Source organism: Streptomyces sp. NPDC059499 (assembly GCF_042749285.1).
Lineage (GTDB): Bacteria > Actinomycetota > Actinomycetes > Streptomycetales > Streptomycetaceae > Streptomyces.
The window spans coordinates 158,716-216,386 of the sequence record NZ_JBHYTT010000013.1 but is presented as its reverse complement, the minus strand read 5'-3'; the positions used below and the strand labels follow the sequence as shown (position 1 = coordinate 216,386).

Here is a 57,671-nt window from a genome sequence, read left to right as displayed (position 1 = left end):
CCGAGACCGGCGACGCCGAGCGCGTCGTCGTGCAGCAGACGGGACGCCTTCTCACGTTCGGCCGCGTTCAGTCCGACCCCGGCGTCCTCGATCACGACGGCGACTCCGCCGTGGGTGAGCTGGACATGGACCTGCACGGGGGTGCTCGGGTTCGACGAACGCGTCGCGTTCTCCAGCAGTTCGGCGAGCGTCACGACGAGCGCCTCGACGGCTCGGCCCGACACTGCCCGGGAGTCCTCGATCCGCACGATGTGCACACGCCGGTAGTCCAGGATCCGCCCGACGGCTCCGCGTACGACGTCGTGCAGCGGTGTCGCGTTGTGCTGACGTCCCGGCCAGGCCTTGCAGATCACGGCCATGCCCACGGCGCGGCGCAGGATCTGGGCGTTGGTGTGGTCGATGTCCATCAGATCCTGGAGGAACTCCGGCGCGTCGTGGCGCTGGTTCATCTCGGTGATCTTCATCTGCTGGTTGTTGGCCAGCCCCTGGAGCTTGCGGGCCACCGCCAGCAGGAGTCCCTGGGAGGACTGTTCGGCGTCGGCCGCCACGTCGCGGTAGACCGCGAGCACTCCGTCGTGGGCCCGGGCGAACGGCGAACCGGCCAGTTCGGGGTGCAGCGGCCCGGGTATCTCCCCCGGCCTGCCCTGCGACAGAACGTCCTTCAGAGCGGGCAGTCGCCGTTCGAGCAGATGGCGGGTCTCTTCCTCATGGGCACGCAGGGTGCGTTCGAGGAAGGCGATGCGCTCGGCGCGAAGAGCGGCGGAGTTGCGGTAACGCAGCGCCAGGATCCCGGTGGCCATCACGGCCGCGGCCAGAAGCCAGGCGGTCACGGCAGGCAGAGACAGTGTCATCAGTTCCTCGGGCGGAGGCGGGCGGATGGGGTAAGTGGCCGTCTCCCGCGCCCTGCGCGATGGCGAATACTGCGGCACTGCAGGGCAGTTCTCGGGCGTCGGCACCAACGGCGCAGGGGCCGGGGCGAGATCCCGCCGGGTCGTTCCGGCGATGCCCGTACGGGGGCAGGCGGAATACCTCGGGGCGGGCCATCACGGCATCTTCCTGGGCGGCGTGTCCAACGGGCGGTAAGTGCGACGCAGGGTCGCCAGCCACTCGGAGCAACGCCTCCGGAACGCTTCGTGACTGCGTCCAAGGATGCTCACCCCGCGGCATCGACCGCAACACGACTGGGCAAAAACATCAAAGAAGTGATCACAGTAGGGGTTCAACTCGCCACACTGCGCCACATGTCGGACGGCTTGACGAGACGCCCCGCCGCACGCACCCGAAGCCGCCCGGCGGTGAGCGGTGCCGCGGGCTCGCTCATCGGACACGTCGCCCGCGAGAAGTGACCACGGCCACCCTGTGGGTTTCATACGATTCTCACCCGGTGCGCCTACGGTGCTCCTCGTGACCCAGACGACCCCGCCCGGCTGGCATCCAGACCCCGGGTACTCAGGAATCGGCCCCCGCCAGGAACGCTGGTGGGACGGAAGCCGGTGGACCGACCAGCTCCGCATATCGCCCGCGGCCGTCCGGCGCCGTCGGATACGCATCGGCGCCGGCATCGCCGCCGGTGTCGTCGTACTCGCCGCTGTCGGCGGCGGCGCCTACCTGCTGGGCGACGACTCCGGCGACCGGGCCGAGACCTCCGCCGCGTCCCCCGCGCCCGCGCCTTCGGGCAGCCCCGACCGCCCCGGCGCACCCGGTGGCGGCGAGGACGGCGGCAGCGGGCAGAACCCCGGCGAGCAGGTCCCGACCGAGGAGGGCTACGCGACCGACCTGGCCAGCGGAATCAGCATCCCCGTACCCGACGGCTGGACCGGCCAGTCCGGTCCGGTCGGTGCCGGAGTGACCACCGGGAAGTACACCTGTCCTGGCGACGAGAGCCAGCAGTGCGTGCGCGGCGGCGTGTTCTCCGCCCCCGCACAGGCTCTGAAGAACGAGGCGACGACGGCGAAGGCCGCGGCGGAGAAGGACATCAAGGCCAACTCCGAGGAGTCGTACGGCGAGGAGATCTACGGAGGGATCACCTCGCACCAGCAGCTCAAGTCCGAGGCGGTCACGGTGGCCGGCCAGAAGGGCTACCTGGTGCGCTGGAAGGTGGTGACGAAGAACGGCGACGACGGGTACGTCCAGTCCCTCGCGTTCCCCTCGCCCAACATCAAGGACATGATCGTCCTGGTCCGCTCCGGTTTCGACGTCAACGCCAAGGCGCCGAAGCTCTCCGTCATGGACGACATCTCCACAGGCATCAAGGCCGCGACGGGAACGGGTTCCGGATCCGGTCAGACGGCCTGAGACCGGCCCCGAACAGCGCGGAGGCCGTACCGGAAGGCTCCGGTACGGCCTCCGCGCTCCTGCGCGCGCCCGGGCTGCAGGACTCCGTCCGCCCGCCCGGGTTCACCGGATCCACCAGATGACCGCGCCGCCGAGGACGAGGGCGAGACAGATGCCGAGGTTCGTACGCCGGTAGGCGAGAAAGATCGCGACGAACTCACGGATCATCGCGCTGGGCCAGAAGTACGAGGCTGTCGGAGAGCCCACCACGTGGCCTCTCACCCCGACCTGCCGCGATGTCATCGCCGCGCGGAACACGTGGTAGTTGTTCGTGACGATCACGCAGCGGTAGTCCGGATTCGCCTTCTCCATGATCGATCTGCTGAACCTGAGGTTCTCCTCGGTCGATGCCGACCGGTCCTCACGTTCGATCAGTTCAGCCGGGAACCCGCGCTCCACGAGGTAGTCGGCCATCGCGTGCGCCTCCGGCAGTTCCTCGTCCGGCCCCTGACCGCCCGAGGTGAGAAGCACCGGCCGCCTCCCCCGCGCGGAGAGCCTGGTGTGGACGCCACGGGCCCGCTCGAGTCGGCTTGCCAGGAGCGGGGGCACCGAGGAGCCACCCACGAGTCCCGAGCCGAGGACCACCACGTAGTCGGCCTTGCGGCGAACGTGCAGACGCCCGTACAGGAACGCGTAGGAGATGAAGCAGAGGAAGAGGAACGCGACGTATCCCGCCAGGGCCACGGCCGTCCCCGCCACGAACAGCAAAGTGGGGGTGCGGAGGATCCACGCGACAACCAGCAGCGCGAGCAGCCCCACCAGCGCGACCCCTCCCATCAACGACAGAAGGTTCGCCGGACTTCGCCCCTCTTTGCGGATCATGGTCACACCGTTGGACACCAGGAATCCGGCCAGGACGATGATGCACAGCACCGCGAGAACCAGGAGCCCGACGATGACCGATCTGCCCAGCCGGGCATCGTCCCGGGTGAGTTCGACCAGCCAGGCGGCCAGCGCGAACACTCCCGCGAGGCCCAGGAACACGGCGTTGCTGAACCGGCGGCGATCCCGCAGCACGCCGACGCAGAAAGCAAGGACGAACAGGACCGCGGGAGCGTAGACCACCATGCGCACATGGTAAGTCGGCGGGAAGGCGTTACCGGGGCCGGTCGGCCCGCAAAGGCGCTGGTCCGCGCGGGTGGAACAGTATCTGCGGTGAAGGGCGGCCGAGTTGGTCCGGCCGGAGGAACCGATGCCCGCCACGAGGGATCACCGTAGTGGTTCGACGTGGCCGGGCGGCACCGCGGGGCCGGCGGACGGACATCTCCGACGGCCCCGGTCCGAGCATGAGGTGGCTCTTAGAAGTAGTGCTTACGCCTGCCGACCGTGCGTCCGCTCGCGCCGAGGATCCACAGGACCGCGCCGACCACCACGAGGATGCCACCGACCGTGGTCAGCAACGAGACACCGACCAGCATGCCGATGAGGAGCAATATGACACCAAGTATGATCATTTCGATTCCGATCTTCACGTCTGCTTCGGTGCGTACGGGCTCCGTACGCGACAGGCCCGCAGCACCCTGTTCCTGTCAGCCGCACGACCGGTGCCACGTGGAATCTCGTCCGTAGCGCTATCGGCGGTTGCAGGACGTTTGTCGTGCTTCCCCCGTGTGCCCTGCTCCCGGCCTCCCATGCACACACGGTTCGCGGGCCCTGTGCGGTGGCGTCCCGGGCCTGTCTCCGGGGGCGTCCCGCACCACGCGGCCGGGAACCGACCGGGCACCCGCAGGTGCGGGTCGCGGGGGCACGACTTTCTAGTGCTGAGGAAGCTCGGCGGAGGAGGGGCCCGCCTCGGCCACTGCTTCGCAGAACGCGGCCAGTCCCGTGGCCAGGGCGTCGCGTGTGTCGGGTGTCATGCGGCTCATCGCCAGGCGCAGGGCCCGTTCGCGGCGGCGCCGGATCTCGCGCAGGTGCGCGGTGCCGGCGTCGGTGAGCTCCAGCCGTGTCTCACGGCGGTCTTCGGGGCGAGGGGTCCGGCGCAGGAACCCGGCGGCCTGCAGCCGGTCGCAGAGGCGGGTGGCCGAAGGGGCGCCCACGGCGAGATGACGCCGGAGCGTGCTCAGGTTGATCCCGGGCTCACGCTCGATGAGGTACATCACTCGGATCTGCGCGGCGGACACGGGTGCGGTGCTCAGGATGTCGCGGTGCTGTTCCCAGGCGTTCTCCAGGAGTTCCAGGACATGGCTGACCCCAGGCACGTCCGCGGGTGCCTGGGGCTGGAGGCGAACAAGGTCCTCGCGCATGTGACACTCCCGATGGAGCACGGTGTGCTCGTTGCGGCTGATCGTTGTGGGCAGTCGCGTGATGAAGACTAGGTCAAGGAAGGCAGGTCCGGAACCGGTGGAGAGACCCTGGGCGGTCGAGCGCGTCCTGCGTGAAGCCGCGCCGCACGAGATCTTCGACGCACTCCGTGCTCTCATCGAACGTCGGCACCGCGCGGTGTCGGTGGAACTCCTGATGGCCGACTACGCCATGACCGAGCTGCAGCTGGTACGTGTCCTGCCTCACACCGCTCCCCCGATCCCGCTGCACGGCACAGCTGCGGGCCGTGCGTTCACGACCCAGGAGCCGCACCGTGCCGTGGGCCCCTCGTCCACGGTAACGGTCTTTGTTCCCGTCAGTGTTCGCGGCGACCGGCTCGGGGTGCTGAGCGTCTCGCTGCCGGCCGATGACAACGTGGGCGAGCAAGTACAGCAGGAGCTCCAGGAAAGTGCCGACGCCCTCGCACACGAGATCGTGGTCGCCGAGCGCGACACGGATCTCTTCCTCCAGGCCCGCCGGTCCGAGCGCCTGACCCTGGCCGCGGAAATGCAGTGGCAACTGCTCCCCGGCCGTTCGTGCTCCCGGCCGGAGTACAGCATCGGCGCCCAGCTCGAGCCCGCCTACGCCATCTTCGGCGACAGCTTCGACTGGTCGTCCTCCGCCGACGACCTCGTCCTCACCGTCAGCAACGGCATGGGAGAGGGGATCGACGCCGCTCTGCTCACCAATCTCGCCGTCAACGCGCTGCGCAACGCCCGACGGGCCGGCCTGGATCTGGCCGCCCAGGCCCTTCTTGCCGACCAGGCGGTCTACGGCCAGCACCAGGGTCACCAGTACCTCTCCACCCTGTTGCTCCGCTTCCACCTCCCGACGGGGAACGTGGAGATCATCGACGCCGGATCGCCCCGCATATGGCGGCTTCGCTCAGGAGCGGTCGAGCCGGTCGAGTTGAACCCGCAGTTCCCCCTGGGGATGTTCGAGGACTCCGTCTACACACCTCAGCACTTCACCGTCGAGCCCGGCGACCGACTGCTGTTCATCAGTGACGGGGTCTACGACGCCCTGTCCCCCGCGGGTGAGAAGTACAGCCTCCATGCCTTGGCGAGGGCGATCACCCGCACGGGCCGGCTGCCCGCTTCGCAGGTCCCCAGGGCGATGCTGGAGGAGTTGCTCGGCCACCGGGGGCCGGGCCCGGTAGCGGACGACTGCCTCGTGGTGTGTCTGGACTGGCACGGACGCCGCAAGCTGTCTGACGGGTGCTGACCTGGGACGCTTCCCCCGCGCAGGGCACAGAGGGCTTCTCCGTGGTCCTCCTGTGAAGGTTCGGTCACCGCGACGTGAATTGCGGGCGCAGCACGGGCCTTTCGGGCGATGGCGGACGGGGGTTCGGTTGCCATGCGGGGGAAGCGTGCGAGATGGTTGCCGCAAGGTAATTGTTTTTCGTCCAGTTGGAAGGTGGTGCGGCCCACCGCAGGCGGGCCCCCCTTCATGGCTTCTACCGAGGGAAACTCCGTTACGAGAACTGAGCAGCGCCCCCTGTCAGGCATCTGGGATCTGGCCCCCTGTCCCGTGATCGTGGCCGACCGGACCGGTGCCGTCACCATGCTGAATCCGGCCGCGGCCGGCCTCCTGGGCGACGTGCTGCCGGGGACACGCATGGAGGAGGCAGTTCCGGACTGGCTGGCGCGGGCCCATCGGGAGACCGTGGTGCGCACCCAGTTGCCGACGCAGAGCGCTGAGGACGCAGGAACTTCCCTCCCGGTTTCCGGACGGATCACGACGCAGAGCTTCGAGGCGCATCCCACCTGGGGCCAGGACGGGAACGTGGTGTGGTGGCTGGTCGACGACACCGGCCGGCGGCTCGCCGAGGAAGCGCTCGCCGCGGAGCGGGAGCGCACCACGTTCCTCACGGAGGCGTCCAATGTGCTGCTGGCTTCGCTGAACACGGACCGGTGCATGCGCGCCACCGCCGGGCTCGCCTCGGAGTACCTGGCCGACGTCGCGGTGGTCGTCACCCCCTCGTCCGGCCAGAAGCTGCCCGTGGCGCACGCGGTCCCGGGCCGTGACGTCACCCGCTCCCTCATCTCCGCGGACGCCGCACAGGTGCCGGGTCTCAGCGAAGCGTTGCAGGGGTTTCCGCCCGTGCCGTCCCGGTGGATCGACCCGGCCACTCTGCCCGACTGGGTGCTTCCCGCGGACTTCACCGGGACGATCGGGTCGGTCGTGGTCACTCCGCTGCCGGGCCACGGTGTGCCCGCCGGGGCCCTGATCCTGCTGCGCGGCACGGCGCAGAGCGGATTCACGGAGAACGAGGAGGTGTTCGCCCGGCTCTTCGCGGCCCGGGCCGGCGCCGCCCTCTCGGCGGCCCGGCTCTACGCCGAGCAGAACGACATCACGCAGACGCTCATGCGGGACCTGCTGCCGCCCCAGCTCCACCGCATGAACGGCGTCGAGTTCGCCGGCGCCTACCAGCCCGCCGGCGACAGGGAACGGGTGGGCGGCGACTTCTACGACGTCCACCCCGGCAGCACCCACTCCGAAGCCTCCCTCGTCATTCTCGGCGACGTCTGCGGCAAGGGCCTGGACGCGGCCGTCCTGACCGGCAAGATCCGCAACACCATGCAGGCGCTCATGCCCATGGCGGAGGATCACGAACGCATGCTGCAGCTCCTCAACGGCGCTCTCCTCAATTCCCACCACACGCGCTTCGCGACCATGGTCATGGCCTCCGTCCAGCGCACGGACAACCAGGTCCGGCTGCGTCTCACGTCGGCCGGCCATCCTGCCCCGCTGCTGGTGCGGACCGACGGCAGCGTCGAGGAGATCCAGACCCGCGGCACCCTGATCGGCGCCCTCCCGCACGTCGAGGCCGAATCCGTCGAGGCGGTCCTCCTCCCCGGAGAGACGTGCCTGCTGTACACCGACGGCATCACCGAGGCCCGGGGCGGGCCGCTCGGCGACGAGATGTTCGGCGAAGAGCGCCTGAAGCGGGCGCTGTCGGAGTGCGCCGACATGCCCGGCGAGGCCGTCGTCGAACACATTCAGATGCTGGCCGCTCAGTGGCTGCGCAGCGGCCGCCACGACGACATGGCGGTCGTGGCGATCACCGCACCCCGCACCACGCACCTGAGCGCGGTGAACGGCCACACGCGGGGCAGGTACACCGCATGAACGTGATGACCGAGCAGAGCCACGAACTCCGGACGATACGGGACGAACTGTGGGCGGCCTTGACCCGCCGCGACGAGCACAGGGCCGTAGAGATCGTGTTCGCCGCCCTGGACGGCGGGATGGACGCCGAGAAGGCCCTGCTGGACCTCATCGCACCCGTGCAGGCAAGGGTCGGCTCCGAGTGGGCGGCCAACCGGCTCACCGTCGCGCAGGAACACGCCGCCAGCGCCATCACCGAGCGCGTCATCGCCGCCCTCGCCCATCGCTCCGCGGCCCGGCCCTCGCCCGGGCTCGGCCGTGTCACGGTCGCGTGCGTGGACCAGGAATGGCACGTCCTCCCCGCCCGCCTCCTCGCCGAGGTCCTCACTCTCCGGGGCTGGCAGGTCGACTTCCTCGGCGCACAGGTGCCCACCCCTCACCTCATCGCCCATCTGCACAGCAGCGGGGCCGACGCCGTGGCCCTCTCCTCCACCCTGCCCACGCGGTTGCCCGTGGCTCACGCCGCGATCAGCGCGTGCAAAGCGGTCGGCGTACCTGTCCTGGCCGGCGGCGCCGGCTTCGGGCCCGATGGCCGCTACGCCCACAGACTGGGCGCCAACGCCTGGGCTGCCGACGCGCGCAGCGGAGCTCAGCAGCTCGCGGACGGCATCCCCATGCACAGCCTCACCGAGGGCCGGCAGCAGATCGACGACCTTCCGCACCTCGCCGACCAGGAGTACACCCTGGTCGCCCGCGCCCAGGGCCGGCTCGTCAAGCAGGTACTGGCCCACCTCGAAGAGCGCGTTCCCGCGATGGTCACCTACACCGATCACCAACGCGAACGGACTGCCGAGGACATCGCCCACATCGTCGATTTCCTGGCCGGGTCCCTCTACGTCGACGACGACGACCTGTTCACCACCTTCATGACCTGGACCGCGGGCATCCTCGCCGCCCGCCAGGTCCCCGCCCGGTCCCTGGTTCCCGCCCTTGACGCCCTTGCCGGCGAGCTCAAGGACTTCCCCCGCGCCACGCGACTGCTGAACCGGGCACGACTCGCCCTGGAGGGCGCCCTCCCCACCACCGGCCGACACCCCGGAGCCTTCGCATGACCGCACAGCCCAGCCGGCCCTTCACCCTCGTCGTCGAAGCAGGGCCGGGCACCGCACGACTCAGTCTCGTCGGCGACCTCGACTACGACACCAGCGGCGAGCTCACCCGCCAGGCCGACGCCTGCCTGACCGAGTTCCCCGACCTGCGCGAACTGCACCTCGACTGCGCACGGCTCCGGCTGTGCGACTCCATGGGCGTCTCCACGCTCCTGATGGTCCACCGCCGGACCAGCGAACGGGATGTAGCCCTCCACCTGGACAACCCGCCGCCCTTCCTGGAACGCGTCCTCGACCTCACGGGCATCCGGAAGCTCTTCGTGTACGCGCCCCCGTCCCAGCAGGACGAACAGACACACACGAACGAAGCCGCCCCGAGCTCACATCCGCCCACCTCTCCGACGCACGGGCCCACCGTCTGACCGGACCACTGCCTATCGGTTGCCGCAGGTGATCCTCCCGGGACCACACAAGATGAGTTAGCCCCCTCGCGATCAGGGCAGGAGCAATTCACCGGAGCGAAGCTTCACTGCGAAGGGGGTTCAGAGAATGAGTCAGCCGCACTGCACGAGGGAACGGCGAACCGAGCCCGCCCGGCGTACCACGCATCCGACCACGGCTGCGCAAGCACGTGACGACCTGCGCGAGTTCTTCTCGGAGCTGTCTCCCACCCCCACCGGGGAGTGCGTCGACAACGCGGTCCTGGTGGCCTCCGAGCTGGTCACGAACGCGCTGCGGCACGCGGGAGGCCTCACCGCCTTGAGCCTGCGGGCAGACCGGATGACGCTGGAGATCACCGTGCGGGATCCCAGCCACGCACCACCGCGCGAGCGCCCGCCGGACCTGAGCGGCGGCGGGGGCGGATTCGGCTGGCCCCTGGTCCGTCTTCTCGCCCGCACGGTCACGGTCAACCCCTCCGGGCACGGCGGCAAGTGCGTACGCGCCGTCCTCAGCCGTTGACCCGACCCGCCAAGGGTCGCAGGGCGCGGGACGGCGAACCCGACCGCACCGAGGTGCACCACGGACTCCCCGGGGCCCGGTCCGCCGGCAGCTCCAGCCCTGATCGAAGCCCAGTTGTGCCTGGCCGTCGACCAGCTGCCGCCGTACGCACCCGAGTTCAACCGGTTGAGGCCTGTGGTCGCACCAATGCCGCACTTCGACAAACCGGATCGCCTCACCGTCAGCGGTGTCCACCGCGGCGAGCAGCGAGCCCTGTACGACGCCCGGCGCGACGAGCGGATTCCCGCGCACGGGCTTCGCCTCGTCGTCATCCGCCCCGCTGATCTGGATGCGGACAGCCGCGGACGACTGCGCCGCAATGCAGAGGGCGACCTCGCGGCACTGCAGAAGGTCCTGGCCCGCGCCAGTGACGAGGACCGGGTCACCGACACCTTCCGTACCTGGCTGCTGGCCGAAGGGTGGACGCCCGTCGATCCGACCGACCGCTGGACCGACCTGGAAGCCGTACGCGGCGAGGAGCGGCTGATCTGCGAGGTCAAGGGCCGCACCAGCGAGAAAGGCACCGATGCCGACATCGCCTACGGCCAACTGCTGCGCCGCATGACGAGCCAGGAATCACACGCACGCTACGCCGTCGTCGTGCCGTCCTCCTCCGCCAAAGCCGCCGCACGCGTCCCGGCACATGTCCGCCGGCTTCTGCGCATCGACGTGTACGAGGTGACGGACGACGACCGGGTGTGCCGACTGACCGACTGATCTGTAGCGGGTACTTCCAGCTTCGATTTCACCGCCTGCGTATCCTCCGTCCTCCGGAACCCATGCGCTGCGCGAGGCCACTTCGTCGCACGAGCCGAACACCTGGGTCACGGCAAATGCGAGAATGCGGGTCCTGACCGAAGCGTGCGACAGCTCGAAGCCGGGACTCCAGCACCGACGAAGCGGGGGTAGTCATGGCGTTGGCCATGTGTCCACTGTGCAGCGACGACGAGGACATCGAGGCGGTCCGCCCGCTCGACGGCGAAGGCCGGCTCGTGAGGCACCGGTGCGGCTTCGAATGGGAGCACAGGGAGCCCGTGATCCCGACTCGGAACACGGTCCGATCCTTCGGCGACCTCAAGTCCCGCTTCCCGAAAGCCGAGGATGTCGATCCCGAGCAGTTGGAGCGTGTGACCCGGCTGAAGGAGCGGTACCTCGCCGTCAAACCGGACCTCGACCCCGATGTGGCGGACTACTGGGCGAAGTACCAGCGGATATTCTCCCCGGACGGGCTGTGGACGTGCGACCCCAGAGCTCTCAAGGACTTCGCCAACTCCGAGGTCGGAGCCCGCCCCGGCAATCAGGCCACCTTCAACTCCGCGTGGAACGACATGGGCGACGCGGCAGCAGGGAAGGCGACCCGCCAGACGATCGAGTACCTCCTGCGCGGTCCTGACGACGTGCCGCGCGAAGACCGACGCCAGCACCTGCTGTCCGGCACCGAGCCGTTCGCCATGACCGGTTTCAAGGAAGCCCTCCTCACGAGGGTCCTCTGTGTGATGTACCCCGACCGCTTCCTGACGATCCTGAAGTACACGACCGAGGCCGGCGGCAAGCGTGAGATCGCGCGGATGGTCTACGGTCTGGAGCTCCCGGCGCCCGAGTCGGTGAACTGGACTCTCGGCCGGCTCATCCTGTGGAGCAACAACCTCCTGACCGACCTCGCCGGCGAGGGCTTCGCCAACCGACAGCACGCCGCCGCGTTCCTCTGGTGGGCCAAGAACCAGCTCGGAGGGCGACGGGCAGCGTAGACCGAAGGGCAATCGGTACCCGGGCACGATCGCCGCCGGGGGCCACCGTGGTCTTCAAGACGCTGCGGCATCCACCCTGTCGATCACCGCAGACCAAGACAGCCCACTCACCCGGCAAGCAGCCCGCCGAGCCGTCGCCCCACCCTCACCACGGCGAACCAGCCCCGGCCAGGGCGTGCGGCCACACGGCGGCCACCACGACCCCGAACGCACGAAAGGCCGCCCTCTCACGGATGAGAGAACGACCTCCGACCTGCGTTTCCGCACAGTCGGGACGACAGGATTTGAACCTGCGACCCCTTGACCCCCAGTCAAGTGCGCTACCAAGCTGCGCCACGTCCCGATGCCCGTCTGACCTGGTGTTTTCCCCTGGCCGAACGCGCATGAGAACAATACCGCACTTGGAAGGGTGGTCACGAACCCGTTTTCGGCCCTTGACCTCAACCATGCTTGATGTTCAACGCTGGGCGGCATGACGAACACGACTGCCGCCCAGCCGGTCCACGGGTACGGCGACCTGAACCGGCTGATGAGCCTGATGACGGGCGACGAGAAGCACGGGCCCGCCGCGACCTCCACCCTGGACGCCCTCTGGGTGCTGTACGACCGGGTACTGCGGGTCTCGCCCGCCACCGTCGACGCCCCCGACCGAGACCGGTTCCTGCTCTCGAAGGGCCACGGGCCGATGGCGTACTACGCCGTGCTGGCCGCACGCGGCTTCTTCGGCGCGGAGCTGCTGCCCGGATTCGGGTCGTACGACTCACCGCTCGGGCACCACCCCGACCGGCTGCTGGTACCGGGTGCCGAGATCGGCAGCGGATCCCTCGGACACGGGCTCCCCCTGGCCGTGGGCAGCGTGCTGGGGCTGCGCGCGCAAGGGCTGACCGACCCGCGCGTCTGGGTCCTGACCGGGGATGCCGAGCTGGACGAGGGCAGCAATCACGAGGCGATCGCCTACGCGGGCCCGGCCGGCCTGGAGCAGCTCCACACCCTGGTGATCGACAACGCCTCCGCCTCCTACGCCAGGCCCGGGGGCATCGCCGCACGGTTCGAGGCCGCCGGCTGGTCGGCCCGGACCGTGGACGGCCGGGACCACGAGGCGCTGTACGACGCCTTCACCGCGCCGCACCCCGGCAGACCCCACGCCGTGATCGCCCGTGTGACACCCAAGCGCTGAACGCCGCACCTCCGAGCAGGACGACCGAAACAGAACAATGGAGACCTATCCCATGGACACCATGCGTGACCGGTTCATCGCCACCACCTCGCGAATGCTGGACGAGGACCCCCGCCTCGCCCTGGTACTGGCCGAAATCAGCCGGGACGGCTTCGACCGGGCCGAGCGGACGCACCCGGACCGGGTGATCAACGTGGGGATCAGGGAACAGCTCCTCATCGGGGCGGGAGCCGGAATGGCTCTGACCGGGATGCGGCCACTCATGCACACCTTCGCCAGCTTCCTGGTGGAGCGGCCCTTCGAGCAGGTGAAGCTGGACCTGGGGCACCAGGGGGTCGGCGGTGTGCTGGTCAGCGCCGGGGCCTCGTACGACTGGCCGGCCGGTGGCTTCACCCACATGTCGCCGGGCGACGTCGCCCTCCTTGACACCCTCGACGGCTGGACGGTGCACGTGCCGGGCCACCCGGACGAGGCCGAGGCGCTCGTCCGGCAGGCGGTCGCGGCGGACGGCCGCGTCTACGTACGTCTCTCCCTCCAGTCCAACGCGAAGGGCCGCCCCGTCGGCGGGACCGGCTTCGGCACGGTCCGGGAGGGAGCGGGCGGCGTGGTCATCGCCGTGGGACCGATGCTCGACAACGTGCTCGCGGCGACGCAGGACCTGGATGTGACCGTGCTGTACGCGACCACGGTGCGGCCCTTCGACGCGGCGGGACTGCGCCGGGCAGCAGGCGCGGGCCCCGCCGCCGATGTCGTGGTCGTCGAGCCCTACCTGGCGGGTACGTCCACGGCTGCGGCGGGCGACGCACTCCTCGACCTGCCCCACCGCGTCCTCGGGCTCGGGGTGGGCCGGGCCGAGCTGCGCAAGTACGGACAGCCGGCGGAACACCTGGCGGCGCACGGCCTGGATCCTCGCGGCCTGCGACAGCGGATCACGGACTTCCTGAGTCCCTGAGTACCCCTCAGCCGCCGGAAGCGGGCGGCACGCTGAGCTCCGGGTGGGCGTCGAGCAGCTTGCGCGGGGCGGCCTGCCGCCAGGAGTCGGTGAGGACGGCGGTCAGCTCGGCCGCGTCCTCCAGAGCGCCGAGGCGCACCCGTAGCCAGGCGTAGTTGTCGTCGTGACCCTCGCGGACGAAGAACTTCTCCGGCTCGGAGGCGATCAGCTCGGCCCGGTCCTCGACCGGACACTTCACACCCATGGTCGTGTCGTCATCGCCCAGCGCGGCGAAGATCTTGCCCGCCACCCTGAAGGTGGGCTTCCCCCAGGCGAGCTTCTCGGCCGTGTCGGGCAGGGCCAGCGCGACGGCGCGTACATCGTCGGCGGTGATGGTCATCGAAGGTCCCCGATCCGGTGAGCTCCAGCGGCTGCGGTCCGTCCGACCGTAGCGCCCGGCACCGACAATCACGGGAAGTCCCACCGAGCGCTGCCGACCCATTGACCCCGCCGAAGACGTGAACCTACTCTGAACAACGCACTCCAGAAAGCGCTTTCTACACCCCACAGTCGGCTTCAACCGCACAGGGAGCGCCCAATGAGCAGCCGCCCGTTACGGAGCAGTCCCGCGTCCCGCGCCCTCCCCCCGCCCCTCATCGCCCTCACCGCGCTTCTGGCGCTGGTCCTCGGTCTGCTCGTGGCCTCGCCGCCGAGAGCCCAGGCAGCGCCGTTCCGTGTTCTGGTGTACTCCGAGGTCACGAACTTCACCCACGACTCGATTCCCGCCGGGATCGAAGCGGTGAGGAAACTCGGCGCCGAGAACGGATTCGAGGTCGAGGCGACGGACGACTCGGCCGTCTTCAACGGCACCGACCTGGCCCGCTTCCAGGCGATCGTGTTCAACAACACCAACTCCACACCGGAGAAAGGTGACTTGCTGACCGCCGATGAGCGCGCCGCACTGCAGAAGTACATCCGCGCGGGTGGCGGCTGGGTCGGTCTGCACGCCGCGTCCGCCAGTGAACGCGACTGGGACTGGTACGAGGGTCTCGTCGGCGCCATCTTCGACCAGCACCCGGCGGTGCAGACCGGCCGCGTCAAGGTCCTCGACCACGCGCACCCCTCCACCAAGGACCTTCCCGACCTCTGGGAACGTACCGAGGAGTGGTACAACTGGCGCACCAATCCGACCTCCAAGGTGCACACACTCGCGCAGATCAAGGTGCGCGACGGCATCGACGGCCTCGACGAGGGTGTGGACCATCCGTGGTCCTGGTGCCAGAACTACGACGGCGGCCGTTCCTGGTTCACCGCGGGCGGACACGCGGCCTCGGCCTTCCAGGAGGAGGGCTTCGTCAAGCACCTGCTGGGCGGCATCGAATGGGCCGCGGGTGCCAAGGAGGGTGACTGCACGGCCACCCGGACGGGCTCGTTCCAGCGCACTGCACTGGCCACCAGCGATCTCGCCGACCCGTTCGAACTGGCCGTGGCCCCCGACCGACGGGTGTTCTTCGCCCAGCGCACCGGAAAGCTCAAGGTCATCGACCAGGAGACCATGAAGGTGTCCACGGCGCTGGACTTCGCGTACACACCGGAGATGACCAGTCAGTCGGACGGACTCCTCGGCCTCACGCTCGACCCCGGGTTCGCCGAGAACAACTGGCTCTATCTGCTGCACTCCGACAAGACGGAGAAGCGCCTGAACCTCTCCCGCTTCACCGTCTCGGGGAACACCGTCGATCCCGCGTCCGAGAAGCGTCTGCTGACCGTTCCGACCTTGCGGGGCGAAGGCAGGGCCAACTCCCACATGGCCGGTTCGCTGACCTTCGACAAGGCCGGCAATCTGTACGCGGCGACCGGCGACAACACCGATCCGTTCGCTTCCGACGGCTTCGCGCCCATCGACGAGGGCGAAGGCCGCCGCGCGTGGGACGCGCAGGGCACCTCGGGCAACACGAACGACCTGCGGGGCAAGGTTCTCCGGATCACCCCGCAGGAAGACGGCACGTACACCGTGCCCGAGGGCAATCTCTTCGCACCCGGCACGGACAGGACCCGCCCGGAGATCTACGCGATGGGCATGCGCAATCCGTTCCGGATCACGACGGACCCGCTGAGCGGCGCGCTGATGGTCGCGGACTACGGCCCCGACGCCAGGCAGGCCGTCGCGGGACGCGGGCCCGAGGGGACGGTCGAGTACACCCGGATCACCGAGGCGGGGAACTTCGGCTGGCCGTACTGCACGGGCAACAACACCCCTTTCAACGACTACGACTTCACGACGAAGACCTCGGGTCCGGCCTTCGACTGCGACGCGCTCGTCAACGACTCGCCGAACAACACGGGTCTGCGCGAACTGCCGCCCGCCCAGCCGGCCACCGTCTGGTACGCCTACTCCGCGTCCGCCGAGTTCCCGGAGCTCGGCACCGGCGGCGGCGGCCCGATGAGCGGCCCCGTCTACGACTACGACCCGCAGAACACCTACCGGACCAAGTTCCCCGAGTACTTCGAGGGGAAGTGGCTCAACTACGAGCTGACCCGCCGCTGGTTCAAGACGTTCTCCTTCCAGCGGGAGGGGCAGACCTTCTCGGATCCGAGGTTCGCTCCCGTGGCGGCCGGCGATCTCCAGTCCATCAACGGCGTCTTCGCGGACATGGAGTGGAACCAGCCGTTCGACGCCGACTTCGGCCCTGACGGGGCGCTGTACGTCATCGACTTCGGGCTCGGCAGCGGTACGGGCCGGGGTGGCAGCAACGAGGGTGCGGGTATCTACCGCATCGACTACGTCGGTGACGGCCGACTGCCCGACGCGAAGATCACCACCGATCGCGACAACGGCTCCGCGCCCCTGACCGTCGCGTTCTCCAGCGCCGGATCCGGACTCCCGGGCGAACAACCGGTCACGTACGCATGGGACTTCGACGGCAACGGCAGCACCGACTCGACGGCAGCGAACCCCTCGTACACCTACCGGACCAAGGGCCTGTTCACGGCGCGCCTCACGGTCACCGGGCCGGGCGGTCTGACGGCGCTCGCGGTCCAGGACATCACCGTCGGCAACAACAGACCGCAGGTGACGATCCAACAGCCGCCGGACGGCGGGATGTTCAGCTTCGGCGACACCATTCCCTTCACCGTGAAGGTGAAGGACAAGGAGGACGGCCGGGACGCGCCGATCGACTGCTCACGGGTCGTGGTGCAGTCCCAGCTCGGCCACGACACGCATCTGCACCCTCTCGACAACTACACGGGGTGCACGGGTGAGATCGTCACGGATGCCGGTGACAGCCACGGGCCGGGGCAGAACCTCTACTACGGGATCACCGCGCAGTACACGGACAAGGGTGCCGCGGACTCCCCCGCGCTCACCGGCTCGACGTCGCTGACGCTGCGCACCACGTTCAGGGAGGCCGAGCACTTCACCGCGACCGGAGGCACGCACGACGGTGTGGTCGTCGCCGCCCGGGCGGACGCCTCGGGCGGCAAGCGGCTGACGGAGATCGAGGACGGCGACTGGGTCGCCTTCGACCCGGTGAACCTCAGGAACATCACGTCGGTGACGGTCGGTGCGGCGTCCGGCGGCCTCGGCGGGACGGTGGAATTCCGGGCCGGTTCACCGGACGGCCGGCTGCTCGGCTCGGTGACCGTCCCGAACACCGGCGGCTGGGGCACGGTCGTGTCGCCGACGACGGCCCTGGAGAACCCCGGCAGCAGCACGAAGCTGTACGCGGTGTTCACCAACTCCGGGTGGAGCAGTGAGAAGGCCGATCTCTTCGCGGTCGACTGGCTGCATTTCAACGGCTCCGGCGTGGAGAAGCGGCCCGGTACGAAGGTCGGCGTGAAGGCGGCCCCGGTCGGCGGTGGCGCGCCGCTCGCGGTGTCGCTGAGCAGTGTGATCCAGCCGGTGAGCGGGCGCACGATCGCCTCGTACCACTGGGACTTCGGTGACAACACGGATCCGGCCGCCCCGGAGGGCGCGACCGCCACGCACACCTATGCCCGGGCGGGTGCGTACACGGCGCACCTGACGGTGACCGACGACAAGGGCGACACCAGCACCGGATCGGTCCGGATCGACGTGAGTGGAGGTCAGTGACGTCATGAACGGCACACGAAGAGCGTTTCTCGGTTCGGCCCTGGGCGTCGCCGCGGCGGCGGCAGTGGGTACGGGAACGGCGTCGGCCGCTCCGGCCGGCTGTCGCAGGCGCATCCCCCCGTCCGGCATCGGTATGCACCTGTACACGATGCGTACGCCGCTGGCCGCGGACTTCGGGGGCACCCTGGAACGGCTCGCCGAGATCGGCTACGCCACGGTCGGGGTGAGCGGTCGGCACGGGAACAGCGCGGCGGACATCCGTCGCATGCTCGACGGGACCGGGCTCGAAGCGGTCCTCGAACATGTCTCGTACGACATCGTGAGGGGCGCTGGGCTGCCGCAGGCGCTCGAGGACGTCCACACGCTGGGCGGCCGGTGGATCGTGGTGCCCAGCCTGCCCGGATCCCTGCACTCACCTGCCGGATACCGGCAAGTGGCCCGGGAGTTCAACAGAGTGGGACGGATCGCGCGCGAGTCCGGGCTGAAGCTGCTCTACCACAATCACGGCAGCGATCACGAGGTCGTGGACGGGGTGAGCCTGTACGACATCCTGCTCGCCGAGACCGATCCCGAACTGGTGGGTTTCGAGCTGGATCTGTACTGGGCGGCGAACGGCGGCGCCTCGGCTCCGGGCGAGCTCTTCGTACGTCATCCCAGGCGTTTCCCCGCACTCCACGTGAAGGACATGGCGCCCGACGGGGGCTTCGAGGACGTCGGGTCGGGCGTGCTGGACTTCCCGGCGATGTTCGACACGGCGCGCCAGGGCGGGGTGAAGCAGTGGCTGGTGGAGCACGACACGCCGGCTGACCCGTTCGCCACGGCACTGGCCGGCTACACGTATCTGTCGCGACTGCGGTACTGAGGCGGGCGCGGTCCGGCCCCGGGGGACTCGGGGCCGGACCGCGTTCTCAGTTGGCGGCGAGCAGCTCCCCGTACCAGGCGAGCGTGGCGTCCAGGGCTTCCGGGAGCGGCGTCGGGACCAGCCCGAACGCCTTCTCGATCGCCGAGGAGTCGAGCGTCTGCCCCTCGGTGTGCTGGTAGAACATCTCGGCGTACTCCGCCATGAAGACCTCGTCGAACGGGCCGAACGGACGGGGTTCGCCGACGACCGTGATGTTCAGGGGGCGGCCCACGCGCTCCTCGGTCATGGCGAGGATCTGCCGGGTGGTGAGTGCCGGAGCGGTGGGCAGGTGCCAGACCCGTCCGTCACCGTCCGGATTCTCGCCGAGGGTGGCGAGTCCCGCGGCGACATCCCCGATGTACGTGTAGCTGTGCGGCAGATCGATGTCGCCGAGTGCCGGGACCTCTCCCCCGGTGAGCGCGGCGGGGAAGACGGCGCCGCCCAGCGTGGAGTTGAGGACGCCGGGGCCCACGAAGTCGGCCGACCGGCCCAGCACGACACGGATACGGCCCTCGTCGTGCGCCGCGAGGTAGCGGGCGTCCAGCTCGGCGCGCATCACGCCCTTGCGGGTGGTCGCGTTCCACGGAGTGTCCTCGGTCATCACGGCCCCGTGCGTCTCTCCGTACGGGTAGAGCGTGTCGAGAACGACCAGGCGGGCGCCGGTCGCCTCGACGGCGGCGAGGACGGCCTTCTGGATCCGCGGCATGACCTCGACCTGGAGGTGGTAGCCGACGTTGACGCAGTGGTGGACGACGGCCGCGCCCTCCACGGCGGCGCGGGCGCCTCGCGCGGTGGCCACGTCGGCGGCGAACCGGTCGACGCCCTCTGTCTCGGGGCCCGTCCCGGACCGGTCGACCAGCCGGACCCGGTGGCCCCGTGTGACGAGCTCGCGGGCAAGTGCGCTGCCGGCCGGTCCGGCGCCGAGCACGGTGTGGAGGTCGGATACGGCGGTCATGGTGGGCTCCTTCGCCTAGGTGAACTGCTACGTCGCCTTGCAACTGTTAGAGACTGTAACTCTTGCGATGATGAATCACAATTCCTCTTGTTAGACTCCGTAACGAACGTGAGTGCAGATAGCAGTCGACGAGGATCGAGGAGCCGGGGATGGCCTCAGCCCAGCAGGGCCCGCGCGCCAGGTACCGGGAGCAGACCCGGTCGGAGATCAAGGAAACGGCCCTGCGGCAGCTGGCCGAGTCAGGTGTCGGCGCGCTCGCCCTGACCCGTGTCGCCAAGGAGATGGGGCTGTCGGGCCCGGCGCTCTACCGGTACTTCGCCAGCCGTGACGATCTGCTGAGCGCCCTGATCAGGGATGCGTACGACGACGCCGCCACGGCCGTCGCAGGGGCGGCGGCCGAGGCCTCGGCCGCCTCGCAGGGGCCTCGCGACCGCCTGCGGACGCTGGCCACGGCCTACCGGGCGTGGGCGGTCGCCGAGCCCCACCGCTATCTGCTGATCCAGGGCGCACCGGTACCCGGCTATGTGGCCCCGGACGACACACGGGACCGGGCCCGCGCGGTCCTCGGGCCGTTCCTGGCGGTCTTCGCGGAAGGGGATCCGGGGGCCGAGGTGGCCACGCTGGTGGCGGAGATGGCGGCCTGGCTCGCGACCGACGAGGCGGTGGGCGCCTGGGTCGCCGAGTACGCGGCGGACGCGGCCGGCGACACGCCGGCGCGGGCGCTGGCGGGCGCCGTGCTCGTATGGGCCCAGCTGCACGGCTCGGTGGGGCTGGAGGCGGCGGGACAGTTCGCCGGTATGGGGCATCACGGTGACACGCTGCTCACCGCGCAGATGGGTGTGCTCGCGGACGCGTTCGCGCTGTCCTGAACCGGGGTTCCGGGGCAGGGGCGACGGGCGGCCCCGGGCGCCGGACCGGGGTGCTCCCCCGGTCCGGCGCTCCGTGTCAGTCGTGTGCCGAGACCGCACCCAGCAGGTCGCGGATGCGCGTGGCCGCCGCGTGGAACTCGGGGCGCCCGAGGGTCTCGCTGTACTCGCGCTCGGCGGGCAGACCCACCTGGATGATCTCGGTGACGGTGCCCGGACGCGGACTCATCACCACCACCCTGTCGGCCAGGTAGACCGCCTCGGAGATCGAGTGCGTCACCAGGATCACTGTGGTCCCGGTCTCCCGCCGGATCCGGTTGAGCTCCATGTTCATCTGCTCGCGCGTCAGCGCGTCCAGCGCGCCGAACGGCTCGTCCATCAGCAGCACCGGCGGCTCGTGCAGCAACGCCCGGCACAGGGCCACCCGTTGCTGCATCCCGCCGGACAACTCATGGGGGTACGCGTTCTCGAAGCCACTCAGGCCTGTCATCCGGATCAGGGCGTCGGCCTTCTCGCGTGCCACGGCTGGAACCATCTTCCTGATCTCCGCCTGGAGCAGGATGTTGCGGCGCGCGGAGCGCCATTCGAGGAGAGCGGCGCGCTGGAACACGTAACCGATGTCGTGGCGTGGCCCCTTGACCTGCTCCCCGCCGACCCGGACGTCGCCCACGGTCGGGTTGAGCAGTCCGGCGACCAGCTTGAGCAGGGTCGACTTGCCGCATCCCGAGGGTCCCACGACGGCGACGAACTCTCCCGGCGCCACGTCGAGGGACACCTCCTGGACCGCCGTGACATCACGGTCCCTGCCGCGGAACCTGACCGAGACGTCCGTCAGCCCGACGGCCGGGGTGACCGTCACGGCCGCCTCCGCCGGCAGCTTCCCCGTCCTCGCGTCCTCCTTCGGCATCGTCATCCCTTCAGCGCCGACTTCTGGTCCCAGTAGTCCGACACGGCCTTGGGCTTGCCGACCAGTCCCGCCTCGGCGAAGACGTCGACGGTCTGCTGCCAGTCGGCCTCGGTGTTGACTCCGGGCGCCTTGCCCTGGGTCGAAGCGGTGTGCAGCAGGGTGAGCGTCGTGGCGAACTGCTCCGCCAGGACCGCCTTCGGAGGCAGTTGCTCCGAGGCACCCTCCATCGAACTGACGGCGGGCTCGGGGGCCTTCTCCGCCGCCGCCCACGACTCGCTGACGGCCCGCACCATGCGCTTGGCGAGATCGGGCTTCGACGCGAGGATCCTCTGACCGGCGAGCAGTCCGTTGGAGTAGAAGTTCAGCCCGTGCTCCGAGAAGCGCAGGTACGAGACGGGCTTGCCGGCCTTGTGCTGCATGGTGGGGCCCTGGTCGCTCGCGTAGCCGAGCAGACCGTCGGTCTTCCCCGAGATCACCGCGGCGATCTTGCCCGCCGGGTCGGTGTTCTGGACCTTGACGTCCGAATCGCTCAGCCCGTTCTTCTTCAGGAAGATCGGGAAGGTCTTCGACAGCGCGTCACCCGCGGTGCCGGCGATGGTTCTGCCCTTCAGATCCGCGGGCGTCTTGATGCCCTCGGCGTCGAAGGACTGCACCGAGGCGGGGGTGGTCTGGAGGAAGACGCCGAGACTCTTCACCTTGACGCCGCTGTCGACCCCGGCGAGCAGCGCGGGGGTGTCGGCCCAGCCGAAATCGGTCTGCCCGGCGGCGGTCGCCTGCACCGTCTTCTGCGAGCCCTGGCCGGCCTGGATCTTCAGGTCGATGCCGTGCTTCTCGAAGATCTTCTGCTGCTTGCCGTAGTAGAACGGCGCGTGCTCGCCGTACGGATACCAGTTGAGTGTCAGCGTGACCTGGTCGAGCTTCTTGCCGGAGTCGCTGGTGGTGGTCGCCGGCTCGTTCCCGCCGCAGGCGGTGACCATCAGGACGAGGGGGACGACACCGATCAGGAGTCTGCGCGCATGCATGGGCTTGGCCCTTCTCACGACGAGGTCAGTACGAGGTGGTGGCGGAGGTTTCCCTGCGGCTGGCGTGCCAGGGGAGCAGGAGCTTCTCGGCGATCTCCACGGCGACGAACAGGACGACGCCGATCAGGGACATCACGAGCAGCCCGGCGAAGAGCATCGGGGTGTCGAGATTGCCGTTGGCCTGGAGGATCACGTAACCGAGTCCTTCGTTGGCGCCGACGAACTCGCCGACGACCGCGCCGGTCACAGCCAGCGTGACCGCGACCTTGAGCCCCGAGAAGAGGTGGGGCAACGAGGCAGGGAAGCGGATCTTCACGAAGGTCTGCCAGGGTTTGGCGCCCATGGTCGCCGACAGCTGGAGCATCTCCGGGTCGACCGCCTTGAGGCCGGTGACCATCGAGATCACCACCGGGAAGAAGGCGATGAGGACAGCGATGAGGATCTTCGGCGCGATACCGAATCCGAGCCAGACGACGAACAGGGGGGCGATCGCGATCTTGGGGACGACCTGCGCGAAGAGCAGGATCGGGTAGAGCGTCCGCTCGACGGTCGACGAGTAGACCATGATCACGGCTGCCAGTACGCCGACAGCCACCGCGATGAGGAACCCGAGCAGGGTTTCGTATGTGGTCACCCAGGTGTGCTGCCACAGGTAACTCGTCTTGCCGGTCAGCACGTCGAGCGTCGCGCCGGGTGACGGTACGAGATACGGCTCCACGAGCTCGGCCGCCGCGATCACCCACCAGACGGCGAAGCACGCCAGCAGCAGCGCGACAGGACGCCAGCTCTGCTCGGCCGCGCGGGCGAGCCGCTCCCCCACGGAGGGTCCGGCCCGCCGGGTGACTCCCGCGATCTCCGCGGGGCTCTTGACCAAAGCGCTCTGGCTCACTGCAAACTCCCTGCATTCGTACGCGAGTTGTGGATTGCCGGGCAATTCTCAGGGGCCTGAGAAGGCGCTTTCAGAAAGCGCTTTCTGGTAAGGTCTGGCCACGCTAATGACTCATGGCGCGCAGGGTCAAGAGGTCGTCCCGAAGTTCGGGGCTCTGCCACCACCGCACCCCCGGGGGTTCGAGTTGAGTGAACGGGAAGCACCGGACCGGCCGGTTCCGCCGGACCGGGTACGGACGACGCACGTGACCCTGGACGCCGTGGCCCGCGAGGCCGGGGTCTCGCTCGCCACCGCGTCGCGAGCGCTCAACGGCACCACCCGGGTCCGCGACGACCTGCGGGAGCGGGTGCGCTCGGCGGCCGGCCGGCTCGGCTACATCCCGAACGCCCACGCCCAGGTCCTGGCCGGCGCGGGCAGCAACCGTACGGTGGGCGTCATCTGTCATGACGTCAGCGACCCCTACTTCGCGGGGGTGGCCAGCGGTGTGATGCGGGCGGCGGCCGAGCAGGACCTGCTGGTGATGCTGGCCTCCACCTTCCGTGAGCCGTCCAGGGAGATCGCGTACGTGTCCATGCTGCGGGCCCAGCGGGCCCGGGCCATCCTGCTGATCGGTTCCGGCTTCCAGGACCGGGCGTGGGAACGCGCCATGGACGCCGAACTGGCACCGTACGTACGCGTCGGCGGCCGGGTCGCCGTGGTCAGCCGGCACCGCAGCCTGCGGGTGGACACCGTGCAGCCGGAGAACCGTGCCGGTGCGGCCGCGCTCGCACGGTCGCTGGCAACGCTCGGGCACCGGCGGTTCGCGGTGCTCACCGGACCTCCGTCGCTGACGACGGTGTCCGACCGGCTCGCGGGATTCCGGGAAGGGCTCGCGGAGGCGGGCATCGGCCTCGAGGTGGTCGTGGAGGGCGCGTTCACCCGGGAGGGCGGCCATCAGGCGGCCCTCCGGCTGCTCGCCCGCGAAGGGCCCAGGCCGACATGTGTGTTCGCGGTGACCGATGTGATGGCCGTCGGCGCTCTGGCAGCGCTCCGGGAGGCGGGGCTGGACGTGCCGGGGGACGTGTCCCTGGCCGGGTTCGACGACATCCCCCTCGTACGGGAACTGTCGCCGCCGCTCACGACGGTGGCCCTGCCGCTCACCGCGATGGGTGAGAGCGTGATCGCGCTGGCACTGCGGGAACCGGGGGGCGGGCAGCACCGTTCGCGGGTGGTCCGCATCGAGGGCGAGGTCGTCCTGCGCGCCAGTACGGGCAGGCCGCCGGCGGAATGACCGGCCGGTTCAGCCGCGGGGCCCGTCCCGGCGGTCGATCTGCCCGACGAGTTCGCGCGCCAGCAGTTTGATGGTGTCCAGCCCCGCCCGGCCCCAGGGGCGCGGCACGGTGTCGACGGCGCAGACCGTACCGAGCGCCACACCTGTGCGGTCGATCAGCGGAGCTCCGAGATAGGAGCGGATTCCCATGTCGTCGACGACCGGATTGCCCGCGAAGCGCGGGTAGTCGCAGACGTCCTCCAGCACAAGGGCCTTGCGCCGTACGAGGACATGCGGGCAGTAGCCGTGGTCTCTGGCGAGATGACGGATCCCGCGGCCGCTGCCCGCCGCGACCGCACCGAGGCCGGACCCCTCACGGGTGCCGGCCGGGGTGTGCAGCCCGGCGAAGAACTGCCGGTTCTCATCGATGAAGTTGACCATCGAGAACGGCGTCGCGGTCACTTCGGCCACCCTGTCGGCGAAGGCGTCGAAGCTGTCGAACGACGTGTCGGTGCGCTCTCCCAGCCCGAGCCTGCGCAGCCGGGCGCCCCTGACGGGCCCGTCCCTGTCGACCGGTGTGAGCAGGGGCCGTTCCGTCCCGTGAGGGATCACGGACGGGCCCCGAAACCGGAGAGCGGTGCCGGGGCGGTCGCGTTGATGAGGTGCTGGACCAGGGTGACGAGCGCCCCGGTGCCCGAACTGGCGATCCTGGCGTCGCAGAGCACGACCGGTACCTCGGGTCCGAGGTCGAGGGCCGCCCGCACCTCGTCGGGTTCGTAGCGGTAGGCGCCGTCGAACTCGTTGACCGCGACGACGAATCCGATGCCCCGCCGCTCGAAGAAGTCGACGGCCGCGAAGCACTCCGCGAGCCGGCGTGTGTCGGCGATCACGACAGCTCCCAGCGCACCCTTGGAGAGTTCGTCCCACATGAACCAGAACCGCTCCTGGCCGGGTGTGCCGAAGAGGTACAGCACATGCTGGTCGGAAAGCGTGATCCGGCCGAAGTCCATGGCCACGGTGGTGGCCGTCTTGGACTCGATGCCGTCGAGGTTGTCGGTCCCCACGCTGACCTGGGTCAGCAACTCCTCGGTGCTCAGCGGCGCGATCTCGCTGACGGCGCCCACGAACGTGGTTTTGCCGACGCCGAATCCCCCCGCGACCAGGACTTTGAGGGCCACGGGAAAGAATTCGGAGCCTTGGGTGCTGTCAGAGCTGTCGTCGTAGACCATCGAGCACTGCCTCCAGCAGGGATCGGTCGGTGGGCATGTCATGGAATGCGGGGGCGTGCGCGGTGACTGCGCCGCAGTCGACCAGGTCGGACAGGAGCACCTTGGTGATGACGGCGGGCAGCCGGAGATGCGCGGCGACCTCGGCCACCGAGGTCGGGCCGCCGCACAGTTCCAGCGCCACCGTGTGCTCGGGGCCGAGGTGTACCTGTGGCTCGCTCCCCGTCGCCATCACCAGCGACAGCAGATCGAGCACGGTGGTCGGCCGGGTGCGGCCGTTGCTCACGGTGTACGGGCGGATGAGCCGGCCGGCCGCATCGTCGAGCAACGGCCCGTCCTGCGGGGCCGGCACTCTCACAGCCCCGGGGTGAACGGTGCTCCGGCGGCTTGCCGGAGCGGAGTCGTCAGGTACGGGCGGACGCTCTTGACCAGCATGGCCATCTCGTAGCCGAGCACTGCGGCATCCGCCTCGCGGCCGGACAGGACGGCGAGACAGGTTCCGGATCCGGCGGTCGAGACGAACAGCAGCGTCGAGTCGAGCTCCACCACCACCTGCCGCACGTCGCCGTTGTCACCGAACCGGGCGCCTGCGCTGCGGCCGAGGGAGTACAGCCCCGCGGCCAGGGCCGCCATGTGGTCGGCGCTGTCGGCGTCCATGCCGTGGACGGATTTCACCAGGCCGTCGGCCGAGAGCAGGACCGCGCTGCGTGTGTACGGCACGCGCTGGACCAGCCCGCTCAGCAGCCAGTCGAGGTCCGCGACCTGACCGGACGGCATATCGCTCGTCATGGTGACTCCTTGAAGGTGTTCTCGGTTCGTGGATCCGATTCGGGCAGCCGGAGGCCCGGGAAGGCCTCCCCGGACGGCTCCGCACCGGCCTGCGCGGCCCTGAGGCCGCGGACCGGCAACGGGGCCGGGGCGTGGGTCCGCTGCGCACCGACGGAGGGGAAGTGACCTGGCGTCGTCACGGGCCGGGGGTCCGGCGTCGCACGCTGCGGGGAGCCGTCGGAGGGGTCGTAGGAGGGTGCGGGCTCCGGGTCCTCGGCCGACCGGGCCTCGGCCAGGTCGACCCCGCGCCGGAAGGCGGCCATCAGGCCCGGGTCGTGCAGGGCGTCCTCGTCCTCCGTACGGGGGACGGGAGCTTCCCTCAGTTGCGGTACCAGGTGCTCCTGGTTGCTGCGCCTGGGGAGCTGGGGACGGCCCGGGGCGTCCGCGACGGCAGCGGCGGGGGCACTCGTGGCCGCCACCGCGCCGTCCTGGGGCGGGACCGCCGTTCCGGTACGGGCGTCGCTGTCCCGGAAGGAGCCCGCGCCGGGCGGGGACGCGGCGGGGTTCGGGCCGTCGACCCGCTCGGCACGGAGCGGCAGCGGAGGCCCCTCGCCCGTGCGCCGTGCCTGCCGGGGCGGCTGGTCCAGCCGCGGTGGTGCCTGAGCCGCCTGCGGCAGTGGGGCCGGGGCGGCCTGCCGCAGTGGGGGCTGGGCGGCCGCCGGAGGCAGGGGGGCGGCGTCCTGGGCGGGTGGCCGGTGTGCGGCTCCGAGCGGCGGAACCGGCGCGGCGCCTGCCCGTACGGCGGTCTCGTCGTCGATGCCCAGGAGTACCTGCGGCAGCACCAGTACCGCCTGCGTGCCGCCGTAGATGTTGCTCTGCAGCCGTACGGCGATTCCGTGTCTGCGGGCCAGGGACGCGACGACGAACAGCCCGATCCGGCCGTCCTGGAGCAGGTGGGCGACATTGACCTGGTCGGGGTCGGCGAGCAGTGCGTTCATCCGCTTCTGCTCGGGGCCGGGCATGCCCAGCCCACGGTCCTCGACCTCCAGAGCGAGCCCCGCGGTGACGCGCTGGGCGCGGAGCAGGACCTGGGTGTGCGGGGCGGAGAACACCGTGGCGTTCTCCACGAGTTCGGCCAGCAGGTGGATCACGTCGGCGACGGCGTGGCCGCGCAGGGTTCCGTCGATGGGCGGCACCAGTTTGACCCGCGGATACTGCTCGACCTCCGCGATCGCCGAGCGCAGGACCTCGGTCATGGTCACCGGATTGCTCCACTGCCGCCGCGAGACGGCGCCGCCGAGCACCGCGAGGTTCTCGGCGTGCCTGCGGATGCGGGTGGCGAGGTGGTCGACGTGGAAGAGGCCCTTGAGCAGGTCGGGGTCCTCGACCTCGTGTTCCAGCTCGTCGAGGATCTGGATCTCGCGGTGCACGAGGGACTGCAGCCGTCTGGCCAGGTTGACGAAGACCTCGACCTTCTGTTCGTCCCCGGTGCTGTTGAAGAGCTGGGACGCCTGGACGACGGCCGCGACGGCCCCCTCCTGCGATCGGCTCAGTTCCTGGGCGAGCAGGTCGAAGGCGTCGGCATCGGGTGCGGCGGGCGTGGGGGTGCGCCGGGCGGGCACGGGTTCGCCGTCGCGGAGCTGCTCCACGAGCCGCTGGAGATCGGCGTCGCTCTGCGCGCTGGCGCGCCGGAGTGCGAGGCAGCGGTCGAGGACACCGGTGACGACGCGGTTCGCGCCGAGGAAGGCCGCCGCCACGGCGGCGACGGCCAGCGCCCCGGATCCGCCGAGCGCCGCCAGCAGACTGGCGGACGGGCGCACACCCGAGGACCGGATGGTGAAGATGACGGCCGCGGCCCCGCTCAGCACCGCGGCGACGGCCGGCAGCACGGCCGTCCGCATCACCTGTGGTCGCATTCGGGCGTCGGGGGCGGGCTGCGCGGCGCGCGGCCTGCTCGCGGCCGCGTGCGATCGGCTACCCGAACGGCCACCCGGACGGCCGTGCCGTCCGCCCTCGCGGCGTTCCGGCCGCGCGGTGGGTGCGCGAAGTTGAGACATCATCGTCCTCGGTACGTGGGGCACCAGGAATCGGCATTCGTGTGGTGACACCTACGGTGGTCGGTCAGGCCCGGGTCAACGGCTGGACAGGCCCGACCGATATGAGCCCACCGTTGATCACCGGCAACACACGGTAGTCGCGTATCGCCCGTGTCCGCCGTGCAGTTGTCGAACTTGCCCACCATGCGTCCCGCTCTGGTATGAGGGTTCGCATGGGCGGCCGAATATGTCCGGCGCCGTATCCGACCGGTCATGCCGCAATCGAACTGACACGCCACGGAAGGAATGGTGCGGGAGCCGTGCGCCTGCCACTCCATGAATTCCGTGGCCCGCAGGGGACGATGCGGCCGAGGGGCCGCCTCTTGGGCATCCAAGGCATCGATGCTGCGACAGCAGGCAAAACCCGAAGAGGACCGCCTCGTGAAAGGCGGTCCTCCAGGGTCGTGTTCGCTGGATCAGGTCAGTCCGGTCTCCTCGCTCGCGCGGCGAAGTGGACCGGTTCTAGGGAGAATCCGGCTTTTCCGTCGACGAAGTCGGACACCCCGACCGCCACCTTCGAGCAGACCACCCAGCTGACGGCGTCCTCACTGCGCAGTGCGAGCGCCAGCAGCGGGTTCGGTCGAGGCCGGAGGTAGCCCGTGGCCGCGATCTCCTCCAGGAGGGCGTCGTCGGCCGACTCCAGGCTGAGACCACGAAACGTGCGGCCGATGTTCATCCGTTCCACCGCCTCGAACCGGATACCGATCGGCTCCGCGTCCTGGCCCTGGCCCGACAGGCTACGGATGAGCAGTTGGGAGTGCCCGATGCCGTAGAGCCACAGCTGGAAGGTCAGCGGACTCGACCAGAGGACGTTCTTCCCGGAATCCTGTGCCTCACTCAAACGGGTTCCCCACCTCTTTCCCCTTGCGGTACCAGGTCACCCTGCTCCACGCGCCGGACGACTTGCTGAGCCGATACATCTCCCACCGTGTAGCCCCTTGCATCTCGGGCTCCGGCTTGAGCGAACTACCCAGTTTGGCATACGCGACGGGATCGTCGATCCCGTCGAGGTTGACATGGATATTCGTCTTGCCGTCCTTGAGGAACTTGTTCACGTGCTCGTACCACCAGGAACTGTCATCCCATTCCTTGTAGGTGGTGGCCCCCCGCTCCATGGCGAAGATGTCCAGAGCCATGTCGTCACCGTTGACGGTCTGCTTGCCCAGCGCGATGTCGTCGCAGTTGTGCACGAGGACGGGAGTCGTACCCGCGGCCACGTAGTAGGCGTGCACACCGGCGATGGTGAGGTCGTGGGTGCGCTGCCGCTCGTCGAAGAAGCGCTGCCCCGTCAGCTGGACCCTGTCGCCCGCGGGAGTGAGCAGTTCCATGCCGGCCCGCATGTCACCGGCGTCGACCCACCGCTGCTCGGAATCGACCCAGAAGGGATGGGTCACCGTCGTGGTGAGGCTGGACGGCCCGTCCGTGGTGGCGACCGTCAGCTGCACGAAGTGCTTGTCGTCCTCCGTGACGATGGTGCGGACGACCTCGCGTGCCGAGTTCTTCCTGGTGCCCGGATCGGTGACGGTGACCTTGTCCCCGAGGGCGACTTCCTTGATCTCCTTCGTGGATCCATCGGCCATCAGGACTTTCGCGCCGGGCAGGAAGCTGTGGTTCTCACACGAGTCCCTGTCCTTCTTCTTCTTTTTCTCCCTTGCCTTCGCCTTCTTGGATTTCTCCAGCGCGTCCTTGGCCTTGTCCAGCCTCTTCTCGGCCTTGCGCATGCGGTTGATGGAGTCGTAGAGGTCGTCGATCAGCGTGAGAGCCTTGTAGATTCTCTTGCTCTTGAACAGCGCCTTCAGCGCTGATCCGACGAAGAGGGATCCGACTTCCACCGCGGCCTTCAGGCACGTGCCCACCGAGGGATTCGACGCGCAGTCCTGCAGCGCGTTGATTCCTACGATGTCCTTGACCTCTTCGATGATCTTCTCGGTCACCTGGGTGACCACCCGGTCGACGGAGGCACTGTTGCTCTGTGCCGCCTGGACCTCCTGCTCCTCCTCCGACGGCGGCGGCTTGGCGTCGCCGAACTCCCATCCGTTGGGCCCCATATGGCAGGTGATGAGCCCTTCCCAGCATTCGGCGGGAATGGATCCGGTGGGGTCGGAGAATGTGACAGGCGAGTTGTTGGCGTAGGCGTAGCCGTTCATCTGCTGGGCGTTGCCGAAGTCGATCAGCGGATCGACGGAGATGAACTTGCCCAGCACCGAGTCGTATTCCCGTGCCCCCATATGGGTGAGTCCGGTGCTCTCGTCGACGGTTCCGCCGACGAATCCCTTACTGCCGGGCCACGACGCGGGTTCGGTTCCCCGGGCGTTGCCGTAGGGGTCGAAGCGCCGCTGTGTGACGGCACCGGTCGCCGAGTCGACGGCCACGTCACCCGTGTTGTGGTGATCCGCGGAGAGGAACGTGACCTTGTTGTCGTCGGTGCGCACAGCCACGTCCTGGCCCGCGTGCGCATAGGTGCGTGTGGCCTCGACCTTGGACGTGCCCGCCTTCAGGTAGAGCTCGGTCCCCGGCAGGTACACCGTGGTGCCGTCGGTGTCCTTGCGCTTGATGCGGTCCCCGCTGGGACCGTAGAGATAGGTGGTATCCGACGCCTCGTTCTGCGGTGTCGTGGCGTCGTCGGGGTGGGAGACCTTGTCCAGCTTGCCGCCCACGTCCCAGGAGAGGGTCTCGGTGTTTCCGCCGAGGGTCCGCTCGTCCATGTTGCCCGCGGAGTCGTAACCGTAGAGCGACTGCTGTTCCCCGGTCGGGGACTTCTCCACGACCTTGGTGACGGCGTGCGGTCCGGCCGGGCCCTCACCGTAGGTGAAGGTGCGGGTGATGTCCTTGGTCGCGTCCAGGCCGGTGTCGTGCGTGACGTCCTGGGTCCGGTTTCCGATCTCGTCGTTGGTGTACGACTTCCAGTAGGCGGCCGGGCCGCCCAGTTCCTGGGCACCGGGGGCGGCGTTGCAGGCCGTGGGAGCGGCACCGTCCACGGGTGCCGTGGTGCCGACCGTTCCCGTCCCCTGGGCTGTCTCGGCGCTCGACTCGGGAGTCCACGCCTCGGACAGTCGCCTGTTCTGGTCGTACTGGAAGCACTGGACGTCCGGTGTGACCGCTCCCGACCCCGTGTCCGCGATGGACAGGATGTTGCCGGCCTTGTCGTAGCTGTATCCGCTGACCTTGGCCGGTCCGTTCGCCGATCCCGCGATGTCCAGCGTCGACCGTGACACGCGCTTGGTGCCGCGCTCGTAGTCGAAGCTCTGCCAGACCTTCTTCCCTCCGGCGTTCTGCTCCAGCTGCAGCAGTTCGGTGGTGGCCGACCAGACCGTGTCCGTGACATAGGTGGACAGGCCCGTCATCGAGACAGGCCGCTGGAGTTCGTCGTAGCCGAAGGTGACAGCCTCGGCGGACAGCCCGCCCGCGGCGGGAAGACCCGCGGACTGCACCGTGCCGTCCCTGTTGTAGGCGTTCGTGTACGTGTACGTGCCTGCCAGCGCCCCCTCCGAGGCCGGCACGACATAGGCGGTCGTCAACGGGCGGTACTGGTCGTCGAAGGACTGGACGGACGTCGCGTAGTACTCGGTCGCGCTGGTGTAACGCAGCGACGCGTACTGCTTGCCGAGCGCGCCGGAACGGTCGTACCGGTTCTCGGTGAGCTTCTTCCCACCGCTGGACGGACCGTCGTAGGTCGCCAGAACCCGGCCGAGGCCGTCGTAGGCGGTGGTGACCGTCGTATCGCGGCCCTCGTGCTTCACCGATACGGTTCTGTCGGCCTCGTCATAGCCGGTGATGATCGTACCGGCGTCGGGGTCGACCGTCTTCGTCCTGCGCCCACGCTGGTCGTAGTCGAAGGACCAGACGTTCTGCTTGGCGTCGGTCACGGTCTTCAGCTGACCGGCCGGGCTGTACGTGTACTTCGTCGACGTGTACGACGAGGGACCCGACGCCGCGGGACTCCCTGTCTGGTACTGCCGGAGTTCGGTCACCTGGCCCGAGGCATCGGTCAGGGACGTGGTCGGGACCCCTCCCTGCGGCGGGACCACATGGGTGCGGTCGCCCTCGTGCAGGGTGGTGGTACGCCACTGCTCGACGCCCGCGACGGCGAAGATCGTAGCCGTCAGGCGTCCCACGTCGTCGTATTCGTGACGCGTCTGGGACTCGACCTCACCGTTGCGCACGATCAGCAGCTGGTCGGACGGTGCGCCGGCGGCGTTGTAGGTGTCGTACGCGGTCTTGAGCTTGCCCCGGCTGTCGTAGAAGGTGTCAGCGACCAGACGGGTGCCGCCCGGCCCTTGGGCCTGGCGCTGGCGGGCACGCATCATGCTGTCGTACAGGGAGTACTCGGTGGAGTACGTGCCCCCTTCCTCGACGATCTCGGTCTTGATCGCCAGCGGTGCGTCCTTGCGCACCAGGTAGCTGTACTTGGTGTTCGGTGTCTGGTTGTCAGCCTTCTTGCGGTCCTCCAGCCACACACCGGAGACTCTGCCGAGACCGTCGAAGGCCACGTCGGTCCGCTTGCCGTTGGCGTCCCGCTTGCCCTTGGCCTGACCCCAGGCGGGCTCGTAGTCCGTGGTGTAGGCGTGGCCCGCACTGTTGGTCGCCTTGGTCTGCGTCGTCAGACCGTTGACCATGGTGTAGGTGGTTGTGGTCGCTCCGGTACCCGGTGTGGTCGCCGAGGTGGGCCGGCCGTAGCTGTCGTAGACGTTCTTGAACGTCTGCTGGTAGGTGGCGGTCGTTCCGTTGTGCGAGGCCAGCCGCTCGGCGGATGTCTCCAGGCCGCGGACCGGTGCCGCACCGTGCGCGAGGTTGTCGTAGTAGGACCTGCTGTCGGCCAGCACCTGAGTCTTGCGGTCCGGCGTCGCGGAGCAACCGACGGCCACCGTCTCCACTCTGGCCACACGGTCCAGGAAGTTCTGGGTGCCGTCGGTGTTGTCCGTGTACCAGGTACGCGTGCAGGTGTCGTCCTCGGCCGCGGCGTCCTTCTGCGCCTGCGTGGCGGTGGCGGGGACCACCAGGCCGAGGTCCTCGACCTGCGTGACGCGTCCGGTGCCGTTCGTCGTGTCGTACTCGGTCTCCGAACGGCTCTCGCGCCAGCCGCCCGCCTTCAACGCGGTGAAGCCTCGGGTGACCAGGGGCTTCACCAGGGTCGCGTTGACCGTTCCCCAGTCCTTGGTCTGGGTCGCGGAATGGTGCTTCCACGGCTTCTTGAGGACCTTGGTACTGACCGCGCCCTCGTTGTACACCTGGGTCTCGAGCTCGAAACCGGTGAAGTCCTCGTCGTCGGTGTATTCCGCGCCCGTGGAGTCGGTGACGCTCGCGGAGCGCGTGCCGCCGCCCGGCTTCTTGTCGCCGTTCAGGCCCTGGAAATAGGTGTAGTCGATGCGGGACCGCTGCTGGTCCTCGGCACCGCTGGTGACCTTGACCTTCCCGTAACCCTGCCATTCGCCCCAGGTCAGGAACTTCTCCGGGGTGATGCCGTCGGCCTTGGAATGCCGCCAGCCGGCCGGCCCCTGGTAGTCGTAGCGCGTGACCATCTTGTCGCCGCCGCCGGTGCGGTCCGTCTCGACGATCTCCGCGACGACGTACTTGTGGAACCAGTCGTCGATCGGTTCGATGTTTCCGGGGGCGGCCCACTTGACCGGGTAGCAGCGCTTGGTCGACAGGCCCGGCTCGGGCAGGGTCGGCACGGTGCACTCCGCCGGGGCGTAGTTGACGTCCAACTGCGCGCCCGTCTCACTCAGCACCGCGGAGAGCCGGAGCCGTTTGAAGGGCGCGATGTTGTCGCCGATCGCGTCGACACGGTTGTCCATCTGCTCGCCGAAGAGTTCCAGCGAAGGCACCTTGACCGCGGTACCCACCCGGCCCTCGTGGTCGATCTTCGACAGCCACAGGGTCTTGGAGTCGTCACCGTTGTCCAGGAACTCGTGGGTGAAGGACCAGGCGTCGACGTCCTGGTAGTTCGTCGCGTCCTTCCGCATCTGCGTGATGACGGCCTTGAGCCGCTTGGTGGTGAAGAAGGTGGCCGACGTCTGGTCGGGACCGCACTTCGTCGATGCCTTGCACTCCCGGTCGACGGGGACATCCGGCCACCGGGAGGCATTGGCCGTGGTGCGCTTGCTCTCCGCGCAGTCGAAACCGCTGTCGGGCAGGCATCGTTCGCCGATGTCGAAGGTCACGCGGGCCGGGGCCTTCGCCGCGTACACCTGGGTGTCCCGCTGGCCGTAGTCGATCCGCTTCAGATATCCGCCGCGGTCGTAGGCGGTGCCGTTGACGTCCGTCTTGCCGTTCAGCGCGTAGTGGTTGACCTCCTTCGCGTAGAAGTGGGACACCACGTTGTCGTGCGGGTCCTTGATGTAGTCGAGGTTCCAGCGCCAGGCCTGCTTGCAGTGGGCGTCGGCGAAGGTCGATTTGTAGCAGGGGTCACCGGAGTCGTCACCGAAGACAGGGACGGTCCAGGTGGAAGCGGTCTCCTCCTGGCCGGTGGTCCAGCCCGGAAGGTGGTTGAGACCGAAGTAGTACTCCTTGCTGTCCGGGGTGGTGATCCGCCAGTGCTCACCGTTGTCGTCGCCGTTGGTGGCACCGGTCAGCTTCTCGACCTTCGAACCGTCGGAGTTGGCGAGCTTCCAGTCGCCGGTCTTGTCGTCCTTGATGATCTGGGACGCACTGCCGTTGAGCATGATCGTGGCGTTGTCGAAGGCCCAGCACTGCTCGGCCGACCCGTCGTGGCCGTCCTCGGTGCAGGGCTTGTACTGGCGCTCGATGTAGCCGGATTCGTAGCTGAATCCTTCTCCCACCCAGGAGCCCTGGTTGTTGGTCGCCGATGTACGGCCGTCGGTCGACTGCGACTGGTAGGAGAGCCCGACCGTGGGAGTCAGACCTCCGGCCACCGGCACGGTACGCATGGGGTAGGACCAGGAGAAGCCGCCCGTCGACTGCGCGACGTTCCAACTGGCCGACGGAGTCAGGGAAGTGGCTCCGTAGGTGCCTTGGGAGGAGGAGCTCGCAGCGGCCAGGGCCACGAGCGACGTGCCCTTCGCCGACGCGGCGGACAGGGTGCCGGTCTCCCCCGCGGACGCGGTGACCACTGCGGTGGCCGTGTTCTCGACCGGGTCGTTGACCGTGGGCAGCGGTGTACCGAGGGAGGGACAGCCCTTGCTGCCCGGGGTGGCCACCGCCGCGCAGGCGGGTAGCTGGACCAGACGCAGTCGAGCGCCGTAGGAACCGCCGTAGGCCTCTTCGAAGGCCGAGTAGTCCACGGCGATTCGGACCTTGCCATCGGCGTCGGCCGCGTCCGCACGCCGGACGCGCAGGACCGCACCGGCCCCGAGGTCGTCCGCCCGCTCGGTGGGCAGGACGTCGACGGCGACCTTCGCCGGTGGAGTCGTGGTGGCGGCCGTCCTGTTCTTGGCAGCCCCCTTCCTGGCAGCCTTCGAGGGCACGGCCGTGACCGTGACGGGCAGCCCGCCGACCTTCACCGCGCGGGGCGAGGCGGCACCGACGGGTATCTCCGCACTACCGCCCGCGGGCCAGGTGGCCTTGTCCAACCGCTTGATCGAGGTCTTCTTCGCGGGATTCGCGGGTCGTGGCTCGGCCTTGCCGTTCTTCCCCTCCAGGGGATCGCCCAGGTTCTGCACACCGGGTCTGCCTCGGCCCTTGTCCTCGGCCGGGACGGCGTGCACCGTGTTCCCGGCCAAGGTGATGATCATGCCGAGGGCGGTGGCTGTGAACAACCGTCCGGCCATGCGCCGGCGCAGCCGCCGGCCATGAAATCGCATCACGTGTCTCCACACGTCGAAGAGGAATGAGTCGGAACGAAGGAGGTGTGCCGGCACCCGACGCGGGGAACCGGCACACCTCCTGTGGGAATCACATGTCCGGCAGCGCCATCGGGTTGGCCAGCTGCTGGATGGCGGTTCTGTCCGCCGCACCGCTGTAGACGCGGACTTCGTCGATCGCGCCGGCGAAGTACTCGCCGCCGCCGCCGAGTGCCGAACGGCCCACCTGGAGACCACCGGTGGCGCCCCAGAGGGTGTCGTCGGTGCCGTGCGCGATGTCGGCGAGCTGACCGTTCACGTACAGGCGGATCTCGTTCCCGAACGCGTCGTAGACGACGGCCAGGTGCTGGCCGGCCGAGTCGGTGTCGGGCAGCGCCTGATCGTCGGTGAAGGACTTCACCGGTGCCGTGGCGGAGTCCGACTCGGCGACGGCGAGCTCCCACACGGACGTCGATTCGGCGTCGGCGGCGGGCCGGTAGCGGACGGCGACGCGGTTGGCCGCCGTGCCGGGAAGGGACAACACCGTCTGGGCCGATGTCGCGTCCGACGCGGTGAGCTGAGCGCGAGCTGTCACGGTGAAGCTCGACGCACCGGTGACCGGTGCCGTCGCTGTCGAGGCGAAGTCTCCGTCACCGTCGAGGACCAGGTGGCCGGCACCGACCATCGGGAACGGGTCGGGCGACAGCGGGTCCGTGGGCGCGCTGTAGATCGAGGCGTTGCCCGCGAGGGTCAGCTTCTGACCGGTGCCCGTGTCCGCGGAGGCGCCTGCGGCCGCCGAGTCGAGCTGCCAGTAGTTCATGCGGCTCGGCTTGACCGTCATCATCTCCGCCACCTGGGCGGCGGGCAGGACGCGGTCGAACACGCGGACCTCGGCGAGGTCACCGGAGAAGTTGTCCCGGTAGCCGCTCTTGGCCGTGGTCCGGCCGATCTGCAGCGGCCCGTACGACTTCCACAGCGAGCGGCGGGAGGCGGTGCCCTTGCTGTCCTTGTTGATGTAGAGGCGCAGTTCGGACTTGGCGGCGTCGTAGACGCCGGTCAGCAGCACCCACTGGTCGGGGACCACGCTGACGCCGGTGGCCACGGCCTTCCACTCGCCGAGTGTGTCGACGTCGGTCACGGGGACGGAGAACGCCCAGGTGCCCGCCACCTGGTCGTAGCCGAGGGTGAATCCGGGCTCGCCCGTGCCGTCCTGGCTGATGACGGCCATGTCGCGCGTGGGGGTGCCGTTCGGGCGGACCCAGGCGCTGACGCTGAAGCTCTCCGAGGAGTCCAGCACCGTCTCGTTGACGTCCGCGTACGCGGCGCCGGTGCCGTCGAAGCGGGCGGCCGAGTCGGCCTTGCCGCCGGGGCCCTCCACGCCGAAGGTGACGCCGGTGCCCGTGTCGGCGGAGAACGCTCCCGTCTCGTCGTGGGCCTCGGTGCTCGACGGCTCGTCGGCGAGGTTCCACTGGGCGGCGACGGGGGTGCCCTCGGTCACCAGGAACTCGTAGTGCGCCTTGGTACTCGGGTTCTCGGCCTTGTCGACGGCGATGACGTCGACCCAGTGGCGCCCGGAACGGGTGGGCATCCAGCTCACGGTGGCGGGTCCGCCGGGTGTGGCGGCGTTGACCGTGGTGGCCGGGGTGGCGGTGCCGTCGAACGCGTACCGGTACTTCACGACGTCGGTGTCGGGCACCGAGTCGTTCGGGTTCGGCGCGAAGGTGAAGGAGCCGTAGGTGCCGACGCCGTCGTGGTACACGGTGTCGGACGGGTACTGCTTGGACAGTACGTTCGGCTTGCCGGGCAGCGTCTTGTCATACATGAACTCGCAGCGCACGGTGTCCCCGTCGTAGCTCCAGGGGCCGTATCCGTCACCGTCGTAGGCGCGCGCGCTCCAGTAGATGACGGTGTTCTGCGGGATCGACGACTTCACCGTGTGGGTGAACTTGGTGCCGGACGTGGGCGCCAGCCAGGACGGGGTGAGGTAGGAGTAGGTCTTGGCCTCCTTGGTGACCGGGTCCGTCCAGTCCACCTTGAACTCGACCTTCACCTTGTCGGTGAGGCCGTTGCCGTGGTCGGGGTCGCTCGCCACGGCCTGCAGCTGCGGCGGCACCTCGGAGAAGGGGCGGCCGGCACCGCTGGTGCAGATGCCGCCCGGGTTCTGCGAGAGCGTCGTGATCTTCCGCGGCAGGTTGTTGTAGCTGATGGACAGGTAGGCGTTGCCGCAGACCCGCTTCCACTCCGGGAGGCGGGACTCGTCGGCGGCCCGCAGGCCCAGCGTCATGGACGACCAGCCCTCGGCGGCCGCGGTCTTGACCTCGGCGGTCAGCTCACCGGTCGCACCCGACTCGAAGTGCAGGTTGGCCTGGCTGGAACAGCTCGTGGGCGAGATGGCCTTGTCGACGGTGCCGATGTGGTCGGTCCAGTCGTCCGAGGTGTTGGACCAGCTGGACGAGGAGGTGATGCTGTAGTTCTTGCCGCCGATGCGGTAGAGCCGGATCGGTTCGGCGGTCGGCGAGGCACTGTAGATGTGCTCGACGCGTGCGGAGAACGTCGCGCCGAGGATCTGCTTGCCCTTGTAGAACGACAGGGGCATCGTGAACAGGGTCCGGCGGACCCCCACACCGTTGCACGACACCGGGCTGTAGTCGGTGGGGCACTTGCCGACGCCCGCACTGCCGGAGTACTTCCAGTCCTGCTCACCCGGCATGCCGGACATCACGCCGGTCCACGCACTGCGCGACGTGGTGCGCTGGATCGGGTCGATGACGACCGGGAAGACGGTGTCGTCGCCCTGGAGCAGCTTCTGGTCGGGGACGAGGGACAGCTTGCCCTTGCCCACCTCGATGCCCAGCGGCGAGGTCCGGCCACCGCCGCCGGGGCCGGCGAGGGCCGCCTTCGGCGCGACCGCCGGGGCGGGTGCGGCATCGGCGGCCGCGGCGGCGAGCGCCTTCGACACGGCCTTGGGGCCCTGGGCCCTGGCTGCGGTCTCCTTCACCGCGGCGGAGTCCCACATCACGGGCTTGCCGGCTTCGAAGACGGTTCCGCCGACGGCCGCGTCCTCGGCCTTGATGGCGCCGGAGGCATCCTCCTTGACCTTGAGGCCGTCGGTCTTCAGGCCCAGATCGAGCCGGGCCAGCCTCGGGTCGGCCGCGGCTTCGGGGGTCTTGACGACCAGGAGGTGGCCGAAGCCGTCCGCCTCGGCACGCACCGTGAGGTCGACGCCGGGCAGGGCGTCCTTGTACGTGGCCGTGTCCCCGTCGAGCGCGGGAGCGGGAAGCTTCCCGTACGGCCAGGTCAGGGCCATCTCGCGGCCCGCCTGGTTCATGGTGACGAACGGCTTGCCGGCCGTGCCGTCGGAGAAGGACAGGGCGACCGCCGCCGCCTTGGGCGTGACCGTTCCGTCGGCGTGCCGTACAAGGGTCCGGTCGATGTCGACCCACGTACCCTCCTGGAAGGTACGGACGGGGTCGGTGTACTCGCGGGCCGTGAAGGTGCCGTTCGGTTCGGCGTAGATCTCCCGGCGCGAGGTGCGCATGCCGAGGATCTCGACCTTCTGGCCGCTCTTCTTGGCGACGGTCAGTGCTTCGGCCTCGGTCTGCACCGGCTTGCCGGCAGCGGCCATCGACGGCTCGGGGGTTTCGCCGGCGGCGGGGCCCTCCGACTGGGCGCTGAGGACGCCGGTCATCACAGCACCCGCCACCACCGCGGCGAGCGCGCCACGCAGCACCGGGCCGCGTCGTATGCGTCTGGACATGCGTCTGTTCTCCAGGTCGTCGGTCAACGTGCCACGGCTCCGAACGCGACGTCACCCGTGGGGATGCCGCCCTCACCGGGCTTGAAGGTGTGGGTGGGTGCGCCGCCCGATGCCACGTTCCAGCCGAAGGAGTGGACGGCGTGGCCGGCGGCGGGCCCGTAGGGCATGCCCACGTACAGGGCGGAGGGGGTGGCTCCCAGGCTCATTCCGGCGAGCTGACGGGACGCGGGTTCCGCCGGGATGCCCGAGCCGGGGTCGATCCAGGCGTCGGAGGCGCCGGGCGCACCGACGAGCGGGAAGATCTGCACGCCGCCCTTCTCCGTGTGTTCCTCGGAGGTCTCCTCGCCCGGCACGCCGACGGCCAGCCGGGTGGTCGTGGCGGAAGCCGTGCTGTTCGGGGCGGTGTTGACCGCGGCGAGCCGCTGTCCGAAGAAGTCCCCGGCCTCGGTCTGGTCCTCGGCATCCGCCGTGTTCTGGTCGAGCCAGTAGACCTCCGTGAAAGTCCCGGAGGCCGTGACGCGGAAGACCTGAACGGCTCCGGCGTCGACCGTCGTGGCCAGGTCCTCGCCGGGGACGCCGACGGCGAGAAGGACCTCGGTCGTCGAGGTGGCGCCCGAGGGCCGGTAGGGGACCATGGCGAGCGCGGTACCGAAAGCGTCACCCGCCTCCTCGGCGCCCAGGATGACGTCCTGATCCTGCGCCAGACCCACCAGCGGCTTGGGCAGGCCCGAGACGAGGGTGTGGCTGAAGACCGCGACACCTCCGGCGAACGGCACGGTGCCTATCGCCTCCCCCGGCGTTCCCACGGCGAAGTGCGTCGGGGTGGTTGCGAACGACGAGCCGAACCGGTCGTCCACCTCCATCGCCCCCGGCACCGGCCCGGCGGTGGTCGTGTCCTGGTTGATGCCGACGGCGGTCGCCGCGTCGGCGGACAGGTAGAAGAAGACGCCGGCGTCCTCGACCGTCCCCAGGGCTTCGCCGGGGGCACCGATCATCAGGTACGAGGTTCCCGCCGCGGTCTTTCCCCCGGCCAGCGCGTAACCCACCCAGTCACCGGTCTCCCTGCCCCCGCCGAGCGAGGCGGTCGGGCCCTGGGAGTGCTCCTTGACAGCTTTACCGCCGCCGGGTCCGGCCGCCGAACCGTAGATGATCTGGACCAGACCCGCGTCGCGAATCGTGAGGTCCTCCGCGGCGAGGTCCTCGTACGGGATGCCGACGGCGATGTCGCTGCACCCGTCGGCGTCCGCGTCGTAGACGGCGAACGAGAAGCCGAACCGGTCATCGGGCTCGGCGCCCCCCGGAACGTTCGGCGTCTCCTGGGACAGCTGCATGCTGCCCTTGTCGCCGCCGTAGACGATGTGGACCAGACCGGCCCCCGGGACGCTGTTGACGGTCCCTTCGGGGTCGGCGATCACCGTGTCCCTGATGCCGTCGCCGTTGAAGTCGGAGTCCACGCCCGAGCATCCGGCGGCCAGGGCGGTGGCGGGTGCCGTGAAGGGCGCCCCCGGCCCGAACCCCAGGGCAAATGCGGTCAGGATCACGGCACTTGTGGCGAGCGCTGTTCTTCCTCTGGCCGTGCGCCGCGGTGGGCGCATCGGACTGGTCACAGAAATGGTTCCTCCCCTGATCGTTCCGGCTCGTCGTCGGCCGGAGGTCCCGAAACGGCTTCGGGCATGGTTGTGACGGCCGTCCCAGGACGGCGTCTGACGGCATTCGTGGGTGTGGCGGGTGCGACGGGCACGACGGGTGCGACGGGTGCGACGGGTGCGACGGGTGCGACGGGTGCGAACGGTCCGGAAACACGCGCCGGTGCGCGACCGGGCGGACGGCGCACGGTCGTACCGGAATCACCGCCGCACCGTTCCCGCGGGTCGCTGTCGCGTGGGGTGTACGGCATGCGTGCCGCCGTACACCCGCCCGCGCCCGTGTCAGCTCAGTTGGACACCGAAGGCAACGGCGCCGGCCGGGATACCGCCTTCACCGGGACGCCAACTCTGCGTGGGCGCGCCGCCGTTCGGGGTGTTCCAGGGAAATGCGTGGACGGCCCTGTTCTCGGCGGGACCGTAGGGGACGCCGACGTACAGCGACGTCGGGCTCGCACCGAGGCCCATGCCGGTGAGCATGCGGGGCGCGCGGACGGCGGGAACGCCGTCGCCGGGTGAGATCCAGCTGTCACCGGCACCGGGCTCACCGAGCAGCGGGAGGATGTGGACGCCACCCTCCTCCGGGTACTCCTCGGTCGACTCCTCACCGGGCGCCGCCACGGCGAGGCGCATCGTCGCCGCGCTGCCCGTGGTGGTCGGGGCGGTGTTGGCCGCGGCGAGGCGCTGACCGAAGAAGTCGCCCGCCTCGGCCGATCCCTCGACGTCGGGCTGGTTCTGGTCGATCCACTTCAGATGCTGGAGGGTTCCGTCCGCCTTGATGTGGTACGTGTGGACGGCTCCGGCGTCGACCGTGGCGGCCAGGTCCTCACCGGGAACGCCGACCGCGAGAAGCGAGTCGTTGTTCGCGGTCGCTCCTGCGGGACGGTAGGGCGCCATCGCCAGCGAGAGGCCGTACTGGTCTCCGGCCTGCGCTGTGGTGTCACCGCTGCCGCTGCGACCCTGGCCCATACCGAAGAGCGGGGCGGGGATGCCGTCCGTGTTGATCGAGGGCCGGAAAGCGAGGACAGCCCCGGCGAACTCGACGTTCTGGGAGGTCGTGGCGATGGATTCGCCGGGCGCGCCGACGACGAAGTGGCGGTCCGTCGCGGCGATCGACGCGCCGAAGCGGTCGTTGGGCTCGGGGTCCTCCCAGACGCCCGTCGAGTCCTGCGCCACGTGGGCCACGTCGTACCCGGTGCCGTAGACATGGTGGAACATCCCCATGTCCTTGCCCTCGGCACCGTCCTCGCCGGGCGCGCCGATGACGAGGAAGGGAATGCCGCTGGCCGATGTGCCCGCGGCGACGGCGTATCCGACCCAGTCCTCCGCCTCGTAGCCGCCACCCAGTTTGCCGTCGGCTCCCTGCCGGAAACCGATGGTGCCGAGTCCTCCGGACGCGATGCCCGTGGGCGAGCCGTAGATGAGGTGGACGAGCCCCGCGTCCTTGACCGGGCCTTCCGCGACATTGATGTCCTCGAACGGGATACCCACGGCGATGTCGCTGCAGCCGTCGAGATTGGCGTCGTACACGGCGTAGGAGAAGCCGAACCGGTCGTCGGTCTCGGCGCCGTCCGAGACGTTCGGGGAGTCCTGCGACAGCAGGAACGTTCCCTTGCCGCCCCCGTAGACGATGTGGATCTGCCCTGCGCGTTCCTTGCCCGAGACCGTGGCCTCCGGGTCGGCGACGGCCGTGTCGCGGATCCCGTCCCCGTTGAAGTCGTGCTGCGCTCCGGCGCAGCCCGCGGCGGCCACCGCCTGCGGAACCGGCAGCGCTCCTGGCCCGAGCAGCGTGAAGGCTGCCACCAGTGTCATACCGGCCACGGCACGGCCGCTCCGTCTGCCCGCGCGAACCATCGATCCAGCCCCCCGCCCCCTGCCGCGACGCTCATCGAACGTTCGCGACCTTCCTGATTGACCCCTCCGCCCCGTCGGCTGCGCTGCACGCCGAGACGAAGATCCCCGCCGATCACCCAAGTCCCATGCTCAATGGCGCAGTTCACATGATCGACAGAGGCGGGACGGGACTCTGCCACGCGCCACCGGCGCTGCGCAAGAACACATGTCCGACATCAACTCATCAGTAACAATCACGGCTCCGTCACAGCCGATTCACATCTGGGTCATGGCTTCGCCACATCGACCGCCACCACCTGAACCAGCACAAAAAGGTGCGGCCACACCCGCTCGGGGGCGTGGCCGCACACACTCGGTGGATCGGCGGAACGTGTGTCGTCGCGGGTGCGCGCAACCAACAGGAATTGCTGCGAGTCTCAACGGCTGTGACAGCGAACGCCGTTGGTGCACGGCTCCTGTGCATGAAGGCTCATCGGGAGGACGTGGCTGCGCCTTGCCGGAAGAAGGGGCTCAGCGAAGCACACAGCGGTGTGTGACGGAGGCGACCAGTTCGCTCTCCGCCTGCTTCAGGACATCGCCGGACCCGAGGTCACCGCTCGCCGGCCAGGTCGACCGCACCCTGCTGCACGGGTGCGGCACCGGTCTCGCCGAAGCCGCGCCACGGGTGCGCGATGGGGGCGGACACCGGACGCCACCAGCGATCCGCGGGAAGCTTCCCCGCCGGCTCGAAGGGCTCTCCGGGCCGCGGGAACGCCACCGCCTGCCCCAGCTCCTCCGCGGCGTCCTTCGTCCACTCGGCGGGCTCCGACCACGGGTGCGGGGCGAGGTTGAAGGTGGCCCAGTGGATCGGCAGCAGGGTGCCCGCCGGCCCACCGCCCTGGAGGTCCAGATGGGCCTGCACGGCCTCGGCGGGTGTCATGTGGATGTCCGGCCAGTACTCCGAGTAGGCACCGAGCTGGATCATGGTCGCGTCGAAGGGGCCGTGCTCGGCGCCGATGTCCCGGAAGCCGGAAAAATAGCCGGTGTCACCGCTGTGGTAGATCCGGTGCTCCGGTCCGGCGACGACCCACGACGCCCACAGAGTGTGCTGCTGGTTGCGCAGCCCGCGCCCGCAGAAGTGGCGCGCGGGTGTGGCGGTCAGGCTGATCCCGGCGATCCGTACGGTCTCGTTCCAGTCGAGCTCGTGAATCCGGTCAGGGGAAACGCCCCAGCGCTCCAGATGGGCGCCGACGCCGAGAGGGACCGCGAAGACCGTGCCGGTCCCGGCCAGGGTCCGGATCGTGGGCAGGTCGAGGTGGTCGTAGTGGTCGTGCGAGATCACGACGACGTCCACGGGGCCGAGCGCGGCAAGCGGGAGAGGCACGGGGTGCAGCCGCTTCGGCCCGGCGAAGGCGAACGGCGAACAGCGATCGCCCCAGACCGGGTCGAAGAGCACACGCCGACCGTCGATCTCGGCGAGAACACTGGAGTGGCCCATCCAGGTCAGCCGCAGCCCCGTGGCCGGCGGTCCGGCCAGATCGGCGAGCGTGGTCGCGTGGACGGGCACGGTGCCGTCCGGTGACCTGCGGGCCCGCTCCTCCTTGCGGAAGTAGACCTTGGCGAATTCGAGCATCGAACCCGACGGCCGGGTCCGCGCCCCCTCCGGGTTCCGGAAGACTCCGTCGGCGAAATTGGGTGAGCGCCTGATGCGCTCCATACGGGCTCCGGCGGGGTCCGCTCCGAAGGCTTCGGGCCGCAGTGAGCGGAGTCTCGTACGGAGCGAAGGCTGACTGTCGGCGCCGGTCACAACATCTCCTGAGGGAGTCGGTGTCGTCCCATTATGGTCGGGGGGTACGACGGGGCAAGAAAGAGGCGGTGAACGGAGCAACACCGACGGCATCGCCGCCGGACGGGGCAGCGTCAGGCACGTGGCTGCCCGTACACATGCCCGATCCTCAGCGTCAGGACGACCCTGCGGTCCCGGACCATCGCCTGTCGGTAGTCGTCCCAGTCCGGGTGCTCGCCCCGGACGTCCCGGTAGAGCGTGATCAGCTGCTCCACGGTCGCGTCGTGCGGATCGGCGGCGAACGGCGTCAGCTCGGCGGTGGCGTCGACGACCGTCCACGCCCAGCGGTCGTCGCTGGTCACGTGGTAGCTCGCACGCGGATCCCGGCGGAGGTTCCGGGTCTTGGCACGGCCCTCGGTGATGGAGACCCGGATCACGCCCTCGTCGGGGTAATAGGCGTGGTTCACGTTGGACAGCTGGGGCCTGCCGTCCTGCTTGAGGGTGACCAGCACCCCGCCGTCGTGCTCACCGACGAGTCGGAGCAGCGCTTCGCGCCCGGGTTCGATGTCCGTCATGCAGACTCCAACGTCCGCACCCGCCCCAGGATTCCGCAATTCGGTGCCTGCGATCTCACATCCGGCGTTCCGCCGCGCCGGGAACCCGTGTCGGACTCCCCTTTGACAGGGGCGCCGCCGCCTCCCGATACTGAATGTCCATTCAGTACAACCTACCCACGACCGACCCACGACCGACCGAGGAGCCGCCGGATGACACCCCACTCCCCCGCCCCGCTCATCTCCCTGACCTGGACGGATCACGTCACGGGCCGCCAGGGGTACCTGGTCGTCGACCGGCTGGTGCGCGGAGTCTCCAGTGGTGGGCTGCGGATGCGGAAGGGGTGCACCCTCGACGAGGTGGCGGGCCTCGCCCGTGGCATGACCATGAAAGAAGCGCTGCACTTCGACGCCGACGACGTACAGGCGCGCTACGTCCCCCTGGGCGGCGCCAAGGGGGGCATCGACTGCGACCCGCGCGAGCCCGAGGCCTACGGCGTGCTGGTCCGCTATCTGCGGGCGGTGCGCCCCTACGTCGAGAGCGTCTGGACGACCGGCGAGGATCTCGGACTCACCCAGGACCTCGTGGACCGGGCCGCGGCCGAGGCCGGGCTCGTCTCCTCGGTCCAGGCGGTCTTCCCGCTGCTCGACGACGAGGCAGCGGCCCGCAGGCGGCTGGCGGACGCGTTCGCCGTCACGGTGGACGGGATCGGGCTGGACGAGCTGGTCGGCGGGTGCGGGGTGGCCGAGTCCGCGCTCGCCGCACTGGACCGTGCGGGCATGGCCCACCGCGATGCCCGGGTGTCCCTGCAGGGGCTCGGCACCATGGGCGGCGCGACGGCGCGCTTCCTCTCCCGGGCCGGGCTCAGGGTCGTGGCGGTCGCCGACGTCAAGGGCACGATCGCCAATCCGGCGGGCCTGGACATCGAAGCCCTGCTGGCCGCCCGGGACGCCTACGGGACGGTGGACCGCAACGCCCTGCGGGAGGGGGACCACGAACTGCCTGCCGACGCCTGGCTGACCACCGACGCCGAGGTTCTGGTCCCGGCGGCCGTCTCGTACGCCGTGGACGGGGTGAACCAGGCCTTGATCCGGGCCCGTTGGGTGGTCGAGGCGGCGAACATGCCGGTGCTGCCGGAGGCGGAGACGCTGCTCGCCGCGCGCGGGATCACGGTTCTGCCCGACGTGGTCGTCAACTCCGGTACGAACGCCTGGTGGTGGTGGACCCTGTTCGGCGACATCGGGGCCGACGCGGAGGAGGCGTTCGCGCACACCCGCCGCTCGATGCGCGCCCTGATCGACCTGATGCTGGCCCGCGCCGAGGCCGACGGCTGCACCCCGCGCGAGGCCGCCCACGCGATCGTCGCGGACCGGCTCCCGGTCATGGCGGAGCGGTTCGGCTGGTACGCGCGGTAAAGGTGTGCCGCGCACCCTCCGCTCCCGAACGCCGCCGGAGGCCGAGGCGAGTACAGCTCGGGCTGCGCCGACATCTGGTGCTGACCGGCGGCGGCTGACCGCACAACGGCCGCCCTCCTGCCCGATTGCGGGCCGATGCGGACCCGCTGCGGACCCGCTGCGGTCCGAAAACGGGAAGGGGACGGGCCCGTGCGGGCTCGTCCCCTTCCCGTCATGATCAGGCCGTTGGTTAGGGTGACGGTGTGGCAAGAGTGCGGCTGAGCGTGTCGGAGCGACGTGAGGACCTCCTGCGCGCTGCCGTGGAGCAGATCGAGGTCCGGGGCGTGTCCGCGGTGCGGATCGCCGATGTGGCGTCGGTCCTCGGAGTGAGCAACGCACTCGTGCTGTACCACTTCTCGTCCAAGGAGAAGCTCGTGGCGGCCGCGTTCGCGTACGCGGCAGAAGCCGATCTCGCCCATCTGCGCGGGCTGCTTTCACGCCGCACCACGGCGGTCCGGCGCCTGCGGGCCGCGGTCCGCTGGTACGCGCCGACCGGTCAGGCCAAGGGCTGGCGCCTGTGGATCGAGGGCTGGGCATCTTCGCTGCGCGATCCGGTGCTGCGCGAAGTGGCCGGCGATCTCGACCAGCAGTGGAAGGCGGAGCTGGCCGAGGTCATCGAGGAGGGCGCCGCAGCCGGCGAGTTCGACTGCGACGATCCGATGTCCGTGGCCTGGCGGCTGACCGCGCTCCTGGACGGGCTGGCCGTCCAGATGACGTCGTACGCGGGTCCGCTGTCCCGGACCACCATGCTGCGGTGGACCGAGGAGGCGCTCGCCCGCGAACTCGGCATCGACCACGAGGTCCTGACGGCCTGACCCCCCCTCCTGACAGGCCGCCCCCTTCCCGGACCGGCTCCCGAGCCGGCCGGGTCAGGTCTGGCGCAGCGGGGCGTAGTCGTCGCCGTCGACCCCGAACGTCCAGGCGACTCCCTCCTTCGCGGTCCTGGTCCGGGGCGGCACCCGCAGCCAGTACGTGCGGTGGCTCCCGTCCGGTTCGGGGGTGGAGTTGACGACTTCGACCATCACGACGTCCTCGTCGCCCTCCAGCGCGATCCGCCAGAGGATGCCGGTCTCGTCGCGGTGCACGGGCTCGGCCCCCGACTCGGCGAGGTAGCGGTCGTAGCCGTAGTACTCCAGCATCACGCGGCGCAGTTCCGCGTTCTCCTCGCTCCGGATCCGATCGGGGGTCAGGGCCGCCAGTCCGTCCAGGAATGCGGCGGGCACCGGCATACCGCGCCAGGCATGGAGTGCGAAGCCGTCGCGATAGGCGAGCGCCGGGCCGTCGCCGCGGTCGAGCCGGCCCGCCTCGTCGCGGTGGAGCGCCACCGGCCGCTCGCTGATCACCACGGCACGCTCGTAGGGCCACCACCAGCCGGCGTGCCTCGCGACCTCCGCCAGTCCTGTCAGGCGCTCGCCCCGGCCGTCGAAGGCGGCGAGCCAGGCGGCGTCGTGCTGGCCGAGCACCGCGTCGAGCAGTACGAGGCGTACGGCGGACTCGTCCTCGGGCCGCGTGGCGAGGTCCGTGACGATCCCGGTCCGTATCCGCTCGGCCAGCGCGGCCGTGGTCTCCCAGAGCTGAGCCCCGGTGGCTGACCACAGGGCGGACCAGCCGGCCGGGCCCAGCTCGTCGTACATCCGGCGCCGCTCGTCCGCCCAGGGCCGGGTGCGGACCTCTTCGCGCACCGAGCGCCCCGCGTCCACGAGCTTCTCGACCGCCTCGACGGCCGCCCTGGGCGATTCCACCCAGATGATGTGCTCGGGTTCGGCAAGTCCCGCGCTGCGGTAGGCAAGCCGCACACCGTCCTCGGCGGCGCCACGGTCCGCCCCGCCCGTCGCCGCTGCCACGGCCCGCCAAGAATTCACGTAACTCATCGGTGTTCCCCGTCCCCTGTCCCTGTTTCCCGGCTGTCCCATGTCACCCGTCGTCCCCGTGCACCGCCGCGCGGCTCAGTCCGCGACGACTCGGACGGCACCCGGTGCGTACTCGCGCTGACGCACGACGCGGAACCAGCCCTTCGGCAGCGCGATCACGGCGTGCTCCTCGTGCACCACGCGTCCCCCGTCGGGGAGATGGAGCAGCATCGGGCCGAAGGGTCCCGCCTCCCTGATGAGCCGGCCGGGTCCCTGCACCGCGTGCGCGTGACCGGTGACTTCGCCCAGCGCGAGGACAAGCCGCCCCCGCCCGTCGCGCAGTTCACCCGGTGCGTCGACGAAGCGTGCGGGCACCGCGGACTCGTCCAGCGCCACGATCAGTACATCGCCCTGCCGGTACACAGAAGTCTCCCCTCCATGACGGCACCCGCTGTGCCGGCCACGGTGAAAACGCTACGGCGGGGGTCTGACAATCGGCTGCCGCCCGGGAGCGCGGCGGGCCCGCTCGCGCCGCTGTCAGTGGGGCTTGATACACCTTGGCGGACATCAACCGTCCGTCCTCAGTTTCAGGAGCTCAGCACCATGTCCCAGGTGAGCTATCTGCCCGAACTGCTCGGCCTGCCGGCCGTCGATTTCCAGCACGAGACCGACGCCGCCGCGCTGCCTGCGGCCGATGCGGCGGCCTGGCGCATCAGCGTCAGTCCGTTCGACCCGGACGAGACCCACACCTGGGAGCAGGAGTTCACGGCGTTCCTCGACGCCGTCGATCCGGCCGGGGTGAAGGCACTGATCATCGGGCAGTGGGGCGAGACGTACGAGGAGGACTCCTCCTACCCCGTCGGACTCGTCGTCGCCGCGGCCGACCGGCTGACCTCGCTCGAAGCCGTCTTCGTCGGGGACCTGGAGATGGAGGACGCCGAGATCTCCTGGATCGAGCAGTCGGACGTCACCGCTCTCCTCACGGCCTTTCCCGCCCTGACCGGGCTGGGTGTGCGCGGTGGCACCGGCCTGGTGTTCCCGCCGGTCAAGCACGAGTGCCTGCGGGCGCTCACCATCGAGACGGGCGGCCTGCCCGCGGATGCGCTTCGCGGCGTGCTGGACAGCGAACTGCCCGCGCTGGAGCGCCTCGACCTCTGGCTGGGTGTCTCCGCGTACGGGGGTGACGCGGACGTGGCGGATCTGGCGCCGCTGCTCTCCGGCACCCGCTTCCCCCGGATGCACCACCTCGGACTGCGCAACAGCGAGGTGCAGAACGAGATCGCGGCCGCGGTCGCCTCGGCCCCGGTCGTGGCACGCCTGCGCACGCTCGACCTGTCCTGCGGGACGCTCGGGGACGAGGGCGCTGCCGCGCTGCTCGAAGGCCAGCCGCTCACCCATCTCACCGCACTCGATCTGCACCATCACTTCCTGACGGAGCCGATGGAGCGCCGCGTCGCCGAAGCCCTCGAGCCGCACGGTGTGCGGGTCGATCTGACGGAGCGCAACGAGCCGTGGGGCGACCGGGGCGCCGCGGGCCGTTACACCGCGGTCGCGGAGTGATGGCGCGATGAGCGGTATCGAGCACCCCGACGTCTTCCACGGCCTTCCCGTCCTCACCCTGCCCCTTCCCGACGAGCCGCGTGCGGAGATCCTGCCGCCGGCGGACTCCGTGGCCTGGCGGCTGGACTGCGGCTGGGAGGGACTGGCGTTCCCGGAGCTCTGGCAGCACTTCCTCGACACGGTGGACACGTCCGAGGTCCGGGCGCTGGTCATCGGCCCCTGGTGGCCGGACGAATACATCTCTCTCGCCCCGGTGGTGGAGCGGATCACCGCGGACGCGGGTCGCTTCGCGGCACTGCGCGCGGTGTTCCTCGCCGACGTGATCGGCGAGGAGTGCGAGGTCTCCTGGCTGGAGATGTCCGACATCACGCCGCTGATCGACGCTTTCCCCCTCCTGGAGGAGCTGACCGTCCGCGGCGGCGGCGATTCCGTCCCCGAGCAGGAGAAGCTGCGGCTGCGACCGGTTCGGCACCAGGCGCTCAAGTCGCTGAGGTTCGAGTCGGGCGGCCTGCCCGGCCACGTCGTGCGAGCGGTCGGCGCCTCCGAACTGCCCGCCCTGGAGCGGCTGGAGTTCTGGTTCGGCGCCGCCTGGTACGGCGGCGACGCCACGGTCGAGGACATGCGGCCCGTGCTGTCCGGCGGCGCGTTCCCCCGGCTGCGCCATCTGGGCCTTCAGAACAGCGAGATCCAGGACGAGATCGCCGCGGCGGTCGCCTCCGCTCCCGTCGTCGTCCAGCTGGAGTCGCTCTCGCTCGCGATGGGCACCCTCGGTGACATGGGAGCGCAGGCCCTCCTCGACGGTCAGCCGCTGACCCATCTGTCCTCGATCGACCTGCACCACCACTACCTCACCGAGCCGCTGGTCTCCCGCATCCGCGAACTGTGCGCCCGCTCCGGCGTCCAGGTCGATCTCGGCGAGGCGGAGGAATGGGATCCGGACGACGAGGACGAGCCCCGCTATGTCGCGGTCAGTGAATAGTGCGCCGCCGCGCCTCGCGGTCGTCGGCAATCCCGGCAACCGCAGGGTCGGCCTCTTCCAGGACGCCGTGCGCGCCGCCGGGCTGCCCCGGGCGCGCACCGTGTCCTGGCTGGCGGTGCTCGCGAAGGACGCGGTCTTCCTGCCCGGCGAGACCGTGCGCATCGATTCGCCCGGTGAGGACGCCGAGGTCGAACGGTTGCTGCGCGGGGTCGACGACCCGACGAGGGTGGAGGGTTCGGCCCGCTGGTACGCCGGGTTCACCTCCGCCGTACGGGACGTGGCCCGCGCGGCGACAGCGGCGGGCGCGGTCCTGCTGGACGGTCCCGAGGACATCGCGGTGATGTTCGACAAACGCCTCTGCCACGGCGTGCTGGGGGCTGCCGGGGTGCCCGTGCCGGATTCGCCGACGTCCGGGCCCACGGCGCCTGCCGTACGCGGCTGGGCGGACGTGCGTGAACTGATGGCCGATCACCGTATGCCGCGCGTCTTCGTGAAGCCCGCGCACGGGTCCTCCGCCTCGGGGGTACTGGCCCTGGAGACGGCGGGCCCCGGCCGGGTGCGGGCGACGACCTCCGTCGAGCGGGACGAGGAGGGGCGGCTCTTCAACTCGTTGCGGGTACGGCGTTGCACGACGGAGCGCGAGGTGGCGGCGATCGTCGACACACTCGCGCCCGACGGGCTGCACATCGAGCGCTGGCTGCCCAAGGCGTCCCTGCGGGGGCGGGTGGCCGATCTCCGGGTCGTGGTCGTGGCCGGCCGGGCGACGCACGCCGTCGTACGGACCAGCCGCTCCCCGATGACCAATCTCCATCTGGGCGGGGCACGCGGCGATCTCGACGAGGCGCGGGCCGCGGCGGAAGCGGCCGGTGCCGACTGGGGCGATGCCCTCGCGGTGTGCGAGCGCGCCGCGGCCTGCTTCCCGGACACGCTGTGCGTGGGCGTCGATCTGCTGCCCGCCACCGGCTGGCGGCGCTTCGCCGTCGGCGAGGTCAACGCCTTCGGGGATCTCCTGCCACGCCTCACCGGTCTGCCGGGGAGCGGCGCCGAAGGCCTGGACACCTATGCGGCGCAGGTCGCCGCCGTACTGCACCGAGCAAGGAACGACCGTGCCCTCACCACCCCCTGAACCCGCCTCCGCCGTCGACATGAACGAGATCGTGGGCAGCCACGATCTGCTGCTCGTCACCCTGGACACCCTGAGGTACGACGTCGCCGAGGAGCTCGCGGCCGCCGGCCGCATCCCGAACCTGGTCCGGCACCTGCCGGGGGGTACATGGGAGAAGAGGCATGCGCCCGGCAGCTTCACGTACGCCTCCCACCAGGCGATCTTCGCCGGTTTCCTGCCGACGCCCGCATCCCAGGGCCCGCACCCCCGGCTGTTCGCAGCGCGATTCGCCGGCAGCGAGTCCACGGCGGACGGCACGTTCGTCCATGACACCCCCGATCTGCTCTCGGGCCTGGCCGCCGTCGGCTACCGCACGGTGTGCGTCGGCGGAGTCGGCTTCTTCAACGGCCGTCCGCCCCTCGGGGCGGTGCTGCCCGGGATGTTCCGGGAGAGCCACTGGGAGCCGGAGTTCGGTGTCGCCTCACCCACCTCCTTCGAGGCCCAGGTGGCACGCGCCGAACAGGTCGTCGCCGAACTCCCCGAAGACCAGCGGCTGTTCCTCTTCGTCAATGTGTCGGCCCTGCACCAGCCGAACTGGTTCCACCTCCCCGGGGCGACCGCCGACGCCGGTGACTCCCGGGCCACCCATGCCGCGGCCCTGGAGTACGTGGACCGGCACATCGGGCGTCTCTTCGCCGCCGCGAGCAGCCGCCGCCGGTGCTTCGCGATCGTCTGCTCCGACCACGGCACGGCCTACGGCGACGACGGGTACACCGGTCACCGGATCGGCCACGAAGCGGTCTGGACCGTGCCGTACGCCCACTTCTTCCTCGATCCGGGGGCATCTCGATGACCGTCACAGCCAGCACCGGGCCCTACCGGAGCTACGTCTACGCCTACCCGCACAAGACGGCGTACCGCCCGCTCGCCGGCCACCCCGCCGGGCGGCCCCTGCTGCGCGAGCTGTGGGCGGCCGAGCCGAAGGACGCGCTCTCCCTCTATCTCCACATACCGTTCTGCGAGATCCGCTGCGGCTTCTGCAACCTGTTCACCCGGATCGGCGCCCCCGATGAGCTGACGACGCGCTACCTCGACGCGCTGGACCGGCAGGCCACCGCGGTCCGGGACGCGCTGGGCGACGCGGAGCGGGTGCGTTTCGCCGCCGCCGCGTTCGGCGGCGGCACCCCCACCTTCCTCACCGCGGGCGAGCTGGAGCGGCTCTGCGACATCGCGGAGAAGCGGATGGGCGCCGACCTGCGGTCCGTACCGCTGGCGGTCGAGACCTCGCCGGCGACGGCGACGGCGGACCGCCTCGGCGTCCTCGCCGACCGCGGGACCACCCGGATCAGTATCGGTGTGCAGAGTTTCGTCGACGCGGAGGCCCGCGCCGCGGTCCGCCCGCAGCGCAGGTCCGAGGTGGAGGCCGCCCTCGGCCGGATCCGCGACGCCGGCATCCCGGTCCTCAACATCGATCTCATCTACGGCATCGACGGGCAGACCAAGGAGAGCTGGCGCACCTCGCTGGACGCCGCCCTGGCCTGGCGTCCCGAGGAGCTCTACCTCTACCCGCTGTACGTGCGCGCGCTCACCGGCCTCGGGCGGCAGGGAGCGGCGGACGGAGCGGACCCCGCCTGGGACGAGCAGCGGTTGCGCCTCTACCGCACGGGCCGCGACCACCTTCTGGCCCACGGCTACGAGCAGGTGTCGATGAGGATGTTCCGCCGCACGGGCGCGCACCGGGCGGGCCCGGACGACTACGCCTGCCAGACCGACGGCATGATCGGACTCGGCTGCGGCGCACGCTCCTACACCTCCTCGCTGCACTACTCCTTCGACTACGCGGTGGAGATGCGCGAGATCCGGGGCATCATCGACGGCTTCACGGCCACCGAGGACTTCTCGCGGGCCGAGGTCGGACGGTACGTCGACGGTGACGAGGCGCGCAGGCGCCACCTCCTGCAGGCGTTGCTCCAGGCCGAGGGCATGCCCTGCGACGGATACCGCGAGCGCTTCGGCACCGATCCCTTCGGTGACTTCCCGGCCGAACTAGGCGCCTTCGAGGGGCGCGGCTGGCTGGACGGGTCCGCGGGCCCCGGCCTGCTGCGGCTCTCCCCCGAGGGCCTCGCCCACTCCGACGCGCTGGGCCCTGAGCTGTTCTCCCCCGCCGTACGGGCCGCGATGGCCGCGTACGAGGCGAAGTGAGCCCCGTGACGCCGACGCCTGCGGACCTGACGATCCTTTACCGGGGCTCGCTGGCGTCGTGCGACTACGACTGCCCCTACTGCCCGTTCGCCAAGCGGCGGGACAGCGGGGAGCAGCTGCGGGCCGACCGTGCGGCGCTGGAGAGGTTCACGGCGTGGGCCGCCGCGCAGACCGGCGAGCGGTTGTCGGTGCTCTTCACACCGTGGGGCGAGGGGCTGGTCCGGTCCTGGTACCGGCACGCCCTCGTCGAGCTGTCCCGGCTCCCGCACATCGGCAGGGTCGCCATCCAGACCAATCTCAGCTGCCGCACCGGCTGGCTGGCCGACGCGGCGCGGGACAAGGTCGCCCTGTGGTGCACGTACCACCCGGGCCAGACGCCGTACGAGCGGTTCCTCGGCAGGTGCCGGGAGCTGACCGCCCTCGGGGTCCGGCACAGCGTCGGCGTCGTGGGGCTGGACGCCCATCTCGACGAGGCCCGGCGGCTGCGCGAGGCGTTGCCCGCTGAGGTCTATCTCTGGGTCAACGCCGCCGAGGGGCACACCTACACGGACGAGGAGGCGGACCGCTGGACGGCGCTGGACCCCCTGTTCCCGTACAGCCGGCATCCGCACCGCTCGGTCGGGCTGCCCTGCCGGACGGGTGAGTCGGTCGTCTCGGTGGACGGCGACGGCACGGTGCGCCGCTGTCACTTCGTCCCCGCCGAGCTCGGCAACCTCTACGACGGCAGCTTCCGGCGCTCATTGGCTCGGCGTGGCTGTCCTCTCGACGTGTGCGACTGCCACATCGGCTATGTGCACCTGGAGACGCTGCCGTTGTACGACGTCTTCGCGGGCGGCGTGCTGGAGCGGATACCCGCCGGCCCGGTACGGGTACCTACCGCGGACGCGCTCCGTGGAGCGGTACCCCGGCGCTCCCTCCCCGTCATCACCCGCTGAGCGAACGGTGCGCCGAGCGCACTGATCACGGGCGTCGCAACGCGTGTGATCAGTGCGCCCGGAGGTGCTCAGAGCGGGAGCAGGTCGGGGCGTTTGGCCTCGACGTGGTCACCGGAGGACTCACCGCGCAGGCGCCGGCCGATCCACGGTACGAGGTACTCGCGGGCCCAGGCCATGTCGTCGCGGCGCACCTCGAGTGCCCCGCGCTGCACCTGCGGAGGCCACACCTGGTCGGGGTCGGCGGGCACGTCGAGGCCGAGGACCTGGGCGGCGCGCAGCGCGACCCGGGTGTGTCCCTCCGCCGAGAGGTGCAGCCGGTCGTTGTCCCAGGCACGCCTGTCCTGCACGGACCGGAGCGACCACAGGTCCAGGACCGGGCAGTCGTAGCGGTCGGCGATGGACCGTACATGGGCGGTGTACGTGGCGATCTTGCCCCGCAGGTGCCGGAGCACCGGAACGCCGCGGGTGTCGAAGCCGGTGGTGATCATGACGGTGCCGACCGAGCGGGTCAGGTCGGCGACCGCGCGCTCGAAGCGTTCGGCCACGTCGTCCGGGTCGGTGCCCGGCCGGATGATGTCGTTGCCGCCCGCGCAGAAGCTCACCAGATCCGGTGCGAGCTCCTTGGCGCGGGGGACCTGCTCCTCGACTATCTGGTCGAGGAGGCGTCCGCGTACGGCGAGATTGGCGTACCGGAAGTTCCCGTGCGGGCCGTCCGCGGGGCCGCCCGCTGCATCGGGGAGTGGGAGCTGGTCCGCCAGAATGACCGCGAAACGGTCCGCCCAGCCGACGAGCGTCCCGTCGGGGCCAGGGTCTCCGACGCCCTCGGTGAAGCTGTCGCCAATCGCTGCGTACGACCCGATGGTGCCTCGCTGTTTGTTTCTCGAATCGTCTGCCACAAGCGCATATCCTGCACCTTCGAATGTGACCTACGCGACCGTAATAAGGGGTTGACGGGTGGTGAGATAGACCACCCGGTCAGGTTTTGGTAAAGCCGGAATAAGCAGAGGGGCGGTGCGCCGCCGCGCACCGCCCCTCTTGGGCTCACCGAGCCGCCTGATTGCGTCAGATGGAGACGCCGTGCGAGCGCAGGTAGGCGATCGGGTCGACGTCCGAGCCGTAGCTCGGGCCGGTACGGACCTCGAAGTGGAGGTGCGGACCGGTGGAGTTGCCGGTGGAACCGGAGAGGCCGATCTGCTGGCCGCCGGTGACGGTCTGGCCGGCCGAGACGCCGAGCGACGACAGGTGGGCGTACTGGGAGTACATGCCGTCGTCGTGCTTGATGACGACCTCGTTGCCGTACGCACCGCTCCAGCCCGCGGAGACCACGGTGCCCGGGCCGATGGACCGGACGCTGGTGCCGGAGGCGGCCTGGAAGTCGGAGCCGGTGTGGTAGCCGCTGGACCAGCTGGCGCCGGCGACGCGGTACTGGGTGGAGACGCCACCGTTGGCCACCGGGGTGGTGTAACCGGAGCTGTTGCTCTCCGAAGCACCGGTGGAGTCGGCGGCGTCGGTGGCCGTCGACGCCTTCTCGGCCGGCGCGGCGGCCTTCGGGGCCGACTTCACCTTCGAGGGGGCGGCCTTGGAGGGG

At 69.9% G+C, this 57,671-nt stretch carries 47 protein-coding genes and 1 tRNA gene (2 of these 48 only partly in view); 22 read left to right on the top strand and 26 right to left on the bottom strand.

The window, feature by feature from the left end:
• Nucleotides 1-851 carry the 5' portion of an ATP-binding protein gene (locus tag ACFW9O_RS27425; RefSeq protein WP_384612974.1) on the bottom strand. Its footprint begins 439 nt before the window's first position, so 851 of the gene's 1,290 nt are visible here — the first part of the coding sequence; it begins with the start codon at nt 849-851; the stop codon falls past the left edge of the window.
• 553 nt (nt 852-1,404) lie between these two features.
• Here ACFW9O_RS27425 and ACFW9O_RS27420 point away from each other — a divergent pair.
• The gene (locus ACFW9O_RS27420; protein WP_384612972.1) at nt 1,405-2,295 is read left to right on the top strand and encodes a DUF2510 domain-containing protein; all 891 of its coding nucleotides are present in this window, start codon (nt 1,405-1,407) and stop codon (nt 2,293-2,295) included.
• A gap of 102 nt (nt 2,296-2,397) precedes the next feature.
• On the opposite strand, the gene ACFW9O_RS27415 is transcribed toward ACFW9O_RS27420, so the two are convergent.
• The 3 genes from ACFW9O_RS27415 to ACFW9O_RS27405 all read right to left on the bottom strand — a co-directional run bounded on the left by ACFW9O_RS27415 (nt 2,398) and on the right by ACFW9O_RS27405 (nt 4,577).
• A complete protein-coding gene (locus tag ACFW9O_RS27415) occupies nt 2,398-3,402 on the bottom strand; it encodes a YdcF family protein (RefSeq protein WP_384612970.1) in 1,005 nt (334 codons plus the stop codon).
• Between the two features lie 230 nt (nt 3,403-3,632).
• Entirely contained in the window at nt 3,633-3,788 is a 156-nt protein-coding gene (locus ACFW9O_RS27410) for a hypothetical protein (RefSeq protein ID WP_351178738.1), read from the bottom strand.
• Between the two features lie 300 nt (nt 3,789-4,088).
• Nucleotides 4,089-4,577: a MarR family transcriptional regulator gene (locus ACFW9O_RS27405; protein ID WP_384612968.1), complete on the bottom strand. Its 489-nt coding sequence runs from the start codon at nt 4,575-4,577 to the stop codon at nt 4,089-4,091.
• 97 nt (nt 4,578-4,674) lie between these two features.
• Here ACFW9O_RS27405 and ACFW9O_RS27400 point away from each other — a divergent pair, with 97 nt between their 5' ends.
• The 7 genes from ACFW9O_RS27400 (at nt 4,675) to ACFW9O_RS27370 (ending at nt 11,602) form a co-directional block, all read left to right on the top strand.
• Entirely contained in the window at nt 4,675-5,859 is a 1,185-nt protein-coding gene (locus tag ACFW9O_RS27400) for a PP2C family protein-serine/threonine phosphatase (protein ID WP_384612966.1), read from the top strand.
• Nucleotides 5,860-6,084: 225 nt separating this feature from the next.
• Complete coding sequence (locus tag ACFW9O_RS27395; RefSeq protein WP_384612964.1) at nt 6,085-7,767, top strand: SpoIIE family protein phosphatase; 1,683 nt, start codon at nt 6,085-6,087, stop codon at nt 7,765-7,767.
• 5 nt (nt 7,768-7,772) lie between these two features.
• A complete protein-coding gene (locus ACFW9O_RS27390; RefSeq protein WP_384612999.1) occupies nt 7,773-8,858 on the top strand; it encodes a B12-binding domain-containing protein in 1,086 nt (361 codons plus the stop codon).
• On the top strand, nt 8,855-9,277 hold the full coding sequence (locus tag ACFW9O_RS27385; protein WP_384612962.1) for an STAS domain-containing protein: 423 nt from the start codon (nt 8,855-8,857) through the stop codon (nt 9,275-9,277). Before ACFW9O_RS27390 ends, ACFW9O_RS27385 begins: the two co-directional genes overlap by 4 nt.
• Nucleotides 9,278-9,404: 127 nt before the next feature.
• Nucleotides 9,405-9,815, top strand: coding sequence for an ATP-binding protein (locus ACFW9O_RS27380; protein ID WP_384612960.1), 411 nt, complete (start codon nt 9,405-9,407; stop codon nt 9,813-9,815).
• Nucleotides 9,816-10,001: 186 nt separating this feature from the next.
• Nucleotides 10,002-10,571: a hypothetical protein gene (locus tag ACFW9O_RS27375; protein WP_384612958.1), complete on the top strand. Its 570-nt coding sequence runs from the start codon at nt 10,002-10,004 to the stop codon at nt 10,569-10,571.
• Nucleotides 10,572-10,777: 206 nt separating this feature from the next.
• Nucleotides 10,778-11,602, top strand: a complete 825-nt coding sequence (locus ACFW9O_RS27370; protein WP_384612956.1) for a hypothetical protein — start codon at nt 10,778-10,780, stop codon at nt 11,600-11,602.
• 269 nt (nt 11,603-11,871) lie between these two features.
• Here the strand turns inward: ACFW9O_RS27370 and ACFW9O_RS27365 are convergent.
• A tRNA-Pro gene (locus tag ACFW9O_RS27365) sits at nt 11,872-11,945 on the bottom strand.
• Nucleotides 11,946-12,074: 129 nt separating this feature from the next.
• Here ACFW9O_RS27365 and ACFW9O_RS27360 point away from each other — a divergent pair.
• Both ACFW9O_RS27360 and ACFW9O_RS27355 read left to right on the top strand, forming a co-directional pair.
• Nucleotides 12,075-12,779, top strand: coding sequence for a transketolase (locus ACFW9O_RS27360; protein WP_384612954.1), 705 nt, complete (start codon nt 12,075-12,077; stop codon nt 12,777-12,779).
• Between the two features lie 52 nt (nt 12,780-12,831).
• Nucleotides 12,832-13,731 (top strand): transketolase family protein, encoded by a 900-nt coding sequence (locus tag ACFW9O_RS27355; protein ID WP_384612952.1) that lies wholly within the window; start codon nt 12,832-12,834, stop codon nt 13,729-13,731.
• Nucleotides 13,732-13,738: 7 nt separating this feature from the next.
• Here ACFW9O_RS27355 and ACFW9O_RS27350 read toward each other — a convergent pair whose 3' ends face one another.
• Nucleotides 13,739-14,110: an MmcQ/YjbR family DNA-binding protein gene (locus ACFW9O_RS27350; protein WP_384612950.1), complete on the bottom strand. Its 372-nt coding sequence runs from the start codon at nt 14,108-14,110 to the stop codon at nt 13,739-13,741.
• Between the two features lie 198 nt (nt 14,111-14,308).
• On the opposite strand from ACFW9O_RS27350, the gene ACFW9O_RS27345 reads away from it, so the two are divergent.
• Both ACFW9O_RS27345 and ACFW9O_RS27340 read left to right on the top strand, forming a co-directional pair.
• Nucleotides 14,309-17,806, top strand: a complete 3,498-nt coding sequence (locus tag ACFW9O_RS27345; protein ID WP_384612948.1) for a ThuA domain-containing protein — start codon at nt 14,309-14,311, stop codon at nt 17,804-17,806.
• 4 nt (nt 17,807-17,810) lie between these two features.
• Nucleotides 17,811-18,668 (top strand): sugar phosphate isomerase/epimerase family protein, encoded by an 858-nt coding sequence (locus ACFW9O_RS27340; protein ID WP_384612946.1) that lies wholly within the window; start codon nt 17,811-17,813, stop codon nt 18,666-18,668.
• Between the two features lie 46 nt (nt 18,669-18,714).
• Here the strand turns inward: ACFW9O_RS27340 and ACFW9O_RS27335 are convergent, their stop codons facing one another.
• A complete protein-coding gene (locus tag ACFW9O_RS27335) occupies nt 18,715-19,662 on the bottom strand; it encodes an NAD-dependent epimerase/dehydratase family protein (protein ID WP_384612944.1) in 948 nt (315 codons plus the stop codon).
• Between the two features lie 149 nt (nt 19,663-19,811).
• Here ACFW9O_RS27335 and ACFW9O_RS27330 point away from each other — a divergent pair, with 149 nt between their 5' ends.
• Complete coding sequence (locus ACFW9O_RS27330; protein WP_384612942.1) at nt 19,812-20,531, top strand: TetR/AcrR family transcriptional regulator; 720 nt, start codon at nt 19,812-19,814, stop codon at nt 20,529-20,531.
• A 76-nt stretch (nt 20,532-20,607) separates the two neighbouring features.
• Here ACFW9O_RS27330 and ACFW9O_RS27325 read toward each other — a convergent pair whose 3' ends face one another.
• The 3 genes from ACFW9O_RS27325 to ACFW9O_RS27315 are packed head-to-tail and all read right to left on the bottom strand — an operon-like array spanning nt 20,608 to nt 23,346.
• Nucleotides 20,608-21,441 carry an ABC transporter ATP-binding protein gene (locus ACFW9O_RS27325; protein ID WP_384612940.1) on the bottom strand — a complete coding sequence of 278 codons (834 nt, stop codon included), beginning with the start codon at nt 21,439-21,441 and terminating at the stop codon, nt 20,608-20,610.
• A complete protein-coding gene (locus ACFW9O_RS27320; RefSeq protein WP_384612938.1) occupies nt 21,438-22,457 on the bottom strand; it encodes an ABC transporter substrate-binding protein in 1,020 nt (339 codons plus the stop codon). The genes ACFW9O_RS27325 and ACFW9O_RS27320 overlap by 4 nt, the downstream gene beginning before the upstream one ends.
• A gap of 25 nt (nt 22,458-22,482) precedes the next feature.
• Nucleotides 22,483-23,346, bottom strand: a complete 864-nt coding sequence (locus ACFW9O_RS27315; protein ID WP_384612936.1) for an ABC transporter permease — start codon at nt 23,344-23,346, stop codon at nt 22,483-22,485.
• Nucleotides 23,347-23,590: 244 nt separating this feature from the next.
• Here ACFW9O_RS27315 and ACFW9O_RS27310 point away from each other — a divergent pair, with 244 nt between their 5' ends.
• On the top strand, nt 23,591-24,616 hold the full coding sequence (locus ACFW9O_RS27310; protein ID WP_384612934.1) for a LacI family DNA-binding transcriptional regulator: 1,026 nt from the start codon (nt 23,591-23,593) through the stop codon (nt 24,614-24,616).
• A 9-nt stretch (nt 24,617-24,625) separates the two neighbouring features.
• On the opposite strand, the gene ACFW9O_RS27305 is transcribed toward ACFW9O_RS27310, so the two are convergent.
• The 12 genes from ACFW9O_RS27305 to ACFW9O_RS27250 form a co-directional block, all read right to left on the bottom strand.
• Nucleotides 24,626-25,207 carry a GAF domain-containing protein gene (locus ACFW9O_RS27305; protein WP_351173826.1) on the bottom strand — a complete coding sequence of 194 codons (582 nt, stop codon included), beginning with the start codon at nt 25,205-25,207 and terminating at the stop codon, nt 24,626-24,628.
• Nucleotides 25,204-25,824 (bottom strand): ATP/GTP-binding protein, encoded by a 621-nt coding sequence (locus tag ACFW9O_RS27300; protein ID WP_351173824.1) that lies wholly within the window; start codon nt 25,822-25,824, stop codon nt 25,204-25,206. The genes ACFW9O_RS27305 and ACFW9O_RS27300 overlap by 4 nt, the downstream gene beginning before the upstream one ends.
• Entirely contained in the window at nt 25,802-26,173 is a 372-nt protein-coding gene (locus ACFW9O_RS27295) for a DUF742 domain-containing protein (protein ID WP_351173847.1), read from the bottom strand. Before ACFW9O_RS27295 ends, ACFW9O_RS27300 begins: the two co-directional genes overlap by 23 nt.
• A gap of 2 nt (nt 26,174-26,175) precedes the next feature.
• Nucleotides 26,176-26,610 carry a roadblock/LC7 domain-containing protein gene (locus ACFW9O_RS27290; protein ID WP_351173822.1) on the bottom strand — a complete coding sequence of 145 codons (435 nt, stop codon included), beginning with the start codon at nt 26,608-26,610 and terminating at the stop codon, nt 26,176-26,178.
• The gene (locus ACFW9O_RS27285; RefSeq protein WP_384612931.1) at nt 26,607-28,646 is read right to left on the bottom strand and encodes an ATP-binding protein; all 2,040 of its coding nucleotides are present in this window, start codon (nt 28,644-28,646) and stop codon (nt 26,607-26,609) included. The genes ACFW9O_RS27290 and ACFW9O_RS27285 overlap by 4 nt, the downstream gene beginning before the upstream one ends.
• 460 nt (nt 28,647-29,106) lie before the next feature.
• Nucleotides 29,107-29,526, bottom strand: coding sequence for a hypothetical protein (locus ACFW9O_RS27280; protein ID WP_384612929.1), 420 nt, complete (start codon nt 29,524-29,526; stop codon nt 29,107-29,109).
• Nucleotides 29,519-36,445: an RHS repeat-associated core domain-containing protein gene (locus ACFW9O_RS27275; RefSeq protein ID WP_384612927.1), complete on the bottom strand. Its 6,927-nt coding sequence runs from the start codon at nt 36,443-36,445 to the stop codon at nt 29,519-29,521. Before ACFW9O_RS27275 ends, ACFW9O_RS27280 begins: the two co-directional genes overlap by 8 nt.
• A 91-nt stretch (nt 36,446-36,536) precedes the next feature.
• Complete coding sequence (locus ACFW9O_RS27270) at nt 36,537-40,181, bottom strand: LamG domain-containing protein (protein ID WP_384612925.1); 3,645 nt, start codon at nt 40,179-40,181, stop codon at nt 36,537-36,539.
• Nucleotides 40,182-40,204: 23 nt separating this feature from the next.
• Nucleotides 40,205-41,722, bottom strand: coding sequence for a VCBS repeat-containing protein (locus ACFW9O_RS27265; protein ID WP_384612923.1), 1,518 nt, complete (start codon nt 41,720-41,722; stop codon nt 40,205-40,207).
• Between the two features lie 387 nt (nt 41,723-42,109).
• Nucleotides 42,110-43,636: a VCBS repeat-containing protein gene (locus ACFW9O_RS27260; RefSeq protein ID WP_384612997.1), complete on the bottom strand. Its 1,527-nt coding sequence runs from the start codon at nt 43,634-43,636 to the stop codon at nt 42,110-42,112.
• 631 nt (nt 43,637-44,267) lie between these two features.
• The gene (locus tag ACFW9O_RS27255; protein ID WP_384612921.1) at nt 44,268-45,464 is read right to left on the bottom strand and encodes an MBL fold metallo-hydrolase; all 1,197 of its coding nucleotides are present in this window, start codon (nt 45,462-45,464) and stop codon (nt 44,268-44,270) included.
• A 113-nt stretch (nt 45,465-45,577) separates the two neighbouring features.
• Nucleotides 45,578-46,018 carry a PPOX class F420-dependent oxidoreductase gene (locus ACFW9O_RS27250; protein WP_384612919.1) on the bottom strand — a complete coding sequence of 147 codons (441 nt, stop codon included), beginning with the start codon at nt 46,016-46,018 and terminating at the stop codon, nt 45,578-45,580.
• Nucleotides 46,019-46,210: 192 nt separating this feature from the next.
• Between ACFW9O_RS27250 and ACFW9O_RS27245 the strand changes: the two genes are divergently transcribed.
• Both ACFW9O_RS27245 and ACFW9O_RS27240 read left to right on the top strand, forming a co-directional pair.
• Nucleotides 46,211-47,413: a Glu/Leu/Phe/Val dehydrogenase dimerization domain-containing protein gene (locus ACFW9O_RS27245; RefSeq protein WP_384612917.1), complete on the top strand. Its 1,203-nt coding sequence runs from the start codon at nt 46,211-46,213 to the stop codon at nt 47,411-47,413.
• Nucleotides 47,414-47,676: 263 nt separating this feature from the next.
• A complete protein-coding gene (locus ACFW9O_RS27240) occupies nt 47,677-48,267 on the top strand; it encodes a TetR/AcrR family transcriptional regulator (RefSeq protein WP_351173792.1) in 591 nt (196 codons plus the stop codon).
• Nucleotides 48,268-48,321: 54 nt separating this feature from the next.
• Here ACFW9O_RS27240 and ACFW9O_RS27235 read toward each other — a convergent pair whose 3' ends face one another.
• Together ACFW9O_RS27235 and ACFW9O_RS27230 are read right to left on the bottom strand one after the other, a co-directional pair.
• The gene (locus ACFW9O_RS27235) at nt 48,322-49,323 is read right to left on the bottom strand and encodes a DUF6745 domain-containing protein (RefSeq protein ID WP_384612915.1); all 1,002 of its coding nucleotides are present in this window, start codon (nt 49,321-49,323) and stop codon (nt 48,322-48,324) included.
• A gap of 75 nt (nt 49,324-49,398) precedes the next feature.
• Nucleotides 49,399-49,725, bottom strand: coding sequence for a hypothetical protein (locus tag ACFW9O_RS27230; protein ID WP_329205288.1), 327 nt, complete (start codon nt 49,723-49,725; stop codon nt 49,399-49,401).
• Nucleotides 49,726-49,905: 180 nt separating this feature from the next.
• On the opposite strand from ACFW9O_RS27230, the gene ACFW9O_RS27225 reads away from it, so the two are divergent.
• From ACFW9O_RS27225 to ACFW9O_RS27200, 6 genes are read left to right on the top strand one after another with little or no spacing between them, the layout of a single operon-like run.
• On the top strand, nt 49,906-50,862 hold the full coding sequence (locus ACFW9O_RS27225; RefSeq protein ID WP_384612913.1) for an STM4015 family protein: 957 nt from the start codon (nt 49,906-49,908) through the stop codon (nt 50,860-50,862).
• 7 nt (nt 50,863-50,869) lie between these two features.
• Nucleotides 50,870-51,841: an STM4015 family protein gene (locus tag ACFW9O_RS27220; protein ID WP_384612911.1), complete on the top strand. Its 972-nt coding sequence runs from the start codon at nt 50,870-50,872 to the stop codon at nt 51,839-51,841.
• Complete coding sequence (locus tag ACFW9O_RS27215) at nt 51,822-52,967, top strand: STM4014 family protein (protein WP_384612909.1); 1,146 nt, start codon at nt 51,822-51,824, stop codon at nt 52,965-52,967. Before ACFW9O_RS27220 ends, ACFW9O_RS27215 begins: the two co-directional genes overlap by 20 nt.
• 19 nt (nt 52,968-52,986) lie before the next feature.
• A complete protein-coding gene (locus ACFW9O_RS27210; protein WP_384612995.1) occupies nt 52,987-53,799 on the top strand; it encodes an STM4013/SEN3800 family hydrolase in 813 nt (270 codons plus the stop codon).
• Nucleotides 53,796-55,148, top strand: coding sequence for an STM4012 family radical SAM protein (locus ACFW9O_RS27205; RefSeq protein WP_384612908.1), 1,353 nt, complete (start codon nt 53,796-53,798; stop codon nt 55,146-55,148). The genes ACFW9O_RS27210 and ACFW9O_RS27205 overlap by 4 nt, the downstream gene beginning before the upstream one ends.
• Before the next feature lie 5 nt (nt 55,149-55,153).
• Nucleotides 55,154-56,083: an STM4011 family radical SAM protein gene (locus ACFW9O_RS27200; RefSeq protein WP_384612906.1), complete on the top strand. Its 930-nt coding sequence runs from the start codon at nt 55,154-55,156 to the stop codon at nt 56,081-56,083.
• A 68-nt stretch (nt 56,084-56,151) separates the two neighbouring features.
• On the opposite strand, the gene ACFW9O_RS27195 is transcribed toward ACFW9O_RS27200, so the two are convergent.
• Together ACFW9O_RS27195 and ACFW9O_RS27190 are read right to left on the bottom strand one after the other, a co-directional pair.
• Nucleotides 56,152-56,979, bottom strand: coding sequence for an SGNH/GDSL hydrolase family protein (locus ACFW9O_RS27195; RefSeq protein ID WP_351173769.1), 828 nt, complete (start codon nt 56,977-56,979; stop codon nt 56,152-56,154).
• Nucleotides 56,980-57,145: 166 nt separating this feature from the next.
• A protein-coding gene (locus ACFW9O_RS27190; protein WP_384612904.1) for a peptidoglycan DD-metalloendopeptidase family protein crosses the window boundary here: on the bottom strand, nt 57,146-57,671 show its 3' portion. It continues 416 nt past the right edge of the window; the window shows 526 of its 942 coding nt (coding positions 417-942); its start codon lies off the right edge, out of view — the gene reads right to left on this strand; the stop codon is at nt 57,146-57,148.

Bases quoted from the DNA above. Each gene is read 5' to 3' on its own strand.
- ACFW9O_RS27415 (WP_384612970.1), bottom strand. From the start codon at position 3,402: ATGGTGGTCTACGCTCCCGCGGTCCTGTTCGTCCTTGCTTTCTGCGTC.
- ACFW9O_RS27410 (WP_351178738.1), bottom strand. From the start codon at position 3,788: ATGATCATACTTGGTGTCATATTGCTCCTCATCGGCATGCTGGTCGGT.
- ACFW9O_RS27405 (WP_384612968.1), bottom strand. From the start codon at position 4,577: ATGCGCGAGGACCTTGTTCGCCTCCAGCCCCAGGCACCCGCGGACGTG.
- ACFW9O_RS27395 (WP_384612964.1), top strand. From the start codon at position 6,085: ATGGCTTCTACCGAGGGAAACTCCGTTACGAGAACTGAGCAGCGCCCC.
- ACFW9O_RS27390 (WP_384612999.1), top strand. From the start codon at position 7,773: ATGACCGAGCAGAGCCACGAACTCCGGACGATACGGGACGAACTGTGG.
- ACFW9O_RS27385 (WP_384612962.1), top strand. From the start codon at position 8,855: ATGACCGCACAGCCCAGCCGGCCCTTCACCCTCGTCGTCGAAGCAGGG.
- ACFW9O_RS27380 (WP_384612960.1), top strand. From the start codon at position 9,405: ATGAGTCAGCCGCACTGCACGAGGGAACGGCGAACCGAGCCCGCCCGG.
- ACFW9O_RS27375 (WP_384612958.1), top strand. From the start codon at position 10,002: ATGCCGCACTTCGACAAACCGGATCGCCTCACCGTCAGCGGTGTCCAC.
- ACFW9O_RS27370 (WP_384612956.1), top strand. From the start codon at position 10,778: ATGTGTCCACTGTGCAGCGACGACGAGGACATCGAGGCGGTCCGCCCG.
- ACFW9O_RS27360 (WP_384612954.1), top strand. From the start codon at position 12,075: ATGACGAACACGACTGCCGCCCAGCCGGTCCACGGGTACGGCGACCTG.
- ACFW9O_RS27355 (WP_384612952.1), top strand. From the start codon at position 12,832: ATGGACACCATGCGTGACCGGTTCATCGCCACCACCTCGCGAATGCTG.
- ACFW9O_RS27350 (WP_384612950.1), bottom strand. From the start codon at position 14,110: ATGACCATCACCGCCGACGATGTACGCGCCGTCGCGCTGGCCCTGCCC.
- ACFW9O_RS27345 (WP_384612948.1), top strand. From the start codon at position 14,309: ATGAGCAGCCGCCCGTTACGGAGCAGTCCCGCGTCCCGCGCCCTCCCC.
- ACFW9O_RS27340 (WP_384612946.1), top strand. From the start codon at position 17,811: ATGAACGGCACACGAAGAGCGTTTCTCGGTTCGGCCCTGGGCGTCGCC.
- ACFW9O_RS27335 (WP_384612944.1), bottom strand. From the start codon at position 19,662: ATGACCGCCGTATCCGACCTCCACACCGTGCTCGGCGCCGGACCGGCC.
- ACFW9O_RS27330 (WP_384612942.1), top strand. From the start codon at position 19,812: ATGGCCTCAGCCCAGCAGGGCCCGCGCGCCAGGTACCGGGAGCAGACC.
- ACFW9O_RS27325 (WP_384612940.1), bottom strand. From the start codon at position 21,441: ATGACGATGCCGAAGGAGGACGCGAGGACGGGGAAGCTGCCGGCGGAG.
- ACFW9O_RS27320 (WP_384612938.1), bottom strand. From the start codon at position 22,457: ATGCATGCGCGCAGACTCCTGATCGGTGTCGTCCCCCTCGTCCTGATG.
- ACFW9O_RS27300 (WP_351173824.1), bottom strand. From the start codon at position 25,824: ATGGTCTACGACGACAGCTCTGACAGCACCCAAGGCTCCGAATTCTTT.
- ACFW9O_RS27290 (WP_351173822.1), bottom strand. From the start codon at position 26,610: ATGACGAGCGATATGCCGTCCGGTCAGGTCGCGGACCTCGACTGGCTG.
- ACFW9O_RS27285 (WP_384612931.1), bottom strand. From the start codon at position 28,646: ATGTCTCAACTTCGCGCACCCACCGCGCGGCCGGAACGCCGCGAGGGC.
- ACFW9O_RS27275 (WP_384612927.1), bottom strand. From the start codon at position 36,445: ATGCGATTTCATGGCCGGCGGCTGCGCCGGCGCATGGCCGGACGGTTG.
- ACFW9O_RS27270 (WP_384612925.1), bottom strand. From the start codon at position 40,181: ATGTCCAGACGCATACGACGCGGCCCGGTGCTGCGTGGCGCGCTCGCC.
- ACFW9O_RS27260 (WP_384612997.1), bottom strand. From the start codon at position 43,636: ATGACACTGGTGGCAGCCTTCACGCTGCTCGGGCCAGGAGCGCTGCCG.
- ACFW9O_RS27250 (WP_384612919.1), bottom strand. From the start codon at position 46,018: ATGACGGACATCGAACCCGGGCGCGAAGCGCTGCTCCGACTCGTCGGT.
- ACFW9O_RS27245 (WP_384612917.1), top strand. From the start codon at position 46,211: ATGACACCCCACTCCCCCGCCCCGCTCATCTCCCTGACCTGGACGGAT.
- ACFW9O_RS27235 (WP_384612915.1), bottom strand. From the start codon at position 49,323: ATGAGTTACGTGAATTCTTGGCGGGCCGTGGCAGCGGCGACGGGCGGG.
- ACFW9O_RS27225 (WP_384612913.1), top strand. From the start codon at position 49,906: ATGTCCCAGGTGAGCTATCTGCCCGAACTGCTCGGCCTGCCGGCCGTC.
- ACFW9O_RS27220 (WP_384612911.1), top strand. From the start codon at position 50,870: ATGAGCGGTATCGAGCACCCCGACGTCTTCCACGGCCTTCCCGTCCTC.
- ACFW9O_RS27215 (WP_384612909.1), top strand. From the start codon at position 51,822: ATGTCGCGGTCAGTGAATAGTGCGCCGCCGCGCCTCGCGGTCGTCGGC.
- ACFW9O_RS27210 (WP_384612995.1), top strand. From the start codon at position 52,987: ATGAACGAGATCGTGGGCAGCCACGATCTGCTGCTCGTCACCCTGGAC.
- ACFW9O_RS27205 (WP_384612908.1), top strand. From the start codon at position 53,796: ATGACCGTCACAGCCAGCACCGGGCCCTACCGGAGCTACGTCTACGCC.